53 protein-coding genes, 1 tRNA gene and 1 riboswitch (2 of these 55 running past the window's edge) are annotated in these 57,462 nt (G+C 62.8%); of the genes, 22 read left to right on the top strand and 32 right to left on the bottom strand.

Annotated features, from left to right (window positions below; translation table 11 throughout):
- The 20 genes from FDP28_RS06365 to argS form a co-directional block, all read right to left on the bottom strand.
- Positions 1–627 carry the 5' portion of a F0F1 ATP synthase subunit gamma gene (locus FDP28_RS06365; RefSeq protein WP_144659870.1) on the bottom strand. It extends 264 nt beyond the left edge of the window, so 627 of the gene's 891 nt are visible here — the first part of the coding sequence; its start codon is at positions 625–627; its stop codon lies off the left edge, out of view.
- 76 nt (positions 628–703) lie between these two features.
- Entirely contained in the window at positions 704–2,341 is a 1,638-nt protein-coding gene (gene atpA / locus FDP28_RS06360) for a F0F1 ATP synthase subunit alpha (protein WP_144660016.1), read from the bottom strand.
- A gap of 84 nt (positions 2,342–2,425) precedes the next feature.
- Positions 2,426–3,253: a F0F1 ATP synthase subunit delta gene (locus tag FDP28_RS06355; RefSeq protein ID WP_144659869.1), complete on the bottom strand. Its 828-nt coding sequence runs from the start codon at positions 3,251–3,253 to the stop codon at positions 2,426–2,428.
- Positions 3,253–3,810 carry a F0F1 ATP synthase subunit B gene (locus FDP28_RS06350; protein WP_144659868.1) on the bottom strand — a complete coding sequence of 186 codons (558 nt, stop codon included), beginning with the start codon at positions 3,808–3,810 and terminating at the stop codon, positions 3,253–3,255. The genes FDP28_RS06355 and FDP28_RS06350 overlap by 1 nt, the downstream gene beginning before the upstream one ends.
- 49 nt (positions 3,811–3,859) lie before the next feature.
- The gene (gene atpE / locus FDP28_RS06345; protein ID WP_011775261.1) at positions 3,860–4,078 is read right to left on the bottom strand and encodes an ATP synthase F0 subunit C; all 219 of its coding nucleotides are present in this window, start codon (positions 4,076–4,078) and stop codon (positions 3,860–3,862) included.
- Positions 4,079–4,158: 80 nt separating this feature from the next.
- The gene (gene atpB / locus FDP28_RS06340) at positions 4,159–4,959 is read right to left on the bottom strand and encodes a F0F1 ATP synthase subunit A (RefSeq protein ID WP_144659867.1); all 801 of its coding nucleotides are present in this window, start codon (positions 4,957–4,959) and stop codon (positions 4,159–4,161) included.
- 81 nt (positions 4,960–5,040) lie between these two features.
- Positions 5,041–5,376, bottom strand: coding sequence for a hypothetical protein (locus tag FDP28_RS06335; protein ID WP_144659866.1), 336 nt, complete (start codon positions 5,374–5,376; stop codon positions 5,041–5,043).
- Entirely contained in the window at positions 5,363–5,854 is a 492-nt protein-coding gene (locus FDP28_RS06330; protein WP_144659865.1) for a hypothetical protein, read from the bottom strand. The genes FDP28_RS06335 and FDP28_RS06330 overlap by 14 nt, the downstream gene beginning before the upstream one ends.
- A 117-nt stretch (positions 5,855–5,971) precedes the next feature.
- Positions 5,972–7,087 carry an MraY family glycosyltransferase gene (locus FDP28_RS06325; RefSeq protein WP_144659864.1) on the bottom strand — a complete coding sequence of 372 codons (1,116 nt, stop codon included), beginning with the start codon at positions 7,085–7,087 and terminating at the stop codon, positions 5,972–5,974.
- 281 nt (positions 7,088–7,368) lie between these two features.
- Complete coding sequence (locus FDP28_RS06320; RefSeq protein ID WP_144659863.1) at positions 7,369–8,325, bottom strand: glycosyltransferase; 957 nt, start codon at positions 8,323–8,325, stop codon at positions 7,369–7,371.
- On the bottom strand, positions 8,326–9,111 hold the full coding sequence (locus FDP28_RS06315; RefSeq protein WP_144659862.1) for a WecB/TagA/CpsF family glycosyltransferase: 786 nt from the start codon (positions 9,109–9,111) through the stop codon (positions 8,326–8,328).
- Positions 9,108–9,845: an L-threonylcarbamoyladenylate synthase gene (locus tag FDP28_RS06310; RefSeq protein WP_144659861.1), complete on the bottom strand. Its 738-nt coding sequence runs from the start codon at positions 9,843–9,845 to the stop codon at positions 9,108–9,110. The genes FDP28_RS06315 and FDP28_RS06310 overlap by 4 nt, the downstream gene beginning before the upstream one ends.
- A gap of 12 nt (positions 9,846–9,857) precedes the next feature.
- A complete protein-coding gene (gene prmC, locus FDP28_RS06305) occupies positions 9,858–10,730 on the bottom strand; it encodes a peptide chain release factor N(5)-glutamine methyltransferase (RefSeq protein ID WP_144659860.1) in 873 nt (290 codons plus the stop codon).
- Positions 10,731–10,773: 43 nt separating this feature from the next.
- On the bottom strand, positions 10,774–11,847 hold the full coding sequence (gene prfA, locus FDP28_RS06300) for a peptide chain release factor 1 (protein ID WP_144659859.1): 1,074 nt from the start codon (positions 11,845–11,847) through the stop codon (positions 10,774–10,776).
- Positions 11,848–12,085: 238 nt separating this feature from the next.
- Positions 12,086–14,212 carry a transcription termination factor Rho gene (gene rho / locus FDP28_RS06295; RefSeq protein ID WP_144659858.1) on the bottom strand — a complete coding sequence of 709 codons (2,127 nt, stop codon included), beginning with the start codon at positions 14,210–14,212 and terminating at the stop codon, positions 12,086–12,088.
- Between the two features lie 301 nt (positions 14,213–14,513).
- Positions 14,514–15,488 (bottom strand): homoserine kinase, encoded by a 975-nt coding sequence (thrB, locus tag FDP28_RS06290; protein WP_144659857.1) that lies wholly within the window; start codon positions 15,486–15,488, stop codon positions 14,514–14,516.
- Between the two features lie 2 nt (positions 15,489–15,490).
- Positions 15,491–16,594 (bottom strand): threonine synthase, encoded by a 1,104-nt coding sequence (gene thrC, locus FDP28_RS06285; protein ID WP_144659856.1) that lies wholly within the window; start codon positions 16,592–16,594, stop codon positions 15,491–15,493.
- Entirely contained in the window at positions 16,595–17,911 is a 1,317-nt protein-coding gene (locus FDP28_RS06280; RefSeq protein WP_144659855.1) for a homoserine dehydrogenase, read from the bottom strand. It abuts the gene before it with no gap.
- Positions 17,904–19,376 (bottom strand): diaminopimelate decarboxylase, encoded by a 1,473-nt coding sequence (gene lysA / locus FDP28_RS06275; protein WP_144659854.1) that lies wholly within the window; start codon positions 19,374–19,376, stop codon positions 17,904–17,906. The genes FDP28_RS06280 and lysA overlap by 8 nt, the downstream gene beginning before the upstream one ends.
- Positions 19,377–19,379: 3 nt before the next feature.
- On the bottom strand, positions 19,380–21,029 hold the full coding sequence (argS, locus tag FDP28_RS06270) for an arginine--tRNA ligase (protein WP_144659853.1): 1,650 nt from the start codon (positions 21,027–21,029) through the stop codon (positions 19,380–19,382).
- A 247-nt stretch (positions 21,030–21,276) separates the two neighbouring features.
- Here argS and FDP28_RS06265 point away from each other — a divergent pair, with 247 nt between their 5' ends.
- From FDP28_RS06265 to FDP28_RS06240, 6 genes are all read left to right on the top strand, one after another.
- Entirely contained in the window at positions 21,277–21,783 is a 507-nt protein-coding gene (locus FDP28_RS06265; protein WP_144659852.1) for an FMN-binding protein, read from the top strand.
- A gap of 5 nt (positions 21,784–21,788) precedes the next feature.
- A complete protein-coding gene (locus tag FDP28_RS06260) occupies positions 21,789–22,661 on the top strand; it encodes an FAD:protein FMN transferase (RefSeq protein WP_144659851.1) in 873 nt (290 codons plus the stop codon).
- Entirely contained in the window at positions 22,658–24,160 is a 1,503-nt protein-coding gene (locus FDP28_RS06255) for an FAD-dependent oxidoreductase (RefSeq protein ID WP_144659850.1), read from the top strand. Before FDP28_RS06260 ends, FDP28_RS06255 begins: the two co-directional genes overlap by 4 nt.
- Positions 24,161–24,256: 96 nt before the next feature.
- A tRNA-Arg gene (locus FDP28_RS06250) sits at positions 24,257–24,329 on the top strand.
- A gap of 156 nt (positions 24,330–24,485) precedes the next feature.
- A complete protein-coding gene (locus FDP28_RS06245; protein WP_260842371.1) occupies positions 24,486–25,526 on the top strand; it encodes a M4 family metallopeptidase in 1,041 nt (346 codons plus the stop codon).
- Positions 25,527–25,598: 72 nt separating this feature from the next.
- A complete protein-coding gene (locus tag FDP28_RS06240; RefSeq protein ID WP_144659849.1) occupies positions 25,599–25,901 on the top strand; it encodes a protealysin inhibitor emfourin in 303 nt (100 codons plus the stop codon).
- A gap of 93 nt (positions 25,902–25,994) precedes the next feature.
- On the opposite strand, the gene FDP28_RS06235 is transcribed toward FDP28_RS06240, so the two are convergent.
- On the bottom strand, positions 25,995–26,963 hold the full coding sequence (locus tag FDP28_RS06235) for a GlxA family transcriptional regulator (protein ID WP_144659848.1): 969 nt from the start codon (positions 26,961–26,963) through the stop codon (positions 25,995–25,997).
- Positions 26,964–27,044: 81 nt separating this feature from the next.
- Here FDP28_RS06235 and FDP28_RS20485 point away from each other — a divergent pair, with 81 nt between their 5' ends.
- From FDP28_RS20485 to hrpA, 3 genes are all read left to right on the top strand, one after another.
- Positions 27,045–27,215, top strand: coding sequence for a hypothetical protein (locus tag FDP28_RS20485; RefSeq protein WP_186313526.1), 171 nt, complete (start codon positions 27,045–27,047; stop codon positions 27,213–27,215).
- Positions 27,216–27,362: 147 nt separating this feature from the next.
- Complete coding sequence (locus tag FDP28_RS06230) at positions 27,363–28,343, top strand: helix-turn-helix transcriptional regulator (RefSeq protein ID WP_144659847.1); 981 nt, start codon at positions 27,363–27,365, stop codon at positions 28,341–28,343.
- Positions 28,340–32,281 (top strand): ATP-dependent RNA helicase HrpA, encoded by a 3,942-nt coding sequence (hrpA, locus tag FDP28_RS06225; protein ID WP_144659846.1) that lies wholly within the window; start codon positions 28,340–28,342, stop codon positions 32,279–32,281. Before FDP28_RS06230 ends, hrpA begins: the two co-directional genes overlap by 4 nt.
- A gap of 70 nt (positions 32,282–32,351) precedes the next feature.
- On the opposite strand, the gene FDP28_RS06220 is transcribed toward hrpA, so the two are convergent.
- Genes FDP28_RS06220 through FDP28_RS06210 form a run of 3 tightly spaced genes read right to left on the bottom strand, consistent with a single transcriptional unit; the run spans position 32,352 to position 34,821 of the window.
- Positions 32,352–32,780 carry an HIT family protein gene (locus FDP28_RS06220; protein WP_144659845.1) on the bottom strand — a complete coding sequence of 143 codons (429 nt, stop codon included), beginning with the start codon at positions 32,778–32,780 and terminating at the stop codon, positions 32,352–32,354.
- Positions 32,777–33,925, bottom strand: coding sequence for an NAD(P)-dependent alcohol dehydrogenase (locus FDP28_RS06215; protein WP_144659844.1), 1,149 nt, complete (start codon positions 33,923–33,925; stop codon positions 32,777–32,779). The genes FDP28_RS06220 and FDP28_RS06215 overlap by 4 nt, the downstream gene beginning before the upstream one ends.
- Positions 33,922–34,821, bottom strand: coding sequence for a sulfurtransferase (locus tag FDP28_RS06210; RefSeq protein WP_144659843.1), 900 nt, complete (start codon positions 34,819–34,821; stop codon positions 33,922–33,924). Before FDP28_RS06210 ends, FDP28_RS06215 begins: the two co-directional genes overlap by 4 nt.
- Positions 34,822–34,889: 68 nt before the next feature.
- On the opposite strand from FDP28_RS06210, the gene cds1 reads away from it, so the two are divergent.
- Complete coding sequence (cds1, locus tag FDP28_RS06205) at positions 34,890–35,972, top strand: L-cysteine desulfhydrase Cds1 (RefSeq protein WP_144659842.1); 1,083 nt, start codon at positions 34,890–34,892, stop codon at positions 35,970–35,972.
- Here the strand turns inward: cds1 and FDP28_RS06200 are convergent.
- Positions 35,969–36,622, bottom strand: coding sequence for an MBL fold metallo-hydrolase (locus tag FDP28_RS06200; RefSeq protein WP_144659841.1), 654 nt, complete (start codon positions 36,620–36,622; stop codon positions 35,969–35,971). The two genes, cds1 and FDP28_RS06200, sit on opposite strands and share 4 nt — an antisense overlap.
- A gap of 94 nt (positions 36,623–36,716) precedes the next feature.
- Between FDP28_RS06200 and FDP28_RS06195 the strand changes: the two genes are divergently transcribed.
- Positions 36,717–37,193, top strand: a complete 477-nt coding sequence (locus FDP28_RS06195) for a Fur family transcriptional regulator (protein ID WP_144660014.1) — start codon at positions 36,717–36,719, stop codon at positions 37,191–37,193.
- Here the strand turns inward: FDP28_RS06195 and FDP28_RS06190 are convergent.
- The 5 genes from FDP28_RS06190 to FDP28_RS06170 all read right to left on the bottom strand — a co-directional run bounded on the left by FDP28_RS06190 (position 37,190) and on the right by FDP28_RS06170 (position 42,605).
- On the bottom strand, positions 37,190–38,080 hold the full coding sequence (locus tag FDP28_RS06190) for a metal ABC transporter permease (RefSeq protein WP_144659840.1): 891 nt from the start codon (positions 38,078–38,080) through the stop codon (positions 37,190–37,192). The genes FDP28_RS06195 and FDP28_RS06190 overlap by 4 nt on opposite strands.
- Entirely contained in the window at positions 38,081–38,884 is an 804-nt protein-coding gene (locus tag FDP28_RS06185) for a metal ABC transporter ATP-binding protein (RefSeq protein ID WP_144659839.1), read from the bottom strand.
- Between the two features lie 187 nt (positions 38,885–39,071).
- Positions 39,072–40,073, bottom strand: coding sequence for a metal ABC transporter solute-binding protein, Zn/Mn family (locus tag FDP28_RS06180; RefSeq protein ID WP_144659838.1), 1,002 nt, complete (start codon positions 40,071–40,073; stop codon positions 39,072–39,074).
- A gap of 118 nt (positions 40,074–40,191) precedes the next feature.
- Positions 40,192–41,259, bottom strand: a complete 1,068-nt coding sequence (locus FDP28_RS06175; RefSeq protein ID WP_144659837.1) for a hemolysin family protein — start codon at positions 41,257–41,259, stop codon at positions 40,192–40,194.
- Entirely contained in the window at positions 41,256–42,605 is a 1,350-nt protein-coding gene (locus tag FDP28_RS06170) for a hemolysin family protein (RefSeq protein WP_144659836.1), read from the bottom strand. Before FDP28_RS06170 ends, FDP28_RS06175 begins: the two co-directional genes overlap by 4 nt.
- A gap of 490 nt (positions 42,606–43,095) precedes the next feature.
- Here FDP28_RS06170 and FDP28_RS06165 point away from each other — a divergent pair, with 490 nt between their 5' ends.
- From FDP28_RS06165 to FDP28_RS20965, 6 genes are all read left to right on the top strand, one after another.
- Positions 43,096–46,899 carry a multifunctional oxoglutarate decarboxylase/oxoglutarate dehydrogenase thiamine pyrophosphate-binding subunit/dihydrolipoyllysine-residue succinyltransferase subunit gene (locus FDP28_RS06165; RefSeq protein WP_144659835.1) on the top strand — a complete coding sequence of 1,268 codons (3,804 nt, stop codon included), beginning with the start codon at positions 43,096–43,098 and terminating at the stop codon, positions 46,897–46,899.
- A gap of 91 nt (positions 46,900–46,990) precedes the next feature.
- Positions 46,991–47,638: a GDSL-type esterase/lipase family protein gene (locus FDP28_RS06160; RefSeq protein ID WP_144659834.1), complete on the top strand. Its 648-nt coding sequence runs from the start codon at positions 46,991–46,993 to the stop codon at positions 47,636–47,638.
- Positions 47,639–47,640: 2 nt separating this feature from the next.
- Positions 47,641–48,900, top strand: a complete 1,260-nt coding sequence (locus FDP28_RS06155; RefSeq protein WP_144659833.1) for a serine hydrolase domain-containing protein — start codon at positions 47,641–47,643, stop codon at positions 48,898–48,900.
- Positions 48,901–48,978: 78 nt separating this feature from the next.
- Positions 48,979–49,827 carry a DUF4097 family beta strand repeat-containing protein gene (locus tag FDP28_RS06150; protein ID WP_144659832.1) on the top strand — a complete coding sequence of 283 codons (849 nt, stop codon included), beginning with the start codon at positions 48,979–48,981 and terminating at the stop codon, positions 49,825–49,827.
- The gene (locus FDP28_RS06145; RefSeq protein ID WP_144659831.1) at positions 49,827–50,441 is read left to right on the top strand and encodes a PadR family transcriptional regulator; all 615 of its coding nucleotides are present in this window, start codon (positions 49,827–49,829) and stop codon (positions 50,439–50,441) included. The genes FDP28_RS06150 and FDP28_RS06145 overlap by 1 nt, the downstream gene beginning before the upstream one ends.
- Before the next feature lie 79 nt (positions 50,442–50,520).
- Entirely contained in the window at positions 50,521–50,595 is a 75-nt protein-coding gene (locus tag FDP28_RS20965; protein ID WP_369299106.1) for a 50S ribosomal protein bL37, read from the top strand.
- Positions 50,596–50,708: 113 nt separating this feature from the next.
- Here the strand turns inward: FDP28_RS20965 and rsrA are convergent, their stop codons facing one another.
- Positions 50,709–50,969 (bottom strand): mycothiol system anti-sigma-R factor, encoded by a 261-nt coding sequence (gene rsrA, locus FDP28_RS06140; RefSeq protein WP_144659830.1) that lies wholly within the window; start codon positions 50,967–50,969, stop codon positions 50,709–50,711.
- Positions 50,966–51,769, bottom strand: a complete 804-nt coding sequence (locus tag FDP28_RS06135) for a sigma-70 family RNA polymerase sigma factor (protein ID WP_144659829.1) — start codon at positions 51,767–51,769, stop codon at positions 50,966–50,968. Before FDP28_RS06135 ends, rsrA begins: the two co-directional genes overlap by 4 nt.
- Before the next feature lie 180 nt (positions 51,770–51,949).
- On the opposite strand from FDP28_RS06135, the gene FDP28_RS06130 reads away from it, so the two are divergent.
- The 5 genes from FDP28_RS06130 to FDP28_RS06110 all read left to right on the top strand — a co-directional run.
- Positions 51,950–52,465 (top strand): DoxX family membrane protein, encoded by a 516-nt coding sequence (locus FDP28_RS06130; protein WP_144659828.1) that lies wholly within the window; start codon positions 51,950–51,952, stop codon positions 52,463–52,465.
- A 6-nt stretch (positions 52,466–52,471) separates the two neighbouring features.
- On the top strand, positions 52,472–53,839 hold the full coding sequence (aroA, locus tag FDP28_RS06125; RefSeq protein WP_186313524.1) for a 3-phosphoshikimate 1-carboxyvinyltransferase: 1,368 nt from the start codon (positions 52,472–52,474) through the stop codon (positions 53,837–53,839).
- Between the two features lie 2 nt (positions 53,840–53,841).
- Positions 53,842–54,957 carry a ribosome small subunit-dependent GTPase A gene (gene rsgA / locus FDP28_RS06120; protein ID WP_144659827.1) on the top strand — a complete coding sequence of 372 codons (1,116 nt, stop codon included), beginning with the start codon at positions 53,842–53,844 and terminating at the stop codon, positions 54,955–54,957.
- 54 nt (positions 54,958–55,011) lie between these two features.
- The gene (hisN, locus tag FDP28_RS06115) at positions 55,012–55,836 is read left to right on the top strand and encodes a histidinol-phosphatase (protein WP_144659826.1); all 825 of its coding nucleotides are present in this window, start codon (positions 55,012–55,014) and stop codon (positions 55,834–55,836) included.
- A 171-nt stretch (positions 55,837–56,007) separates the two neighbouring features.
- A riboswitch (SAM riboswitch) is annotated at positions 56,008–56,121 on the top strand.
- Between the two features lie 31 nt (positions 56,122–56,152).
- Positions 56,153–57,462 carry the 5' portion of an aminotransferase class V-fold PLP-dependent enzyme gene (locus FDP28_RS06110; RefSeq protein ID WP_144659825.1) on the top strand. The gene runs 94 nt beyond the window's last position, so 1,310 of the gene's 1,404 nt are visible here — the first part of the coding sequence; the start codon lies at positions 56,153–56,155; its stop codon lies off the right edge, out of view.

Below are 57,462 nucleotides of genomic sequence, written 5' to 3'. Positions count from 1 at the left end.
CAGCTCGGTTTCCGAGGCAGCTTCCTCTTCGACGACCTCAAGCGGGAGCAAACGGATCACCGTGGGCTCCTGCGTCACCATGGACTTGAAGCGGGTGTAAACGACGTGGATTTCGTCCACGCCACCCTCTTCATAGTCGGTGGAGAAGTCTTCGAGAAGAGCAGCTCCGACTTCCTGCGCGGTTTCGAATTCCGGTGCGTCCGTGCCGCCGGTCCATACGCGGGCGTAGGGCCGGTTCCGGAAATCGAAGTACGCCTGCGCCTTGCGGCCAACAAGGTACGCCTTGACTTCCTTGCCTTCTGCGTGAAGAAGCTCGGTGAGACCTTCAGCCTGCTTGAGCACACTGGCCGAGTAGGATCCTGCAAGGCCGCGGTCCGATGTGATGATCAGGACTGCGGCGCGACGGATCTGCTCCGGCTCGGTGGTCAGCGGGTGGTCGATTTCGCTCTGAGTTGCGACAGCAGAAACGGCGCGGGTAATCGCGTTTGCGTAGGGCAGTGAAGCTGCTACGCGGGCGCGGGCCTTACCAATGCGCGAGGTAGCGATCAGTTCCATCGCCTTGAAGATCTTGCGCATCGACGTCGTCGAGCTGATCTTCTGACGGTAGACCCGAATCTGGGCTCCCATACTTATCCTTTCCTAAGTTCCCGATGTGCTGCCCTGCCGGGGCCCTTGCGGACCCCGGCAGGGCAGGTTGTCGGAACTAGCGCTTCTGCTTGACGATCTTTTCCTGGTCGACGTCGCCGCCGGAGATCGCTGCGTGCTCTTCGTGGCCGGCGCCAACCAGGCGGTTGTCACCTTCGCCGAAGAAGCCCTTCTTGAAGGAGACGATGGCTTCCTTCAAGGCTGCAACGGTGTCGTCATCCAGGACGTTGGTCTGTGCCAGCGTGGTCAGGATGGAGGACTTGTGCGTGAGGTGCTCCAGGAACTCGGACTCAAAGCGGCTGATGTCCTCAACCGGAACGTCGTCCAGGTAACCGTTGGTACCGGCCCAGATGGAAACGACCTGGTTCTCGACGGGGAACGGCGAGTACTGGCCCTGCTTCAGCAGTTCCATCAGGCGTGCGCCACGGGTCAGCTGCTGACGGGAAGCAGCATCGAGGTCGGAGGCGAACATGGCGAAGGCCTGCATGTCGCGGTACTGGGCCAGGTCCAGCTTCAAGGTACCGGAGACCTTCTTCATGGACTTGACCTGTGCAGCACCACCAACGCGGGAGACGGACACACCGACGTCAACAGCAGGACGCTGGTTGGCGTTGAAGAGGTCCGACTGGAGGAAGATCTGGCCATCGGTAATGGAGATCACGTTGGTCGGGATGTAGGCGGAAACGTCGTTTGCCTTGGTCTCGACGATCGGCAGACCGGTCATCGAGCCCGCACCGAGCTCATCGGAGAGCTTGGCGCAACGCTCCAGCAGGCGGGAGTGCAAGTAGAAGACGTCACCCGGGTATGCTTCACGTCCCGGCGGACGGCGCAGCAACAGGGACACGGCGCGGTAAGCTTCAGCCTGCTTGGACAGGTCATCGAAGATCACCAGAACGTGCTTGCCGCCGTACATCCAGTGCTGGCCGATGGCCGAACCGGCGTACGGTGCAAGGTACTTGAAGCCGGCGGGGTCGGAAGCCGGGGACGCCACGATGGTGGTGTACTCCAGTGCGCCGTGGTCCTCAAGGGTCTGGCGGACAGCTGCGATGGTGGAAGCCTTCTGGCCGACACCAACGTAGACGCAACGAACCTGCTTGGTGACATCTCCCGAAGCCCAGTTGGCCTTCTGGTTGATGATGGTGTCGACGGCGATTGCCGTCTTACCGGTCTGGCGGTCACCAATGATCAGCTGACGCTGGCCACGGCCGATCGGGATCATGGCGTCGATAGCCTTGAGACCGGTCTGCATCGGTTCGTGGACCGACTTGCGTTCGGTAACACCCGGTGCCTGGAGTTCCAGTGCACGGGTGGTTTCGGCCTTGATCTCGCCAAGGTCGTCGATGGGCTGGCCCAAGGGGTCGACAACGCGACCCAGGAAGGCGTCGCCCACCGGAACGGACAGGATCTCACCAGTACGGTGAACTTCCTGGCCTTCTTCAATACCGGTGAAGTCACCGAGGATAATGACACCGATCTCGCGGACGTCAAGGTTCTGGGCCAGGCCCAGCGTGCCATCTTCGAAGCGAAGCAGCTCGTTCGCCATGACCGAGGGAAGACCCTCAACACGGGCGATGCCGTCACTTGCGGTGGTCACACGACCAACCTCTACGCGCTCTGCGTTACCGGGTTCGTAGGACGCCGCGAACTCGTTCAACGCATTACGGACGTCGTCGGCGTTGATGGTCAATTCGGCCATCTGCAGTCCCTGCTCTCCTGTTTCGTGATCATCGTTGCTCACGATGACCGGGTTTTATATCAGTTAAGTTGTGCTATGTCTTCGCTAGCCGGCAAGCTGGCGGCGGAGCTCCGTCAAGCGGGCGATGACCGAAGCATCGAGTACTTCGTCACCTACCTGAACGCGGATACCACCGATAAGTGCCGGATCAACGTTGACGTTGACCTTCAGCTCGCGACCGTACAGGGCATCAAGCCCGGCCTGCAGACGGCTGGCCTGCGTTTCCGTCAACGGACGGGTAACGCTGACAGTTGCAATCCAGCGCTGCTGACGCTTGGCTGCAAGCTTGGCGAAAGATTCGACGAGCTTGCTCGGCTTGACACCGCGCGGCTGCGTCACTGCCTGGCTGATGAGAATCTTGGCTTCCTCGCTGATGCCAGGAACCAGTTTCTCGGCCAGTGCGATCTTCGCCGCAGGGGAAGCCTGCGGCTCAGACAAAGCACGTTGTACTTCGTGGCTGGAGGCGACGGCCTGGTTGAAGGCAAACAGATCGTTTTCCAGCTCTTCCAGCCCCGTGATACCGGAGGCAGAAACGGCCGACTTGTTTTCAGCTACGGCAATGACCACCGTGGCGGCAAGGGTCTCGAGTGCATCGCCGATATCGCGTGCCGACGCCCAGCGTGAACTGGCCAATCCGCCCGCGATTTCAGCTGCATCAGCGGAGACTTTCCCGCCAACCAGCTGCTTGACCAGCGCCGACTTCTCGTCTCCGGTACGGGACGGGTCAGTCAGGGCGCGGCGCAAGCCAGCCGAGCTGTCCACCGTTCCCAGGATTCCGAAGAGGTCCTTAGCCAACTGCAGCGAGGCCAGGGGAAGCTTGGCTTCCAACTGTGCCAGTGCCGTGGTCAGCGATTCGCTCGATATACCTGCCATTACTTAGCTGCACCTGCGCTCTGGGTCTCCAGATCGGCCAGGAAGCGGTCAACAACGCGGGCAGCACGCTCGTCGTCGGTGAGTGCTTCGCCAACGATGCGGCCTGCCAGCGTGGTGGCCAGGGTACCGACCTCGGAACGAAGCGAGACAACAGCTGCCTGGCGCTCCGATTCGATGGCGGCATGTGCCTGCTCGGTGATGCGTGCAGACTCGGCTGCAGCCTTTGCCTTCAGGTCCGCGAGGATCTGGGCGCCTTCGGCGCGTGCTTCTTCACGGATGCGGTTGGCTTCGGCACGGGCATCGGTGAGCTGCTGCTTGTACTCTTCAAGAGCCGCAGAAGCTTCTGCCTGAGCCGCTTCGGCCTTTGCAATGCCACCTTCGATTGCTTCGGCACGCTCTGCGAAGGTCTTCTCGAACATCGGGACAACAAACTTGACCACGATGTACATGAGGACCGCAAAGCCGACGAGGACAACGCCCATTTCCCAAACATTGGGAACAAGCGGGTTCGCGGCCGCTTCGCCTTCAGTGGCGGCTGAGATGATCAGCTGATTCATATTTCACCCGTCCTATCTACTCGTGCTTGGATTCGCTTGGTTCTTAGGACTAGGAAAGAACGAAAGCGAAGACCAGGCCGAGGATGGCAAGAGCTTCAGTCAGTGCCAGACCAAGGAACGCGATCGGCTGCAGCACACGCTGAGCTTCCGGCTGACGTGCAACACCGTTGATGTAAGCGGCGAACACGAGACCCACACCGATACCACCGCCGATGGCCGAAAGACCGTAGCCGATGAGGTTGAGGGAGCCGTTGATGGTGCCTTCCATTTTTTCTTCCTTTCAAGATGCCGCCCGTGCGGCAGGTTGTTTGGGTTGCTTCATCCCCGCAAGGGGAAGTGTTGGGAGCCTTAGTGGCTGTCGGCGTGCAGGGCGCCTTCGATGTAGATCGCGGTCAGCAGGGTGAACACGTAGGCCTGCAGGGCCATGATCAGCGCTTCAAGCATGTACATGGCGATGGCACCGACGAGGACCAGGACCGACGCGCCCTTGAGGAGCACGTTTTCCTGCATGACCAGGAACTCAATGCCGGAACCGGCGAGCATCACGATCAAGTGGCCGGCCAGCATGGTCGCGAACAGACGGAGGCTGTGCGTGACGGGGCGGACCAGGAAGTTGGAGATGATTTCGATCGGAACAACGATCGGAAGGATGTACCACGGCACGCCGGACGGAACCGTCGCGAGCTTGAAGTACTTGAGGCCGTTCTTCTTCAGACCGATTGCGATCCAGGTGACGTACACGATGCCTGCCATCACGTAGGCGCCGCCTACGTGGGAGAAGCTCGGAAGCTGGATCAACGGAATGGCGCCGTAGATGTTGTTCACCAGGATGAAGAAGAACAGGCTGAACAACAGCGGGACGTACTTGATGAAGTCCTTGCCGCCGATGATGTCTTTGGCGATGCTGTTGCGGACGAAGCCGTAGGCCATCTCACCGGCGAACTGCAGCTTGCCGGGAACCAGCTGCTGCTTGCGTGCAGCGAGGATGAAGAATGTAGCGATAATGACGACCGAAAGGATCACCAGCAGCATCTGCTTGGAGAATCCGTCGTGCGCACCCCAAGGCAGGATTGCCGGCAGGTGCATTTCGTCGATTCCGGGTGGGGTGAAGGACCCCGAATCCTGGGCGGGGAGCGCAAGCGCGATCAACGCGTTTCCTCTCTGCTGTGTCCATCATTGGGCATTGGTTGAAATCCGGAAGCGTTGCACGCATCCACATTCCATGTGAAATTATTTGGCATTACTGTCCCCGTCCGTGGACGGACCGCTGTCTGCGTTGCTCTCGCCAGAAGAGGAGCTTTGCCTGGTGAGGCCGTGCATATGGGAAAGATAGAACCCTCCTGCGGCTCCCAGCAGAGCGCCAAGGAGCACAATCCAGCGGGTCCCCCACAGATTATCCAAACCCCAGCCTATCAAACTCCAGACAATGATCCCGCCAATGATGTAGCTGAAGACAGCGAGACCGGCGTTGTAGCCACCGTCGTTTCGGGCTTCAGCCGAGTCATGGCGCTTGGCAGGTTGCTGACCGCCGAGGGACGGGCGTGAATAGCGCTTACGCGGAGACATCCGGACCACCCTTCGGCTCGGAGGGGTCGTTGTAGATCTGGAGGCGCGCTTTGCTGAAACCATAGATTTCGGCGGCTTGCCAGAAGACCACCGTGACGACTGCCCCGATGAGGAACCACCGGGCGTGCAGCCACTCGGGAGCTCCGAGCACGAACAGCACGACGGCGAAGCCGACAACCTTGATGAAGTACGTAGCCACAAAAAGGCCGACGGCACCGGAGGGGTTGTTCCGGCCGACAAAGTGACCGATCAGGAGGCTGATTCCAAAAAAGAGCATGACCAGCGCGGCACCGAACGCGGCTGAGAGCGCGCCCTGGCCGCCATTCATGAAGGCTGCGATCACGCAGGTGAGCGCCGTTGCAGCAGTTGCCGAAGCAGCGCTGAGGCCCAGCAGCCTAAGCCACAGCGAGGACCGGCCACCCAAAGATCCAACAACACGTTTGCCGGACGGGCGTCCGGAATCGGCGTTGGATGTCATGGGGATACCAATCCTCGTGGCACAGGTGCCATATTCTCAAAGTGGGGTTACGGGCGAGTGACTGTCCGCAGTAAGAATTCTACATGAGATAGAACTGGGACGATAACCGGCCGTCATCTACTGTTCCCCCGGCCCGGCTGTTTTCCGGGTGAAGTACGGCCAGGCCGTCACCGCGGCCATGACCAGCGCGGCCGCGATAACCACGATCAGCACCACCTGCCAGGGGAAGACGGCAAAAGCCACGCCGCCGAAGGCAAGGATCGACGTCCAGACATACAACATCACGACGGCGGTGCGGTGCGAGTATCCGAGGTCCACCAGCTTGTGGTGGAGGTGCCCTCTGTCGGCAGACCACGGGGACTGGCCCCGGGCGGTCCTCCGGACAACTGCCATGCCCAGATCCAGCAGGGGAAGGGAGAGCACCGCGAACGGCAGCAGAATCGGAACGATGGTCGGGATGCCGTTGGCACGGTCATACAGTCCTGAACCGATTTGTCCGGTCGCCACCACACCCGCAGAGGCCATGAGCAATCCGATGAGCATCGCCCCGGAGTCACCCATGAAGATCTTGGCTGGGAACCAGTTGTGGGGCAGGAAGCCGATGCAACTGCCCACAAGGATGGCCATCAGGAGTGTCGCGAGGTCCGAGTTGTCCGTGGACGGGTTGTTCCGGTGGACCCAGTACGCGGTGAGGAAGAACGCTCCCCCACCGATGATGGCCACCCCGGCTGCCAAACCGTCCAGTCCGTCGATGAAGTTGACGGCGTTCATGGTGGTCACGATCAGACCCGCCGTCAGCACTATCTGGACCACCTCGGAGCTCAGGACGATTGGCTCCGGAATGAACGGCACGACGGACATCCGCACGCCCCAAATTGCCACGATGAAGGCCGCGGTCCCCTGCCCCAGGAGCTTGATCCACCACCGGATATCCAGGATGTCGTCGGCTACCCCCACCGCGACAATGACGACGGCACCGGCCAGGATCCCCCACGGGGCGTCGTTGTGCCTGAAGATGTCCTTGACGAAGAACGAATTGGAAGCCACTACCAGCGCAGCGAAAAAGCCTACGAAGATCCCAAGTCCCCCAAGTTTGGAGATCAGGGCGGAGTGCATGTCGCGGCTTCGGATGGGTTGGTACAAGCGGAGCTTGTTTCCGAGCACGCGGGCTCCCCAGGTTCCCCCGTAAGCCACGACGGCAGCAGTAAGAGCCATCAGCAGATACATGATCATGAGGCGACTCCCTGGACCGGCCGCTTGGCCGACGCGGACACCGCAACCGGTGCACGCCGCCCGGGCGCTGCAATGAGGGGCAACTCAGGGCAGCTCAGGGTGTGGAATTCTGTCAGTGGATAAATGGAACTACTCCGTCGCCATGCCTGCACCGGCTGTGCCGAATAGTGCGGGATTTTTCGTGGACTCTAGTCACGATACTAATGCCAATGGCCGTGACCACCCTGTGACACAGCCGCAGGGCCGCAGCTTGTTTTCGCTGGGCCCGGGCTGTCCGGCTGTTACCGGACAGGCTCCTTTACGTCTCGCAGGGCGTAGATTCCGTCCAGTACTTGCGCGTTGGAACGCGGCGCCTTCAGGCTGTGGCGCAGTCCCTTGAGCAGGCCCTCCAACAGAACCTTCCGGTTGGAGGAGGCTGCAATCGTCCGGGTCCAGTTACGCAGGGAAGCTCCGGTGAACAGGATCTTCTCCCAGGGCGCCAGGGCGTTCGAGCGGGTGTAGACCCAGAGCTTGTTCCGAACCTCGTAATAGAACCGAGGGCCCGGATCCGCCCCGGCGTCGCCAAAGACTTTCGTATGGTGGTTGGCCACGGAAGCCTCGGTGGTCAGTGCTGTGCCGTCACGGGAAATCCTGGCGGTGTACTCCAAATCGTCATTCCAGATGAAGTAGTCCGCGATGGGAAGGCCGTGCTGCTTGATCTCTTCGGCGCGGATCAGCACCGAAACGAAGGAGGCACTGCGGATCTGGGTTGCGCCGATCCGGGAAGCAGTGCTGCGTGCGGCCTCGCTTGCGCCCAGCCGCGGTCGCATCCTGTTCATCGGGTGGTCGCGGCCGTCGGTCCAGACAACACGACTCGCAATGAACGCCGGAGCTTCCCCCGTTTCCCGCCGGTAAGCCTCGGAAACCTCCAAGGCTTCATCAAGGGCGGCCGGCTGTGGCTCTGTATCGTCGTCCATGATCCACACATGGTCCGCGTGGTGGTCCAATATGGCACGCTCCATGCCGACGACGAATCCGCCAGCACCGCCCACGTTCGTGTTCAAACGAACGACGTCGGTGGTCACCGGAGCTTGGTATTGCTCCAGGAACGCCGCGGTGTCGTCGGTGGAGGCGTTGTCCACGACGACGATCGCGTCAGGTACGCGGGTGCCTGCGGTGATGCCCTCCAAAGTGGTCTGGAGGAGTTCACGCCGGTTGAAGGTCACTACGACAGCGACCACGACAGCTTTCGATGACATTTAGTTGCCTTTGGTCTTGGATGGCTGGAAACGGCGTCGCAGCAGCAGGGCGGCCAGCTTCCACGGTTCAACGAAAACCCTGTAGGCGACCCTGCCCGGGTGCAGCACCAGGCGCCAGGCCCATTCAAGGCCCAGGCGGCCCAACCACCGCGGAGCCAGCTTTTGGATACCGGCCACCTGTTCTATCGCTCCACCGACGGCGCAGTACACAGCGGGAGGAAGTTGCCCGAGCCTGCGGTGCAGGACCGTTTCCTGAAGGGGCATGCCCAGGCCCAACAGGACCAGTTGGGGACCGAACGCGGCCAACCAGTCCACCACCGCGCCTTCCAGGGCTTCATCCCATGCTTCGCCGGGCATACCGTCCACTGTTGCTCCTGGAACGATGGATCGAAGGCGGGCAATTGCCTTGGTATTGGCCTCGCGTCCGGCCCCGATGACGGCAATCCGCTGCAGCCCGGGAATCTTGCCAAGCTCCGGGATCCAATCCATGGAACCGAGCCTGTAGGCCATGGTCCCTTGACCGGCCGGCTGCAGTTGCCGTTTGTGGGCGAGCCCCCACAACATCGCCACCGGAGCACCGTCCAGCAGGACGATGGAGCTGTTCTCGTAGACCGACCGCACGTCGGCACGGGAATGCACCAAGGTAACGCTGTGGAGGTTGTGCCCCACGACAGTGCTGGTGCTACCGGCCTCAATGAGTCCGGTCATGGCATCCAGAAGCTCCTGGACGCGCATCGGAGTGGCGTCCACGTCAAGGACGGGGACGCGTTGGCGTGCAGGAATCATCCGGGCTGGTTTTCGCCGTCGGTCCCGGGCGTGGCCGTGTCGGAATCGGCGTCCGGAACGGTGGCAGCAACTGTTTCGCCGATGCCAAGAATCGAGGGCACGATCTCGCGAAGGCGTTCCAGTTCGATGGCCCCCTGGCGCACCACCCGGAAGGGCGTGGACGTGGCATCAACAATCGTGGACGGCACTGCCGCGGTTCCCTTGACCGGGCGGAAGCCACCCTCCAGATAGACCTCAACCGAATCAGCCAACTGCAAGCGTGCTTCCGACGCTGTCTGCGCGGCTTCCTGCCCGGTACGGTTGGCAGACGACACAGCCAAGGGGCCCGTCATGCCCAGAAGGTCCAAGGCAAGGTGGTCATCAGGCATCCGCAGGGCTACGGTGCCCTTGGTGTCCCCAAGATCCCAATCAAGTGACGGCTGTGCATGCAGAATCAACGTCAACCCGCCAGGCCAAAAGGCCTGCGCCAAAGCACGGGCATCGGCCGGCACCTCAGTTGCGAGCCCATCCAGGGCATTGATCCGGGGAATCAACACAGGAGGCGGCATTTGCCGGCTGCGGCCCTTGGAGGCCAGCAGCATGGTCACCGCCAATGGCGAAAAGGCATCAGCTGCAATCCCGTAGACGGTGTCTGTGGGCATCACGATGCACTTCTTTTCAGTGATGGCGCGCTGGGCATGCTGAAGTCCTTCAGCGCGCTGGTCCTCGGAAGTGCAGTTGTAGGTTGTCGTCACAGCGCTATTCTTTCACTCATCAGGCGCGACACTGGCCAGTATCGCGCTGGTTGCACGTTCTTTGCCGTTCAGATCAAAGTGCGTGGTGATGTTTTTCCACCGTCCCATGCGTTGCAACATGCCGGCGATCCATTCTGCCTGGACTTCTGCGTGTTCCATCACGAAGTAGCCCCCCTCTTTCAGGAGCCGGGCCGCAGAGGCGGCTGCCGCCGTCGGGAGTTCCATTCCGTCCGCTCCCCCGCCGTACAACGCCTCCGGCGGATCGTGCAGGGCTACTTCGGGCTCGGACGGAATCGCCTCGGCGGGAATGTACGGCGGATTGGAGACGACGACGTCGAAGGTTCCGTTGTGCTCGGGCAGGGCATCCCGGAGATCACCCTGGACAAGCCGGACGCCGAGGGGTTCGAGGTTGCGCGCGGCCCAGGCGTGGGCAAAGGTGCTGTATTCCACGGCATGGACTTGGGCGCCGGGCACCTCGTGGGCGATGGAACCTGCAATGGCACCCGAACCTGTCCCGAGGTCCACCACTTTGGGTTCACGCATACCGGCAACTTTGTCGATGACCAGCTGGACCACCGACTCTGTCTCCGGACGCGGAATGAAAACGCCTGGGCCCACATGCAGCTCGAGATGCCGGAAATAGGCGACGCCGGTGATGTGCTGCAAGGGAACACGGCTTGCCCGTTCCAGCACCAGTTCTTCGTATCCGTCGGGAGCGGGAGCATCACCGAGCAGCATTGCGCGCAGGCGGCCCAACCCCACTCCCAGCAAGTGCTCGGCCAGGAGTTCGGCATCCACGCGTGCGCTGGGGACACCAGCCTCGGACAACACGGCAGTAGCCTCGCGAACAGCGTCCGCGAGGCTCTGGCCTGGGTAAAACGTCATGGATTGCCTTGCTTGCTGAAGGTGAAAAGGCCTTGCCGGGCGGCTATTCGCCAATAGCATCCAGGCGCGCTTGCTCGTCCATCTCGATGGCGGACTGGATAACCGGCTCAAGATCGCCGTTCATCACGGCGTCCAGGTTGTAGGCCTTGTACCCGGTGCGGTGATCCGCAATGCGGTTCTCCGGGAAGTTGTACGTGCGGATGCGCTCCGAGCGGTCCATGGTACGGATCTGCGACTTGCGCTGCTCGGAGTTGGCAGCATCAATCTGTTCCTGCTGGTGCGCCAGAAGGCGGGCGCGGAGAACGCGCATACCGGCTTCACGGTTCTGCAGCTGCGACTTCTCGTTCTGCATGGCCACCACAATGCCCGTCGGCAAGTGGGTGATGCGGACGGCGGAGTCGGTGGTGTTCACGGACTGTCCGCCGGGACCGGATGAGCGGTAGACGTCGATCTTGAGGTCGTTCTGGTTGATTTCCAGTTCTTCCGGCTCATCGACTTCGGGAAGCACCAAGACGCCGGCGGCCGAAGTGTGGATCCGGCCTTGCGACTCGGTCACCGGAACGCGCTGCACGCGGTGGACGCCGCCTTCGAACTTCAACCGGGCAAAAACACCCTGCGCCGGGTCATTCGAGTTGCCCTTGATGGCCACGGACACGTCCTTGTAGCCGCCAAGGTCCGACTCCGTGGCAGAGATCATTTCGGTCTTCCAGCCACGTGATTCTGCGTAGCGCATGTACATGCGCAGAAGGTCACCGGCGAACAACGCGGCTTCATCGCCGCCTTCGCCACCCTTCACTTCAAGGATGACGTTGCGGGCGTCATCGGGATCGCGAGGGATCAGCAAACGGCGCAAGCGCTCCTGCGCGGCAGGAATCTGTTCCTCAAGCTGCTCCACTTCCGCGGCAAACTCGGGATCCTCGTCAGCCATTTCCTTGGCCGCCTCGAGGTCGTCGTTGAGCCCGCGCCACTTGTTGTAGGCCTCCACGATGCCCTGAAGCTCGGCAGAGCGCCGCCCCAACTTCCTGGCAGCAGACTGGTCGGCATAAACAGCAGGATCACTCAGCTGCGCCTGAATAGCAGCATGCTCATCAAGCAATCCCTGTACGGACTCAAACATTTAGAACAACCTTTCAACGCTGCGCTCAAGTTTAGTGGCGCAAACAGCGGAAGGTGACACGACCGCCGTCGAGTATTAACAACCGGCCCGCGAAGGCGAGCCGAAAACGGAACGAGCCGCTGATTCTGCTGCCCCGGGAGTGGCTTCGGGCCTGCCGGAGCGTGGTGGCAAAGTCCGTTAGGACATGGCCACCACGCGTAGGGGCGGGGGCAGCAGAATCAGCGGCTCAGTAAAACAGCTATTTGTCGTTATCCGACTTCGCTCCGAGCGTCGTCTTCTGCACCTGCATGAGGAACTCGACGTTGCTCTGCGTCTCCCGGATCTTGTTGGTCAGCAGTTCAAGGCTCTGCTGCTGCTCCAGGCCGGAGAGGACACGACGCAGCTTCCACATGATCTTGACTTCTTCAGGCGAGAGCAGGTTTTCTTCGCGACGGGTACCCGAAGCGTTGACGTCCACGGCCGGGAAGATTCGCTTGTCTGCCAGCTGGCGGGACAGGCGGAGCTCCATGTTGCCGGTGCCCTTGAACTCTTCGAAGATGACTTCGTCCATCTTGGAGCCGGTCTCAACCAGAGCTGTGGCCAGAATCGTGAGCGAGCCACCGTTTTCGATGTTGCGGGCTGCACCGAAGAAGCGCTTGGGCGGGTACAGGGCCGCGGAGTCCACACCACCGGACAGGATGCGGCCCGAGGCCGGCGCTGCCAGGTTGTAGGCACGGCCCAGACGGGTCATGGAGTCAAGGAGGACCACAACGTCCATGCCCATCTCCACGAGACGCTTGGCGCGTTCGATGGAGAGCTCGGCAACCGTAGTGTGGTCGTCGGCGGGACGGTCGAAGGTGGAGGCAATGACCTCGCCCTTGACCGTGCGCTGCATGTCCGTGACTTCTTCGGGGCGTTCGTCAACCAACACCATCATGAGGTGGACCTCAGGGTTGTTGGTGGTGATGGCGTTCGCGATGGACTGCAGGATGAGCGTCTTACCGGCCTTCGGCGGGGAAACGATCAAGCCACGCTGGCCCTTGCCGATCGGGGCCACGAGGTCGATGACTCGGGGGCCGATCTTCTTGGGGTCCGTTTCCAGGCGCAGGCGCTCAGACGGGTAGAGCGGAACGAGCTTTGCGAACTCGACGCGGTCCTTGAGTTCCTCGGGAGTCTTGCCGTTGACCGAGGTGACGCGGACAAGCGCGTTGAACTTTTGGCGGGCAGACTGCTGTCCACGGTCTTCGCCTTCGCGTGGTGCGCGGATGGCACCTACGACGGCGTCGCCCTTGCGGAGGTTGTACTTCTTGACCTGGGCCAGGGAGACGTAGACGTCATTGGCACCCGGGAGGTAACCCGAGGTACGGATGAAGGCGTAGTTCTCCAGGACATCGAGGATGCCAGCCACGGGGAGCAGGACATCGTCCTCAGTGACCTCGACGTCGTCAACGTCCGGCCCCTGCGCACGTCCGCGACGACGTTCGTTGCGGTCGCGGAAACGGTCGCTGCGGGAGTTTCCATCACGGCTGTCCTGGCCGCCCCGGCGGTCGTTGCGGTCATTCTGGTCGTTGCGGTCCCGACGGTTGCGGCGGTTGCGGCGGTTGCCGGTGTCGTCGCCGTCGTTGTTGTCGTCACGGCGTCCGCGGCTGTTGTCGCGGCGTTCGCGCTGCTGATCGCCGGAGTCGGACTGCTCGCGCTGCTCACGCTGTTCGGTGCGTTCTGCACGCTGCTCACGCTGCTCGGTGCGTTCTGCACGCTGCTCACGCTGTTCGTTGCGCTGTTCGCCTGCCGGTGCTTCCGCTCCTTCAGCAGGAGCTGCGGCAGCTTCGCCGCGGCGGCGGTTGCGGGTGCGTGGCTGGCGACGCTCTGTTCCGGCGTCGGTGGCTTCGGCTGCTGCCGGAGTCTCGACGGCGGGTGCTTCAGCGGGCTCTGCGGCCGGTGCAGCAGTGGTTGCGGCAGCCGTGGACGCGGCGGCCTCAGCAGCTGCGACGACGCCATCGCTCGTTGCCCGACGGCTGCGGCCACGGCCGCGACCACGGGGGGCCTCCTGGGCGGGAGCCTCCGCCGCAGCCTCAACAGGCGTGCCCGCCTCCGGGGCCTTGGCCTCGGCAACCGGGGCTTCCTTGGCCACGGCAGGAGCCTTGGCAGCAGTGGCCTTGGCAGGAGCCTTGGTCGTGGAGGTGCCCGCGCGGTGGGCAGAGATGGCCGTGACCAAATCTCCCTTGCGCATACGGGATCCCCCCGAGATACCCAACTGGCTCGCGAGAGCCTGGAGCTGGGCGAGCTTGAGGCCTGCGAGGCCGCTGCTCTTGGTTGCTGCCGTTGACGACTCAGCAGCAGAAGATGATGTGTCCACAGCTGAAGCCAGCTCAGTGGTTTCTGTCACGAAGGATCCTTCCCCCTCGACGGCGTCCAGAGCGAGAGCTGGACGCGATGATTGTTCTGGGCTGCAGTTCAGATCTGCAGCCGGTGATTTTGGCCGTGCCTGATGGATTGTGGCCAACAGGGCCGGATACTGATCGCCTTCACTGGAACCGGTTACCCGGACAGCCAGCCTGAAATTCAGGAAACAGAGAGTTCTGCGGACCTGATGCAGGCCGGAAAGAGACGACACCACCAACGTTGGCACAGTTGACGAAAGGTACGGCGAAACACCGAAGTCCAAAATCAGGGAACTGCCCGCGGTTTTACCGGCGGTGCACTTCCACTCTAGCACCTTGAACGTCAACAGCCAGCGTCATCACGCGCCAACCGACGTCGGGTGTGTTGGCGGAGGTAAACGACTTGATGAAATCAACCACCTCAACGGCGTCGTCCCCACCGTTGGCGAGGACCATCACTGTGGGCCCTGCGCCCGAAACGACGGCTGCGTGCCCTGCTGACCGAAGGCCCGCGATAAGGTCGGCACTCGGCCTCATCGCCTGGGCCCGGTAGCTCTGGTGCAGATAATCTTCGGTGCCGGGCAACAGCAGCGCTGGTTCTGTAGTCAGTGCATGGATCAGCAAGGCAGCACGTCCGGAGTTCATTGCCGCAGCATGGTGGCCAACTGATGCGGGAAGCAGGCCCCGGGCGGTCTCGGTGGAGAGTTCGTAATCCGGCACGGCCACAATGGGAGTGACCGACGGAGCCACTTCGGCCCGGGTGGTGCTGTACTGCTCGCTGTCCTGCCACGACAGCGCCAGTCCGCCGAAAATCGCGGGTGCGACGTTGTCCGGGTGGCCTTCCATTTCGCTGGTCAGCTGGAGAATCCACTGCCGGTTCTGTTGCGCTTCCTCCGGCACCATGGCGTTGGCAGCGGTAACCGCGGCAACCACCGCAGACGCAGAGGAACCCAGCCCCCGTCCGTGCGGATTGACGTTGTCGGCAATGATCCGCAGTCCGCTGTGCTGGAAGCCCAGACGGTCCAAAGCGAGATCGATGGCCCGCACCACAAGGTGGCTGGCATCGCGTGGAAGGGTGTCGGCGCCCTCACCGGAGAGCTCGAACTCGAGCTCTCCGGTGCTGAGGGTTTCCACCGTCAAGGTGTCGTAAATGGACAGTGCAAGGCCCAGGCTGTCGTAGCCCGGACCCAGGTTGGCACTTGTACCCGGGACTTTGACGGTCAGCCGTTGGCCTGCCGCGACGAGGGCACGATCTGTCGCGGTGGGCTGTGTCGATTCCACTGTTAGCTTTCTTCCAGTCCCAGTTCTGCTGCAACGGTGACGACGTCGTTCGGCACCTTGACGGGCTGGACGTCACTGCCGTCTTCGGTCCGGAGGGCCCACTGGGGGTCCTTGAGTCCGTGTCCGGTGACGGTGATGACGATGGTTTTGCCCGAGGGAACCTGGCCGGCCGCGTGCTTCTTGATCAGCCCGGCCACACCTGCAGCGGAGCCGGGTTCGACAAAGACGCCTTCCTTGGACGACAGCCAGCGGTGCGCGTCCAGGATTTCCTCGTCGGTGACTGCTTCAATCAGTCCGCCCGATTCATCCCGCGCCGCCACAGCGGTGTCCCAGGATGCGGGATTGCCGATACGGATGGCCGTTGCGATCGTGTCCGGCTCCGTGATGGGGTGCCCGGCAACGAACGGTGCTGCGCCGGCAGCCTGGAAGCCCCACATGATGGGAGTCTTGGTGGAAACGGCCGGAAGGGTACCGTTGGCGGTCTCGAAAGGTGCCGCGTACTCCTTGTAGCCCTTCCAGTAAGCGCTGATGTTGCCTGCATTGCCAACGGGCAGGACATGGATATCCGGGGCATCACCCAATGAATCCACCACTTCGAAGGCGCCTGTCTTCTGGCCCTGGATGCGTGCGGGGTTGACCGAGTTCACCAGGAACACCGGGTAGGATTCGCCAAGCTTGCGGGCGATATCCAGGCAGTTGTCGAAGTTGCCGTCGACCTGGAGCAAGGTAGCGCCGTGGGCGATCGCCTGGCTCAACTTGCCCATGGAAATCTTGCCTTCGGGTACCAGCACTGCACACTTCAAACCTGCGGCCGTCGCGTAGGCTGCGGCGGATGCCGAGGTGTTTCCCGTCGAGGCGCAAACCACGGCCTTGGCGCCGGCCTCGACAGCTGCTGTCATGGCCATGGTCATACCGCGGTCCTTGAAGGATCCCGTGGGGTTCATGCCTTCGACCTTGAGGTAAACCTCGGATCCGGTCAGTTCGGAGAGCTTGTGGGCGTGAACGAGCGGCGTGCCCCCTTCGCCGAGGGTGATGACCTTCGTGGCTTCCGTTACAGGCAAACGATCAGCATATTCGCGGATTACTCCGCGCCATTGGTGAGCCACTTAGACCCCTTCTACCCGCAGTACGGATGTGACGGAATTGATGACGTCAAGGCCCTTGACGGCCTCGACGGTTGCTGCGAGTGCAGCTTCGGATGCACGGTGCGTCACGATCTTCAGTTCGGCGGACTCAACCTTTGACTCAGAGTCGCGGTGGATCGTTTGACGCATGATTTCGATGGACACGCCGTTCTCCGCAAAGATGTGCGCAATACGGGCAAGGACACCTGCCTGGTCGGCGACGTCCAGGCCGATGTAGTAGCTGGTGTTGGAGGCATCGATGGCCAGCGCAGGTACGTGGCCCGTGGTGGTTTCAGTTCGACCCGGTCCACCCAGAACCAAGCGGCGGGCGGCGGATACGAGGTCACCGAGCACAGCCGATGCCGTGGGCGTTCCCCCGGCTCCCTGGCCGTAGAACATCAGCTCGCCGGCATTTTCTGCCTCGATAAACACCGCGTTGAAAGCACCGCGAACCGCCGCGAGGGGGTGTTCACGCGGGAGCAAAGTGGGGTGCACACGCACCGAGATGCCGCTGCCGTGGTCCTCGGAGTCGATCTTTTCCGCAATCGCCAGCAACTTGATGACGAATCCGGCTTCCTTGGCCGATGCGATGTCCGAGGCACTGACTTTGGTGATGCCCTCGCAGTAGACGTCGTCCAGGGAGAAACGGGTGTGGAACGACAATGACGCGAGGATGGCAGCCTTGGCTGCGGCGTCGTGTCCTTCGACGTCCGCAGTAGGGTCGGCTTCGGCGTAGCCGAGGCGCTGGGCTTCTGCCAGGGCGTCAGCGAACTGTGCGCCCGTGCTGTCCATCTGGTCGAGGATGAAGTTGGTGGTGCCGTTGACGATGCCCAGGACCCGGGTGATCCGGTCCCCGGAGAGGCTGTCGCGGATGGGACGCAGGATGGGGATGGCTCCGGCGACGGCGGCCTCGTAGGACAACTGCACACCGGCTTTATCGGCCTCTTCGTACAGGGTGGGTCCATCCTGCGCCAGCAGGGCCTTGTTGCCGGTGACAACGCAGGCACCGTTCTGGATTGCGGTGAGGATCAATGAACGGGCCGGTTCGATGCCGCCCATGAGTTCGATGACCAGGTCCGCATCCTTGACCAGTATGTCGGCGTCCGTCGTAAAGAGCTCGCGCGGCAGCTCGACGTCACGTGGGGAATCGACATTGCGGACTGCGATACCGGAGAGTTCAAGGCGGGCACCGCTGCGGGCGGCCAGTGCTTCGGCGTCGTCAATCAGAATCCGCGCGACCTGGGCCCCAACGTTGCCACAGCCCAGCAGGGCCACTTTCAAGGTTCGCACTTCAGACATTCGCCACTCCCATGTCGCGGTTCAAGAGATCTTCTTCGGTTTCCCCGCGGACAATGAGCCTGGCGGCTCCGTCGCGTACAGCGACAACGCCAGGCCGGGCCAGGTAGTTGTAATTGCTGGAGAGGGCCCAGCAGTAGGCGCCGGTACCCGGTACTGCGAGCAAATCACCGGCTGCCACGTCCGCGGGCAGATATACATCTCTAACAACTATGTCGCCGCTCTCGCAATGTTTGCCCACTACTCGGGACAGCTGCGGAGCGGCATCCGAAGCGCGCGAAGCCAAAATTGCCGAATAATCCGCGTCGTACAGCACCGGACGGGCGTTGTCGCTCATCCCTCCGTCCACCGACACATAGCGGCGCGGATACGTAACGTTCTCTTGTCCTGCTTCCTCCCCGGGGGCGTCAACGCGGACAGTCTTGAGGGTACCGATTTCGTAGAGGGTGAACGTCGTGCTGCCGACGATCGCGCGGCCCGGCTCGATGGAGATGCGCGGCGCGGTGATGCCCAGTTCGTCGCAGGTGGAACGCACGACGGCGGCCATCGCCTGCGCGACTTCGGCCGGTGGGCGCGGGGTGTCCACCGGGGTGTAGGCGATACCGTAGCCGCCGCCGAGATCCAGTTCGGGAAGGACGATGGAGTACTTGCTTTGCATGGCGGCGAGGAACCGCAGAAGCTTCTCCCCCGCCACGGCGAAGCCGTCGGGCTCGAAAATCTGCGAGCCGATGTGGCAGTGCAGGCCCAGTAGTTCGATGCTGGCATAGGACGTCGCCGCTGCCACTGCCTCCTCTGCAGCGGACAGACCGGCTTCCTCGGTGGAATCTTCAGCCATTGAGAGGCCAAACTTCTGGTCCTCGTGGGCCGTTGCGATGAACTCGTGCGTGTGGGCATGGACACCAGGAGTCAGGCGGAGCATAACCTTGGCAATTTCCCCCCTGCCCGAGGCAATCTTGGCGACCCGCTCGAGTTCGTCGAGGCTGTCCACCACGATCCTGCCTACCTGCATGTCCAAGGCACGATTGATCTCGGCGTCCGACTTGTTGTTTCCGTGCAGGCCCAGGTTGGGCCCTGCGATGCCGGCGCGGGCGGCGACAGCCAGTTCGCCTCCGGAACAGGTGTCGAGTCGGAGACCTTCTTCTGCCACCCAGCTCGCGACGGCTGTGCACAGGAACGATTTGCCGGCGTAGTACACGTCCGCTCCCCCGCAAATGTCCGCGAAGGCGGCATCGAAGGAGTCCTTGAAGTCCCGGGCACGGGAACGGAAATCGGACTCGCTCATGACAAAGAGCGGAGTGCCGAACTGTTCCTTGAGCTCGCTGACGGCAATGCCATCAATGGTGAGAACACCGGCGTCGTTCTTTTCCACTCCGGCAGCCCACATGGGTGACTGCAGGGCGTTGAGGTCCTCCGGAAGGGCCAACCATTCCGGCGCAAGAGGAGAGGCGTGACTGGCTTCTGTGGTCATTTCCTACATCCGTTCCGGCGCCGAAACGCCGAGCAGTTCGAGTCCGTTGGCAAGTACCTGGCTGGTGGCATCATTCAGCCACAAACGTGTCCGGTTCACGTCCTGGACAGGCTCGTCGCCCTGGGGCGAAACGCGGCAGGCGTCATACCAGCGGTGGTAGGCACCGGCGATGACCTCCAGGTGGCGTGCCACGCGGTGCGGCTCACGCAGTTCCGCAGCCTTGGCCACGATCGACGGGTAACTGCCCAGGTAGGAGAGCAGCTCGTTTTCGGTGGCGTGGTCCAGGAGCGCTGCGTCGAAGACCGAGCGGTCCACTCCTGCCTCGGCTGCGTTGCGGGCCGTTCCGCGGGACCTGGCGTGCGCATATTGCACGTAGAACACCGGGTTCTCGTTGCTGTTCTTCTTGAGCAGTTCAGGATCCAGCGTCAACGGAGAGTCTGCGGGGAAGCGGGCCAGGGAGTAGCGCACCGCGTCCTTGCCGAGCCAGGAAATGAGGTCCTTCAGCTCGATAATGTTGCCTGCACGCTTGGACAGCTTGGCGCCGTTGACAGACACCAGCTGACCAATAAGGACCTCGATATTGACCTCCGGGTCATCGCCGGCACACGCCGCGATGGCCTTGAGGCGGTTGATGTATCCGTGGTGGTCGGCACCGAGCAAATAAATCTTCTCGGTAAATCCACGGTCCTTCTTGGAGAGGTAGTAGGCCGCGTCCGCCGCGAAGTAGGTCGGTTCACCGTTGGCACGGATCATGACGCGGTCTTTGTCGTCGCCGAAGTCGGTGGTGCGCAGCCAGACAGCGCCGCCGTCATCGAAGACGTGTCCTTGCTCGCGAAGACGGGCAACAGCGGATTCAATCGCGCCGGCGTCATGAAGTTCCTTCTCCGAGAAGAAGACGTCAAACTCAACGCCGAAGTCGGCCAGGGTGGCTTTGATGTCTGCCATCTGGGCCTCGTAGGCGGCAGCGCGGATGACCGGAAGGGCAGCCTCGTCGGTGAGCTCTCGGATGTCCGGGTGCGCCTTGAGGACTTCGTCGCCAAGTTCGCGGATGTATTCGCCCGGGTAGCCGCCTTCCGGAACATCCCTGCCGTGAAGGCGGGAGAGCACGGAGTTTGCAAAGACGTTCATTTGCGAGCCGGCATCGTTGATGTAGTACTCGGCCGTGACGTCCGCGCCGGAGGCACGAAGGACGCGGGCGATGGCGTCGCCAAGTGCCGCCCAGCGGGTGTGGCCGATGTGGAGGGGCCCTGTGGGGTTTGCGGAGACGAATTCCATGTTGACCACGCGGCCTGCGAGCGCCTGGTTGGTGCCATACGCGGCGCCGGCCTCGACGATTGTTTTGGCCAGAGTGCCAGCGGTAGCGGCGTCCACGGTGATGTTCAGGAAGCCCGGTCCTGCGATTTCCACACCGGTTACCCCGGGGATGCCCTGAAGATGGGTGCTCAGGATGCCTGCGAATTCACGCGGATTCATCCCGGCCTGCTTGGACAGCTGCAGGGCAATGTTGGTGGCCCAATCCCCGTGGTCCCGGTTTTTTGGTCGCTCTACGCGCACGGCGTCGGGCACGGCAGATTCCGTCAAGGCGATTTCGCCAGTGGAGACAGCGTCCTTAAGGCAGGCGGATATGGCAGCAGAGAGTTCTTCGGGAGTCACGGATCTAGCCTACCGGTGGCCCGCAAAGACGCGGAATTCGAGGACCCGTATGTGGATAATTTGACCACAGCAGGTACACAGGAACGGCTGGCCGCCACCACAGACTGAACCATTACGCTGATTTCAACGTTGTGAAGAACATGGGCACAGGCCGGATCCCTGATCAAGGGGTCATCCATGTCCCTGATGTACAAGCCCCAGACCACCTACTTCCAGTTGAACTTGTCCAGTTGAAACGAGCAGAACCATGACCACGCCACTTCGCAAGAGCATCTTCGTCGGCATCGCCGGCCTCTCCATCGCCGGAACCGCCGCAGGATGCGCGCCCAGTGCCCAGGCGCCCAACACGCAAGCACCTGCCACGCAGGCCCCCGCTACCCAGGAAGGCGGCCAGGCATCAACCAGCAGCCCGTCGTCCTCGGCTCAGTCCTCTGCCCCCATCGCCTCCGCAGGATCCAGCATTTACAAGGACGGTACCTACAGCGCTGACGGAACCTACACCTCCCCCAATGGGCAGGAGACGGTGGGCGTTGAACTGACGCTTGCCGCCGACAAGGTCTCTGCGGTGAACATCACAGTGCATCCTTCCAACCCCAACACCAAGAAGTTCCAAGGCGAGTTTGCCAGTGGCATCGCGTCACAGATTGTCGGGAAGAACGTGGACGAGCTCAACGTCTCCAAAGTGGCCGGTTCCTCCCTGACGTCGGGAGGGTTCAACGACGCCCTCCAGCAGATCAAATCCCAGGCGAAGTAGACATCATGGCCCACCCGGGCTGGAGCAGCTTCAGCTTCGAGGGAATCGGTACGGGGTGGGAAATTTCGACCCCTGAACCGCTCGCTCCCGCACTCACGAAAAAGGTGCTCGATGCCGTCGAGGCCTATGACCGGACATGGTCGCGTTTCAGGTCCGATTCCTTGGTGTCTGGCCTTTCCCGCAGCCCCGGCAGCATCACGCTGCCGGAGCACGCGGCCGGACTCCAGGAGCTGTATTCGGTCCTGTACCGCCTGAGCCAGGGGGCAGTGACCCCGCTCATCGGTAGCAGCCTCGAAAGGCTGGGCTACGACGCCGCTTACTCCCTCAGCCCTTCGGGAGTGCCCCAAGCACCTGCCCGTTGGGAAGATGTCCTTGAATGGACCGGCACGGCGATGACTGCGAAGGAACCCCTGGTGCTGGATATCGGAGCGGCCGGGAAAGGCCAGCTGGTGGACCTTTTGGGTGGATTGCTCCATGAGGCAGGACACAGTGACTTCCTGGTGGATGGCAGCGGCGACATGCTGCACTCGGGGAGCCATCCTGTGACGGTGGCGTTGGAACATCCCTACGACCCCAAACAGGCCATTGGGACTGTGGAGTTGGACAACGCCGCCTTGTGCGCCTCGGCGTCCAACCGCCGGGTATGGGATGACGGCCTCCACCACGTCCTGGATGGGACCACCGGCAAGCCCATCCACACCACGGTGGCAACCTGGACCATGGCCGCGGGCGCGCTGGAGGCCGACGGCCTGGCCACGGCCTTGTTCATGATGGAACCTGCGTTGCTTGAGCAGGAGTTCGAATTCTCGTGGCTCCGCGTCTCCTCTGCGGGTGCTGCCACGTATTCGGGCGGCTTTGAGGGGAGACTGTTCACATGATTGCCGCGAAGTCCCGTATCGACACCTGGCTGGGCCGCTTCACCATGTACCGCCTGATCCTGTGGGTCCTGGGTGTGCTGGTGGTGTACAGCATGGTCCTCAACGTCCTGGGCTGGTTGACGTTCGGCTTGCCCGAGATGCTGGTGCATCTGGTCCTCTGCCTCGGCGTCACCTATGGGTCGAACCGTTTGCTCGCCGCCATCTTCAAGGTGAAGCCGCACACCGAATCGTCGCTCATCACGGCACTGCTGCTGTATTTCCTGTTTTGGCCGGCTTTCGGGCTTACGGACATGGCCGGCGTGGCGCTGGCTTGCATTCTTGCGAGCGCCTCCAAATACGCGCTGGCCTTCCGTGGCAGACATATTTTCAATCCGGCAGCCGCGGGGGCATTCATCACAGGTTTGACCGGGCTGAACATCGCCACCTGGTGGGCTGCGACTCCAGCGATGCTGTGGTTGCTCGTCCCGGGAGTGATGCTGGTCCTCTACCGCACCCGCAAGTTGCTGATGGCCACCGTTTTCCTCGTGGTCGCAACCAGCATCATTACCCTGGAGCTGCTGAGCCGGAGCATGACCCTGGGGCAGGCTTTGTGGCAGACCTTGGCCCAGCGTCCCCTGTTGTTCTTTGTCGGATTCATGTTGTCTGAGCCGCTTACGCTTCCTCCCCGCCGTTGGCAGCAACTGGCGCTTGCCGCCGTCGTTGGTTGTGTTTTCGCGGTTCCCTACAACTTTGGCTTCGTGGCAAACTCACCGGAGCTGGCGTTGCTTTTGGGAAACCTCATCGCCTTCTTCCTGGGACAGCGTGGCGGCGTGGAGCTGACCTTTAAGGGGTCGCGGGCCCTGACGCCCTTGAGCACGGAATTCAGTTTCGAGCCAACGCGGCCGGTTCGTTTCGCTGCGGGCCAGTTCATGGAACTGAACCTGCCGCACTCAGGATCCGACGGAAAGGGCCGACGCCGGATTTTCAGCATCACCAGCCCTCCGGGAGCTGCCGAAGTGACGTTTGGGGTGGGCACGGCGGAGCCGTTATCGACGGCCAAGAAGGCACTGCTCGCCCTTCGGCCAGGTGACACTGTTTCCGCCACCGCCGTGGGCGGCGATTTCCTTTTGCCGCACGACGCCGGCAAACCGGTTTTGTTGATAGCCGCCGGGATCGGCATCACGCCGTTCCTGTCGCAGCTGGCGGCCGACGGCACCTCACGGGACACGGTTGTGCTGTACCTGGCCAAAAGCCGTAACGACCTGGCCTGGCTGGACCAGCTTGAAGCCTCGGGAGCAACGGTGATTGCCCGGCTTGCCGATGGTTCCACTCCCCCGGAGTTCATGCTCGACGCCGGGACGGCCAGAATCGATGCAGCCCGGCTCAAGCAACTGGTTCCGGACATCGCGGACAGGGAGGTGTTTGTCTCCGGTTCCCCGGCAAGTGTCGATTCCCTGAGGTCCGCGGCGCGCGGCGCAGGGGCCCGGCGGGTCCATGTGGACTCTTTCGCGGGCTACTGAGGCATTTGCACGGTACGGGAGCGGCCGTTTTCCTTTGCGGCGTCACGGCTGCTAAGCTCTAGGACGTCCCACCGGCAACGGAGGGATACCCTGGATGCCCTCGTAGCTCAGGGGATAGAGCGTCTGCCTCCGGAGCAGAAGGCCGTAGGTTCGAATCCTATCGAGGGCACATCGAAAACCCCGCCAGTTCAACTGGCGGGGTTTTCCCTTTGCCGGCTACGGACTATCACTTTTGGGCTTGCCGGGGCCACGCCGCAAAATTGTCTGCCCCGGCTCCTAGGCTGATTGCAGTTGGTCTTTCCGATAGCAAAAGGGGTTTGCCGTGATGTGTTCCATCGTCCCGCCGTACATGCTTCGCAGGATTGCCGCCCAAGACGAACCCCGCCTCCGGGCGGTCGCGCGTGCTGCCAAGGAGTCCCTCCTGCAGATCAAGGGCCTGCAGGCCATCCGCACGGCCACCATCCTCGCAGCGCCACCAAGTGCCCGCCAAGCCAAGCCCGGGCCTCCCAAACGGACCATCTTCGACGCCGGATCGTTGGAGGATCTTCCCGGACGGTTGGTTCGCAAGGAGGGGGCGGCGCCCGTGGGTGATGATGCCGCCGATGAAGCCTACGACGGCCTCGGCGGAACGCACCGCTTGTATGGCGAAATTTTCGGCCGCGATTCAATTGACGACGCCGGGCTGCCGCTGGATGCGACTGTCCACTACGGAAAGCTCTACGACAACGCCTTTTGGAACGGCAGCCAAATGGTCTTCGGAGACGGGGACGGACAGATCTTCCAGCGATTCACCAAATCCATCAGCGTCATTGGGCATGAACTGGCCCACGGCGTCACCCAGTACACAGCCAACCTTGCCTACCGGAACCAAGCCGGAGCCCTGAATGAGTCAATGTCGGATGTATTTGGTGTGCTGGTGGAGCAGTACACCAAACAGCAATCCGTGGAGCAGGCCAGCTGGTTGATCGGACAGGGCTTGTTCACTGACCAGGTACAGGGTGAAGCGCTGCGGTCCATGAAGGCTCCGGGCACTGCCTACGATGACGATGTCCTGGGCAAGGATCCGCAGCCGGATTCCATGGACAGCTATGTCCGGACCAGCGCCGACAACGGCGGCGTCCACATCAACTCCGGCATTCCCAACAGGGCTTTCTATGTGGTGGCCGCTGAGCTTGGAGGCCATGCTTGGGAGGCTGCCGGGCAGATTTGGTACGGGACTTTGACCAGTGGGGCGCTCCCCGCCACGTGCACTTTCGGCAAGTTCGCCAGGACTACGCTGGCAACGGCTGAGGAACTTTTCGGGAGCGGGTCACCGGAGCATGACGCCGTCCGGAAGGCGTGGGACACTGTGAAGGTCAAGGTTTAGTCGCGCGGCGGGACCTGTAGCCGGTCCGCCTGCGTGCTGGCACAGCAGGGGTAGGACGAGAAGCAGCGGCTCATGAAAATCACGGTCCAACGCAGTGGAGGTATCGCCGCGATGACGCGTGTTTGGAGCGTGGACGCGGTGTCCCCCGATGACAAGGAGCGGTGGCTTCCCATCGTCGAGGCCTGCCCTTGGGATGAGGCAAAGAGCCAAGCCCGGGCCGTCAATGAGCCGGACCGCTTCATGTACTCCATCAGGGCCGGCCAGCGCCGCGCCACGCTCCCGGACCGTGCTGTCACCGGACCGTGGCAGGAATTGATCGAGTGCGCCAAGGCCGAAGGCTCCGAGTCCAGGGGCACCCTGGGCCGACGGCGCTAAGCCGGCGGACAGGCGCCAAGCCCGGAACGCAAGCCTGGAACCTCGGAACACAAGCCTGAAACACAGACCCGCGGCCCAGCCCATTGGCCGGACCTAGATGGCCTCGGCCAGTTGCCCCCGAAACGCCCTCCGGTAGCTTTGCGGACTGGTATCGAGCACTTTCGCGAAGTGGTGCCTGAGCAGGACCGAGTGCCCGAACCCGGCTTCACGGGCGATTTCGTCAATGTTGAGTTCGGTGGTTTCCAACAGCTCCTGTGCCCGCAGCACCCGCTGGGAGTTCAACCACGCCGCCGGAGTTGTGCCGGTTTCGGCCCGGAACCGCCGGGCAAAGGTGCGTGGTGACATGTGGAGGCGGGCGGCCAATTCGTTCACGCTGTGTTCTTCGTCCAGATGTTCCACCATCCACCGGAGCAGAGCCTCCATGGGCGCCGATCCGCAGCTTGGCATGGGCCGGTCAATGAACTGGGCCTGGCCGCCATCCCGATGCGGCGGCACCACCATGTCGCGGGCAATCGCAGCGGCTACGTTGGCGCCGAGCTCCACACGGACCAGGTGCAGGCAAGCGTCAATCCCTGCCGCGGTGCCGGCGCTGGTGATGATGGTCCCGTCCTGGACGTAGAGGACGTTCTCATCAACCCTGACGGAGGGGTACCGGCCGGCGAGGTCCTGGGAGTAGTGCCAGTGCGTGGTGCAACGCCGCCCATCCAGCAATCCTGCGCGGGCCAGCGCATAGGCTCCTGAACAAATGGACATCACCCAGGCTCCCCTGGCGTGGGCCGCGCGCAGGGCTTCCAGGACGGACTCAGGGACATCCTTGTCCCTGCCAAACGGCGCCATGATCACCAGATCGGCATCCGCCGCAGCTTCGAGTCCGAGGTCCACGTGGAGGGAGGGCCCTGACTTCATGCGGACGTCTCCGGGCTCCGGTGTGACCACCCGGAAGTCGAAGGCCGGAACACCGGAACCGCGGTCGGATCTGTCGATGCCGAAGACCTCGAAAGCCGTGCCGAACTCGAACACGGAGAAGTCCGGAACGACGATCACTGCCACTGATTTCAACATATCTCCAGTGTGGCAGAAAATTGTCCATATGGGGCATTTCTGCCACTGTTTCTTGAGCCCACCAGGGAGCAGTCTGGAGACATGGAAATCTTCGGAATCATCCTCTTCATCGTCCTCATCACCGCCGTCGCAGCTACTGTCTCAGCACTCCTGAAGGATGGCCGCGGCCACAACCCGCCCGTCACCTCAAAAGAACCTTGGTCCGCTTTTGAGGCACCCAGCGGCCCCTACTGGAATCCCCGTATCTACTAGGTCCTACCGGCCTGATGCACGATCAGCACAACCCATCCATCCGGCGCCTGCCGCTTCAAGGATCACTGCAGGGATCCTTGCATCGGTGGGCGTCCTTGTGTGTCGCCGGCCCTCCGCCTGGACTGCTGATGGGCTAGATTCACTTGCATGATTCAAACCTCCGCCCGGCTGCTGCAGTTGCTGTCGCTGCTGCAGGTCCGCCGGGAATGGACGGGACCGGATCTCGCCGATCGCATGGGAGTGACCGAGCGGACCGTGCGCCGGGACATCCACAAACTGCGGAACCTGGGGTATCCCATCCACGCTTCCCCCGGCATCGCCGGCGGCTACCAGCTGGGCGCGGGCGCGCAATTGCCCCCACTGCTCCTTGACGACAACGAAGCCCTTGCCGTGGCCCTGGGCCTGAACTCCGTGGCTGCAGGCCCTGTTGCCGGGATCGGCGAAGCCTCCGTCCGAGCCCTGGCCAAAGTGGAGCAGGTCCTCCCCTCCCGGCTCCGGCCCAGGTTCGCGATGCTCAAAGAAGCGGTCACCTCGCTTCCCAGCAACGCTGCAAGCGTTGATCCCCAGCAACTGACCGTGGTCTCAGCGGCAATTTCGGATCGCCGGCAAATTACGTTTGACTACGTCACCTCCGACGGCGACGCCTCACGACGATTGGTCGAACCCTACCGGCTGGTGGATACCGGTCGCCGGTGGTATCTGGTTGCCTGGGATGTGGAGCGCGGGGATTGGCGCACGTTCAGGGCAGACAGATTCGCTTCCCTGCCGAGCGAACGCAGGAAGTACACGCCCCGGCCCTTGCCGGCGGAGGACCTGGCAGCATATGTGCAGCAATCCATCACGCGCTCGCCCTACCGGTTCGACGTCGTGGTGCGGCTCCGCGCGCCGCTTGGCGAGGCATCCGCCGTCGTCAGTTCCCAGTACGCGACGCTGACCGCTGACGGGCCGGCAGCGACCATCCTTCGATCCGGATGGGATAACCTCGCCGCACCGGCAGCCTACCTGGCGGCGTTGGACCTGGACTTCGAAATTCTTGAACCCGAGGAATTCCGCTCCTTCGCCCGGCACCTCTCGCGCCGGCTCGATGCCGCCGCCGGTCCGGCCACAGTAGACTGGCAGCAGCCATGACACTTCATATTTCCTATCCCGCAGAGCTGCCGGTATCCGAGCGCCGCGAGGATCTGATGGCGGCCATCGCCGCGAACCAGGTAACCATCATCGCCGGCGAGACCGGTTCCGGTAAGACCACACAGATTCCCAAGATGTGCCTCGAGCTGGGCCTTGGCGACAAAGGACTGATCGGGCACACCCAGCCGCGCCGCCTGGCAGCCCGGACGGTCGCCGAACGCATTGCCTCCGAGCTCGACGTCGAAATCGGCCAAGAGGTTGGTTTCCAGGTCCGGTTCACCGGCGAGGTCAGCGCCGCCACCAAGATCAAGCTCATGACGGACGGCATCCTGCTGGCAGAGATCCAGCGGGACAAACTGCTCCGGAAATACAGCACCATCATCATCGACGAGGCCCATGAACGCAGCCTCAACATCGACTTCATACTCGGCTACCTCAAGCGGATCCTCCCGCAGCGCCCCGACCTGAAGATCATCATCACCTCGGCCACGATCGATCCCGAGCGCTTCGCCAAGCACTTCGGCAGCGATGACGGGCCTGCCCCCATCATCGAGGTTTCCGGCCGTACCTACCCGGTGGAGATCCGCTACCGGCCGCTGTCGCAGCCCGTCGATGCCGATGATGAGGGCTCCGACGACGAACTCGAGGAGGACCGCGATCCCCTCGATGCCGTCTGCGACGCCGTGGACGAGCTCGCCAAGGAAGCCCCGGGAGATATCCTCATCTTCTTCTCCGGCGAGCGCGAAATCCGTGACGCCGCAGAGGCCATCAACGGCCGCATCCAAAGCAACCGGCGCCTGGCCGGCACTGAAGTCCTTCCCCTCTTTGCCCGTTTGAGCCTCCAGGAGCAGCACCGCGTCTTCAACCCCGGAGGCAAGCGGCGCATCATCCTGGCGACCAACGTGGCAGAGACCTCGCTTACGGTTCCCGGCATCAAGTACGTCATCGACACCGGCACCGCGCGCATCTCCCGGTATTCGCACCGGACCAAAGTCCAGCGGCTTCCCATTGAGCGGGTGTCACAGGCATCGGCCAACCAGCGTTCGGGCCGTTGCGGCCGCGTGTCCGAAGGCATAGCGATCCGCTTGTATTCGGAAGAGGACTTCGAATCACGCCCGCAGTTCACTGATCCGGAAATCCTGCGGACCAACCTGGCCGCGGTGATCCTGCAAATGACCGCGATGGGGGTGGCCCGCGGACCCAAGGACGTGGAGAACTTCCCGTTCGTGGAACCTCCGGAGACCAGGGCCATCAACGACGGCGTGACGCTGCTGCGCGAACTCGGCGCCTTGAGCGCGCAGAAGTCCGCTGACGCCCGCGGCAACGGCCGCAGCGGCGGTGGACTGACCGCCGTCGGACAGAAACTCGCCCAACTTCCCGTCGATCCCCGGCTTGGCAGGATGATCGTGGAGGCCGGCAAGCGGGGCTGCGTCCGGGAGGTCATGATCCTCGCCGCGGCCCTGACCATCCAGGATCCCAGGGAAAGGCCGACCGACAAGCAGCAGTTGGCAGCGGAGAAGCATGCACGCTTCCGTGACGAGATCTCCGATTTCACGGGTTACCTCAACCTCTGGAACTACCTCCAGGAAAAGCAGCGCGAGCTCTCCTCCACGCAGTTCCGCAGACTGTGCCGCAACGAATTCATCAATTACCTGCGCGTGCGGGAGTGGCAAGACCTTTTCACCCAGCTCCGCCAACTCGCCAAGCCCTTGGGCATCAGCCTCGACAACAAGCGCGAAGCGGACCCCGTAGGAAACTACGAGGGCATCCACATCAGTTTGCTGTCCGGCCTGCTCAGCCACATTGGGCTGCTGGACGAGCGCAAGCGCGAATACGCCGGTGCCCGCGGAAGCCGGTTCGCGATCTTCCCAGGATCGGCGTTGTTCAAGAAGTCGCCCACGTACGTCATGGCCGCCGAATTGGTGGAGACCAGCAGGCTATGGGCTCGTGTTGCCGCGAAGTTCGATCCCCTGTGGGCCGAGCAAGTCGCCCCTGAGCTGGTGAAGCGCAGCTACAGTGAACCTCACTGGTCATCACGCCAGGGCGCAGTGCTTGCCCATGAAAAAGTCACGCTGTACGGCGTTCCCATCATTCCGAACCGCCGGGTGAACTACGGCCGCATCGATCCCGAGCTCTCGCGTGAGCTGTTCATCCGCCATGCCCTGGTGGAGGGCGAGTGGAGGACACACCACAAGTTCTTCCATCGCAACAGGGCCTTGCTGCAGGAGATAGAGGAACTCGAAACGCGCATGCGCCGACGGGACATCCTGGTGGACGACCAGACCCTGTTCGAGTTTTACGATGCCCGCGTCGGCAAGGATGTGGTCTCCGAAAGGCATTTCGACAAGTGGTGGAAGGACGCGCGCCAGTCCGATCCCCATCTGTTGGACTTCGACCAGTCGCTGCTGATGAGCGAAGACGCCGAAGCCCTGGACGACTCCGCCTATCCGAAGACCTGGGTTCACAAGGGCTTTGAGCTGCCCCTGAGCTATGAGTTCCACCCCGTGGCGCCGGGTTCTACTCCGAATCCCTCCGATGGCGTGACTGCAGAGGTTCCGGTGCTTTTCCTGAACCAACTGGACGACGCCCCCTTCCGCTGGCAGATTCCGGGCCAGCGGGTGGACCTTGTCACTGCCCTGATCAAGTCGCTGCCCAAGCAGATCCGGAAGAATTTTGTGCCCGCGCCGGATGTCGCCAGGCAAGCCACCGAAGCACTGGAAGCCGGCTTCGATCCCGAGGTCGACGAGCTGGAGCCCTCCCTGGAACTGGTGCTGCGCCGGCTTCGAGGGCACATCATTCCGCCTGGCTCGTGGAACTGGGAGGCAGTGCCGCCCCACTTGCGTGTCAGTTTCAAGGTGGTAGACAGCAAAGGCAAGGTCCTGGACGAGGGTAAGGACTTGGCCCAATTGCAGGAAATACTTGCTCCGGCCACCCGCCGCGCCATCGCCGAGTCGCTGGGAGCTACACCCGCGACGACGTCCCGCGCCTCACGGGGGAACGGTGTGGTCGCCCCGGGCGGCCAATCGACGCCGGCCTCCGGCAACTCCGCGCCGGTCGAGGGCGGTGTGGCAGAACGCACCGGAATCACGGAGTGGGATTTCGGCACCGTGGACCGCCAGGTCAGCCGGAGCATTAAGGGCCACGCGGTCACCGGGTTCCCGGCTGTGATCGACGAGGGCAAGTCCGTGGCATTGCGGGTATTCCAGACCAAGGCCGAACAGGAAGCCGCCATGCGCGGTGGCGTCATCCGGTTGTTGGCCTTGCGGATCCCATCCCCGGACCGCTACGTGCTGGAACACCTGAGCAACACCGAAAAACTGACCTTCAGCCAGAATCCCCACGGGTCGGTCAGCGCCCTCATTGCTGACTGCGCCTTGGCTGCGATCGACAAGCTGGTTCCGCAGGAACTGCCCTGGGACCGCGAGTCCTTCGATGCGCTCTACGAAGTAGTCAGGGCAGAACTGATCGACACCGTCTTCACGGTGACCGCCGTCGTCGAACGTATTTTGGCCAGTACCCGCCGCATCCAGAAGGCGCTCAAGTCCAACGCGAGCCTGCCGCTGATCAGTGCGCTCAACGACATGAAGAGCCAACTCGAGCAGCTGGTCTTCCCGGGTTTTGTGGCACAAACGGGCTACGCCCAGCTCAGCCAGTTGCCGCGATACCTGCAGGCCATGGAGAAGCGCTTGGAGAAGCTGCCGGGCAATGTGCAGCGGGACAGCCTCAACATGGGCATCGTCCAGGCCTTGGAGGACGATTATGACGACGCCGTGTCCGCGCTGCTCCCCGGACGTCGCGCAGGCGCTGAGTTAACCCGGGTGCGCTGGATGATCGAGGAACTGCGTGTCAGTCTCTTCGCAGTGGAGCTCGGTACGGCCTACTCCGTGTCGGAGAAGCGGATACGCACGGCACTGAACCAAGCGCTCGCCCCCGCGTAGCGAGCCAGGGCCGCAGACAAAAAAACCCGGCGGTGCCTTTACAGCACCGCCGGGTTAACTGGCAGGGAAATCAGTCCTCCGGGACAGCCTCGCCGTGTCCGGCTGCCCTCAGCGCCGCACGCAGCTTCACGGCAGTCGCATCCATCACGGCCGGGTCCGGGTTGTGGTCGACATTGTGGATCTCAAAATCCGCGGTGGAATAGGCGGGCCACACGTGGACATGGAGGTGGTCCACCTCGAAGCCTTCCATCAGGACACCCACGCGCTTGGCGGAGAACAACTCTTCCTGGACCTTGCCGATGCTTTGGGCGACATCCATGACCTTGGCCAGAAGCTCCGGGCTAGCGTGTGTCCAGGAGTCGACCTCCTCGCGCGGGACCACCAAGGTATGGCCTTGGGTGATCGGGGCGATGGTCAGGAACGCCACTACTTCTGCGTCCTTCCACACGAAGCGGCCCGGAATCTCCCCGTTGATGATCCTGGTGAACAAGGTACTCATGCGTCTGCCCTTTCAGCTGGTTCCTGAAGTGTTGCGGTGTCCAGCACAAAACGGTACTTCACGTCGCCGGCCACCATGCGGTCGTAGGCCTCGTTGAGCTGTTCCGCCCCAACGATTTCGATGTCGCTTGCAACCCCGTGCTCTGCACAGAAGTCCAGCATTTCCTGCGTCTCCTCGATCCCGCCAATCAACGAGCCGGCGTAGGCGAGGCGGCGGCGGATGAGCAGGCCCGGGCTGACCGGAGGCATGTCCTCGGCGGGAAGGCCAAGCTGGAACAGCGCCCCATCAAGGCGGAGCGTGCGGAAGTAGGGGTTGAGGTCGTGGGGGGCCGCGACGGTATCGATGATGACGTCGATGCTGCGGTTGGCGGCTTCCATCGCGTCGGCATCCTTGGAGAGCACCACGTGGTCCGCTCCGAGTTCACGGGCGGCATCGAATTTGGACTCGGAAGTAGTGAAGACCGTGACCTCGGCCCCCATGGCCTTGGCGATCTTGACGGCCATGTGCCCCAGCCCACCCAATCCGACCACCCCTACGGAGTCGCCCTCTTCGACGTCGAAGTACCTCAACGGTGAATAGGTGGTGATGCCTGCGCACAGGAGTGGTGCTGCTGCTGCCGGGTCCAGCGATTCGGGTACCCGCAGCACGAAGCGCTTGTCCACCACTACCGACGTCGAATAGCCGCCCTGGGTGATGGCATCGGCATGGCGGGGGTCGGCAGCGCCGTAGGTACCGACGTTGCCACGCTCGCAATACTGCTCCAGGCCTTCAAGGCAGCTGTCGCATTCGCGGCAAGAGTCAACCATGCATCCGACCCCCACGCGGTCGCCCACGGAGAAGTCCTCCACGGCGGTTCCCACACGGGTTACGTGGCCAACAATCTCGTGGCCGGGCACCAGCGGATACGGGGGTACCCGCCACTCTCCGCGGGTCGCGTGGACATCCGAGTGGCACAAGCCGCAGAATTCGATGGCGATCTCCACGTCGTCATCACCGGGCTCGCGGCGCGCCACTGTCAACGGCACCAGGCCGCTATCGGGCGAGGTGGCACCATACGCCGCCGCCAGCACTCCGGCGGGAGCTTCGGTGGTGTCCAAAGTGATGGTCTTCGCAAGAGGTGGGGGCACGGGGCGTCCAGGATTCATGCTTCGACGCTACTCCCGTCGGCAGGGCTCATGCCACTTGGGCCTACCGCAGCGTCTTCGAACGGCGCATCACCGACGGCGACGTCGTTCGCTGCGTTGTTCGACCACTGCGAAAAGGAACCCGGGAACAACGCAGCGTTGAAGCCGGCAATCTCAAGTGCTGCGATTTCATGGGCGGCCGTTACCCCTGACCCGCAGTAGACGGCAACGTTGGAGTTGTCATCCAGGCCCAGGAATTCAAAACGGCGTCGTAACTCCTCAGCCGGGAGGAAGGTACCGTCCGAAGCTATGTTCCCAGTTGTCGGGGCGCTCAGTGCACCAGGGATGTGGCCGGCCCTGGGATCGATGGGTTCGACCTCACCCCTGTACCGCTCCCCTGCCCGGGCATCCAACAGGATTCCCCCGCGGCTCCAGTGCGAGACCTCCTGCTCGGTGATGGACGGCATGCGGCCATCCCCCAGGGATACGTTGCCGACGACGGCGGTCACCTCGCCAGCCTCCAGCGGGTAGCCGGCGGCACGCCAGGCGGCCAGGCCGCCGTCGAGCAGGTAAACGGCTTCCGCCCCCGCGTTGCGAAGCATCCACCAGGCGCGCGCCGCGGCCATGCTGCCGCTGTCGTCGTACGCAACGATCGTGTCGCCGTCGTTGATGCCCCACCGGCGCGCAGCTTCCTGGAACCGTTCCGGGGAGGGCAGCGGGTGGCGCCCCCGTCCTGGCTCGGCGTGGTCCGCAAGCTCCGTTGGCAGGTCAACGAACACTGCACCGGGCAGGTGGGCCGCGAGGTAGTTCCCGTGCCCGTCGTTGCGGCCAAGGACCCACCGGACGTCCAGGAGAACGATCCTCTCCCCTGCGTCGAGGCGTTGGTGCAGTTCCGGGACAGTCATCAGGGTGGCCATGCGTTCTCCTTCGTCAGGGGGCTGGTGCCGGTGCTGCCGGAACCACGTTTCCAGCCTAGGCTTGTCCGGTGAGCAATTCGTGTATTCAGGACAGGACCTGGGCCAACGAGGCCATCCGCACCATCGAGGCCGAAAACAACCGTTCGGCGGACACACACCTTTACGCGGTCCCGCTGCCGGCACATTGGGGCGTGCAGCTGTACCTGAAGGACGAGTCCACGCACCGCTCAGGCAGCCTGAAACACCGCCTGGCGAGGTCCTTGTTCCTGTACGGCCTGGTGAACGGATGGATCACCGAGGGAACCACGATCGTGGAAGCCTCCAGCGGCAGCACCGCTGTCTCGGAAGCCTATTTCGCGCGGCTGATCGGATTGCCGTTCATCGCTGTCATGACCAAGACCACCAGCCCGGAGAAGATTGCCCTCATCGAGGACTTTGGCGGCTCATGCTTGCTGGTGGACCATGCCTCGGAGGTTTACGCCGTCGCCGAGGAAACCGCCCGGACCTGCGGCGGACACTACATGGACCAGTTCACCTACGCTGAGCGGGCCACGGACTGGCGCGGGAACAACAACATCGCCGAATCGATCTTTGAACAGCTCGCCCTTGAAGAGCACCCAGTGCCGGATTGGATCGTGGTGGGCGCCGGGACCGGTGGAACCAGCGCGACCATTGGCCGCTACCTTCGTTATCACCGGTACGCCACCCGCCTGACGGTGGTTGATCCGGAAAACTCCGCCTTCTACCCGGCGTGGCGGGACGGCACGGCCGCTACCGCTACCGGGCTCCCCTCCCGTATCGAGGGCATCGGCCGACCCCGCTCGGAGCCAAGCTTCGTGCCGGCCGTGATCGACCACATGATCCAGGTGCCCGACGCCGCGTCGGTTGCGGCCATGCGCCACCTCCGCAAAATCACAGGCCTCCACGCCGGGCCTTCGACAGGCACCAATTTGTGGGGTGTCTGGCAACTGGTGGCGCAGATGGTGGCAGAGGGCCGCAAGGGCAGCATCGTTTCGCTCATGTGCGACGCCGGTGACCGTTACGAGGGCAGCTATTACGACGCCGGGTGGCTGGCTGCCCATGGCCTGGACCCTGTCCCGCACGAGCAAGTCCTGGAGCGCTTCCATGACACCGGAGTGTGGACCGGCTAAACCTCCACCGAATCGCGCGGGGCCAGCTTGCTGTAGCTCGTGCCGTAGCGGGCACCGATCCTTGTCACGTGGCCTTCAACGATTCCGCGGCCCAGGTCATTGAGCAGTCCGTCATGGACCGGAAAGGCCTTGGGTGCGCGAACGGAGATGACGAAGTCCACTACCTCCCCCACCTTGGACCATGGCGCATTAATGGGCACCAGGAGCGTCTTGACGCTGATCCCATCCGGCACGACGAACGAGTCCCCGGGATGGAATACGTTCCCATCCACCAGGTAGCCGATGTTTGCCACGACGGGAATCTGCGGGTGGATCACAGCGTGCTGTCCCCCGAAAGTCCGGATGCCAAAACCCGCCACGTCAAAAGTTGAGCCGGGATCAACAGAGTGGACGCGCGCGGCCACGTCACTGTCTTCTTTCAGCGCGTCGGCCACACCTGCCGGTGCGTACACTTCCAGTGCACTGTTGCTTCGCAGGGCAGCCAACACTACGGGCCGGTCGATGTGGTCATTGTGCTCGTGGGTGACAAGCACCGCGCTGGCTCCCTCCAGGGCCTCCTCCGATTCGGAGAAGGTACCGGGATCGATGACCAGGACCTTTCCGTCCTTCTCCAACCGGACACAGGCATGGGTGTACTTGGTGAGCTTCATGGGGACAGCCTATGGGCCGCCCGTGACAGTGTCCAAGCATCGCCAACTGGTAAAATCGAAGTTTGCCAGCATCCCCACGGAAGTGAGCCTTTCCATGCCACACGGCACCAATTCCGCCGCGACCGACCCGAGCAGGCCGGCTGCTCCGGCCACCGGCGGAGCCAAGGAGCAGCGCGTCACCAAGCAGCGCCTGGCCGTCAGCGCCGCCTTGGACGAATTGGACGACTTCGTCAGCACCCAGGAGTTGTATCGCCTGATGCAGAACAAGGGCATCTCGGTGTCCTTGGCCACCAGCTACCGCATTCTGCAGTCCCTGGCCGACGACGGCCTCATTGACGTCCTCCGCAACGGCGAGGGCGAAGCCGTCTACCGGCGTTGCGCCGTCACCGGGCACCACCACCACCTGCTGTGCCGGAACTGTGGCAAGGCCGTGGAAGTCGAAGCACCCGCAGTCGAGACCTGGGCCGCCCGCACTGCCTCGGAGCACGGCTTCACGGAAGTGGCCCACACGGTGGAAATCTTTGGCCTGTGTCCCGAGTGCACTGCCAAGAAGGCCGCAGGAAAGCTCTAAAGCGCCCGGGCAGGCTGGTCCCGCGTCACGCGGCCATTCAAGCCACGGTTCACCCGCATCCGGCCAATGATCCGGCACACCACGTAGATCAGGAACGACAACGTTGTGACGTAGGGGCTGATCGGGATGCGGCTGCCGAGGGCGAGAAGGATGCCCCCCACCGTCGAGGTCAGGGCGAAGGCAACACTCAAAACGACCACCAGTTTGGGCGAGGTCGTCACCCGCAAGGCTGCTGCCGCCGGCGTGATCAGCAAAGCCAGCACCAACAGCGCACCAACGATCTGGATGGACAAGGCCACACTGACGCCCAGAAGCACCATGAAACCGATCGCCAAGCCACGCACGGGAACGCCGCGGGCTTCTGCCATCTCCGGATCCACGCTGGCGAAGCTGAGGGGGCGCCAGATGGCGATCAACGCAATCATCACCACTACGGCGGTTCCGGCCAGGGCCTGCAACTGGACGGTGTCCACGGAGACAATCTGGCCGGTCAACAGCCCGAATTTGTTGGCTGCACGGCCTTCGTAGAGCGCCAGGAAGAGAATCCCCAGGCCCAGCCCGAAGGGCATGATGACGCCGATGATCGAGTTCTTGTCCCGCGCCCGTACACCCATGAAGCCCAGCAGGACCGCTGCCGCCACCGAACCGATCAGGGAGCCGAGGATGATATCGGCACCGATCAGCAGCGCAAAGGCCGCTCCGGCAAAGGACAGTTCGGAGATCCCGTGGACCGCGAAGGCCAGGTCACGCTTCATCACGAACGTGCCGACCAGGCCGCCGAGCAATCCAAGGACGGCGCCGGCCCAGAGCGAATTCTGGACGAGGACCAGCAATTCGCCGTAGTTCTCGAAGTTGAAGATGGTCTGCAGGATCTCGGCCAGGTCCACTTAGAGCTCCTCCCCGGCGGTCGCGTGGGCATCGTCATGGAAGTGCGTGGTGGCATCCGGAAGACCGACGACGACGATCCTTCCGTTGGTGTGGATGACCTCCACATGGCTGTTGTACAGTTCGGACAAAACTTCCGTGGTCATGACTTCCTGCGGGGTTCCCACCCGGAACTGGCCACCGGCCAGGTACAGCACGCGGTCCACATACTCGATGACTGGATTGATCTCGTGCGTTACGAAGACCACGGCGCTGTTCCGTTCGTGGCATTGTTTGTTGATCAGGGAGCTGACGCCCTGTTGGTGGTGAAGATCCAGGGACAGCAACGGCTCGTCGCAGAGCAGGACCTGGGGTTCGGTGGCCAGTGCTTGGGCCACCCTTAGCCGTTGCTGTTCGCCTCCGGAAAGCTGGCCAACCGGTACCTTGGCGTAGTCCGAGGCTCCTACCAGTTCGAGCAGTTCGTCGATGCGCTGATTGATTTTTCCGGATGCGAGCCGCATCCCCCAGCGGTGGCCGTCCATACCCAAGCCCACCAAATCGCGTGCACGCAAGGGGGTGTCCGGTGCGAAGGACTTCTGCTGGGGAATGTAACCGATCTGCTTGCTGCCGCGTTCCACCGGATGCCCCGCCAGGGAAACCGTTCCCGCGTGAAGTTCCTGCAACCCCAGGAGGACCTTCAGGAAGCTGGTCTTGCCGCTGCCGTTCGGCCCCAGGACGGCAAAGAACTCGCCCGGGTTGATGTCGAGGTCAAGGTCCTTCCAGAGTGTCCTCTTGCCGAACTGCAGACTGGCTCCGCGGAGGCTCACTACGGGTGTCAAAAGTTGTCCTCTATCCGTACGTTGCTGGGAACGCAGTTTGTTGAATACCGGCCCGGGGCATCCGGCGTGGTTGTTGGCAGGCCTCGGTGGCGGCAAGCAAAAGGCCCGACAGCCATCCTGAACATCTTAGGACGCCGGCCGGGCCCTTCATCGCATTTGTGGGAGCTGGAAAGTGCTACTTCTTCAGCGCGGAGGAAACCGACTCCACGTTATCGGTCATCCATTGGATGTAGTCCTTGCCGTCGGGCAGGGTCTCGGTAAAGTTCACGACCGGCACTTGTGCAGACTCGGCGGCACGCTTGACGGTTTCCGTCTGGGGGCCTGCGGTCTGCTCGTTGTAGGCGAGGAAACGGACAGAACCGGCGCTGAGAAGGTCTGTGGTTTCCTTCATGATGGCGGGCGGAACGTCAGAGCCCTCTTCAACTGCGGCGCTGTAGGCCTCGGGCGTCTTGTTCTCCAGGCCTGCAGCTTCCAGGAGGTACAGCGGAACAGGCTCGGTGATCGCCACAGGTGCATGCTCGTTTGCTGCCTTCACGGCGTCCAGCTTGCTGGTCAGCTCCTTGAGCTTTGCCTTGAAGGCATCGGCGTTGCCGGTGAACGTTGAGGCCGATGCCGCGTCCAGGCTGCCGAGCTTGCTTGCCACGGCGTCGGCGACCTTGCCCATGACGTCAAGGTTGTACCAAACGTGCTCGTTGAAGTCGCCGTGGCTGTGGCTGTGGCCTTCTTCGGAGTGTGCATCTTCGCTGTGGCTTGCCTCTGCCGGAGCCAGCCCGGAAAGGTCCACTGCGCTGATCATGTTGTCGTGGCCGACCTTGGTTTCGTCGGCAATCTTGTGCAGGAACTCGTCATAGCCCCCACCGTTTTCCACCACGAGCTTGGCCTTGGAGATCACGAGTTTGTCTTGGGCACTGGCCTCATAGGAGTGCGGGTCCTGGCTTGTTTTGGTGATGATGGCGCTGACGTTCACCTTGTCACCGCCCACGGCCTTGACGATGTCGCCATACACATTGGTGGAAGTGACAACCTCGATGGCCCCGGAAGATGAGGGACTGTTGGCCCCGGCGTTACCGGCGCAGGAGGAAAGCAGGAGCGCTGCGATACCTGCGGAAGCGGCTACGGACAGGCGGGCGGCGGAACGACGCACGAAGACCTCGGATCTACTCAAAATGAGAATCAAACACAATTACTGGCAGAAACCAGTGTAGCCCTAAATAGGAATGATTCCTATTTAGGAGAAAGGGTGGGCATCGCTCCGGCAGCGCTGCCCACCCTTTAACCGCTATCCGTCGTCGAAACTAGGCTTCCTGTGCACCAAAGCGACGGATGCCTGTTGCCTGCGTTGCATCGCGGATCTCGCCGACCAGCTGTTCAATGACATCCTCAAGGAACAGGACACCTTGGGTGTCACCCCCCGCGCCGACGACCCGGGCCAGGTGCGAACCTGTGCGCTGCATAACGGACATGGCCCGCTCGATTTCATCGTCCGGAGACAGGTTGGCCAACGAACGGATGCGCCCTTCGGCAATGGGGTGCCGGCGGCCCTCGTCAGGGATGGACAGGATGTCCTTGACATGGAGGTATCCGGCGAGTTCGCCGTCGTCGTCCACCATCGGGAAACGGGAGAAGCCGGTACGGCTGACTGCCTTCTCCAGGTCCACCGGCGTCGAGGCCGTCTTGAGTACCACCAACTTGTCCAGCGGAACCATGATGTGGGAGGCCGTGTGCTCCGAGAACTCCAGTGCGCCGCTCAACAGGCCGGTCTCATCATCCACCAGGCCGTGCCGGGTGGACTCCTGGACGATCGACTGCACTTCCTCGAGCGTGAAGGAGGAAGAGACTTCGTCCTTCGGCTCGATTTTCATCAATCTCAGGATGTGGTTCGCCAGCCAGTTGAGGCTCCAGATGACCGGGTTGACTACCCTGGCGATGAACATCAGCGGTGGCGCCAGCAGAAGGGCCGCCTTGTCCGCCACAGAAACCGAGATGTTCTTGGGGACCATCTCACCGAACGTGACGTGCAGGAACGTGACGAACAGCAACGCAATCACGAAGGCGGTGACGTCCGCCAACTCAACCGGCACGCCGGCAAGTTCCAGCGGTTCGGCCAGGAGATGGTGGATGGCGGGCTCGGCAACCTGAAGGATCAGGAGGGAGCAGACGGTGATGCCCAATTGCGCGCAGGCCAGCATCAGCGACACATTTTCCATGGCGCGCAGGGTTGTCTGCGCGCGTTTGGAGCCGGCCTCGGCCAAGGGCTCGATCTGGCTGCGGCGCGCCGACATGACGGCGAATTCCGCACCCACGAAGAAGGCATTGCCGATCAGGAGGATGACAAGCCAGACAATTCCTGCCCAGTCACTCATACGGCACCTGCCTCGTGCTGGGTGGATCCGGCATCGCTTTGCCCGTCATCCCGGACAATGTGGTGGAAACAGATCCGGTCGATCCTGCGACCGTCCATTCGGGTGACCGTCAGGGTCCCGTCCGGTGTTTCCACGACGTCGCCCACCTTGGCGATCCGGCCCAGCTGGCTCATGACGTAGCCGCCCACGGTTTCATAGGCGGACTCGTCCGGAACTGTGAGGTTCGGAATCTGCTCGGATACTTCGTCCGGCCGAAGCAGGCCCGGAAAGTACCAGTCGCCGGTGGCGCTTTGGAGCACCCCGGGGCGCACTTTGTCGTGCTCGTCCGCGACCTCTCCGACAATCTCCTCCACCAGGTCCTCAAGGGTGGCAATGCCGGCGGTGCCGCCATACTCATCAAGCACGACGGCGAGTTGCAGGTTGCCCTCACGCAGTTCAGAGAGCAGGGCGTCAAGGTGGATGGTCTCGGGGACCTGCAGGATATCGGTCATGATGGCACCTGCTTGGAGATTGGCGCGACGATCCGCCGGAACGGCCACAGCCTTCTTTACGTGCACCACGCCGCGGATGTCATCGGTGGAATCGCCGATGATCGGAAACCGCGAATAGCCGGTGCGCCGTGCGGCGTCGAGGATGTCGGTCACCGGCTGGTCGGCGTCGATGGTTTCCATGCGGATGCGTGGCGTCATGACATCGGCTGCCGTACGCCCGGAGAAGTTCAGGGTCCGGGCCACGAAATTCGCCGTCCCCGCATCCAGCGTGCCAAGCTCCGCCGAACGACGAACCAACGATGCGAGCTCGGCCGGCGTACGTGCCCCCGAGATCTCCTCCTTGGCCTCAAGCCCGAACAAATTCAGGACCTTGTTGGAGAATCCGTTCAGAACGATGATGGCCGGCTTGAAGACGGCGGTAAACATCAGCTGCGGGCGCGCGAGCCGCTTCCCCAAAGGGAAGGCCAGGGCGATGGCCATGTTCTTGGGGACCAGTTCGCCAAGCAGCATCGACAGCAGGGTGGCGAAGGCCATTGCCACGATCAACGCGACAGAGTGGATGACCTCGCTGGGAAGACCCAGCAATCCGAGCGGCCCCAGGAGCAGCTGGCCAACGGAGGGCTCCATCACGAAACCCGTCAAGAGCGTGGTCAGTGTGATGCCGAGCTGGCAGCTGGAGAGTTGGGTGGAGAGCGACTTGAGGCACTTCAGCAGGGGCGCCGCAGCGTGGTCGCCGTTATCGACAGCACACTGGACACTTGCCTGGTCAAGGGCAACCAAGGAAAACTCAACTGCGACAAAGAAGCCGGTCCCGAAAATCAGGGCAAAACCGGCCAAGAGAAGAAACCATTCCACTTAGCGCATCCCTCCAAGGGCAGGCACGTGCAATGGGGTCAAGGCCTTCAGCGCGGGGTTTCTACCCGGCGGAGGCTGGTCGGGTGCTGCGGACGCATGGTCCGCGGCACCACCGGCAGTGAACGCCGACGCATGATGGGCATGTGAACGGGTATTGCCGGCTCGACGGGCACGCTGTGCGGAGTTGCCAGGTTGGCTCCCCCGACAGTTCCCAGGCCGGCACCTAGATTTACTGTCCATAAGAACTTCAGTCTACAGTCCGCTTACTCGGGCCTGCCCATGAAACGATTTAATTCGCAACACGAAAAGCTGGTCCAACCCACTGAGTCGACAGCGACATGATTTAGGTCACCACTATTGGCAGTTAACCAACGATCCTAACTAGACTGTCAGGGGTCTGAGTTCGCGGGACCCGGACCCTGTCCCATCGTTGCGGAAAAGCAACTTTGGCCAGCGGGAAAACAACACTCATGGAAGAGGCGTATTTCAAGTGCCAGAGCAGCCCAGCCACCGTCTACCAGAGGAATTTGGCGGAAACGAGTGGCTCGTTGACGAACTGTACGAGCGGTACCAGCACGACAAGAACTCGGTGGACACCAAGTGGTGGCCCCTCTTCGAATCCTTTGCTTCCGCTGACGGCACTTCTTCCAACGGAACCTCTGCAGCTCCAGCAGCTGCCAATCCCCCTACCCAAGTACTTCCCGTCGTAGCTCCGGCTGCAGCGGCTCCGGCACCGGCGCCGGCAGCCCCCGCAGCGGCACCGGCCGCCGCCCCTGCGGCTCCGGCAGCTCCCGCTCCGGCGAAGAAAGAACCTGCAACAGTTGCCCGGGACGGTGCAAAGAAGCCCGCCGCCGGCAGCACTGCGCAGCCAATCCCTGCCCAGCTGCCCAAGAGCAACAAGGCCCCCACTGCACCGGAAGAGGATGTCGTTTCCGTCCTCCGCGGTCCGGCCAAGGCCATCGCCACCAACATGGTGACCAGCCTGGAAGTTCCCACTGCTACCAGCGTCCGCGCCGTGCCGGCCAAGTTGCTCATCGACAACCGTGTTGTCATCAACTCGAACCTTGCCCGTGCCCGCGGTGGCAAGGTTTCCTTCACGCACCTCATCGGCTATGCCGTGGTCCGCGCGCTGTCCCAGTTCCCGTCGATGAACGTCTACTACGACGAGATTGACGGCAAGCCCAGCGCCGTGCAGCCCGCGCACGTCAACTTCGGCATCGCCATCGACATGCCCAAGCCCGATGGCACCCGCCTCCTGATGGTTCCGAACATCAAGAAGGCCGAAACCATGGACTTCGCCGAGTTCTGGCACACCTACGAGGACCTCATCAAGCGCGCCCGCAACGGCAAGCTGACCGCTGACGACCACGCAGGCACCACCGTCTCGCTGACGAACCCCGGCGGCATCGGTACCGTGCACTCGGTTCCACGCCTGTCCAAGGGCCAGGCCGCCATCATCGGCGTCGGCGCCCTTGACTACCCGGCAGAGTTCCAGGGCGCGAGCGAGAAGATCATCGCCCAGAACGCCATCAGCAAGATCCTCACGCTGACCTCCACCTACGACCACCGCGTCATCCAGGGTGCAGGCAGCGGCGAGTTCCTGAAGCTCGTCCACCAGCTGCTGCTCGGTGCGCAGAACTTCTATGACGAAATCTTCGAAGCCCTCCGCATTCCGTACGAGCCCGTTCGCTGGAGCCCGGACCTTCAGGTGGATCCGGCTGACGAGATCAACAAGGTTGCCCGCATCCAGCAGCTGATCCACTCCTACCGCGTGCGCGGCCACCTCATGGCGGACACCGATCCCCTGGAGTACGTCCAGCGCAAGCACCCGGACCTCGATGTCCTGACCTACGGCCTGACGCTGTGGGACCTGGACCGCGAGTGGCCGACCGGCGGTTTCGGCGGCAAGCCGATGCTGAAGTTCCGTGACATCCTTGGCGTCCTGCGCGATGCTTACTGCCGCACCACCGGCATTGAGTACATGCACATCCAGGAGCCTGCTGAGCGCAAGTGGTTCCAGGACCAGCTGGAGCACCCCTACTCCAAGCCGAGCCGCGAAGAGCAGCTGCGGATCGTATCCAAGCTCAACGCAGCCGAAGCTTTCGAGACCTTCCTGCAGACCAAGTTCGTGGGCCAGAAGCGCTTCTCGCTCGAAGGCGGCGAATCGTTGATCCCGCTGCTGGACGCCATCATCTCGGATGCGGCCGACGACGGACTCGACGAAGTCGCCATCGGCATGGCCCACCGTGGCCGCCTCAACGTGCTCACCAACATCGCGGGCAAGACCTACGCCCAGGTGTTCCGCGAGTTCGAAGGCACCCAGGACCCGCGCTCCGTCCAGGGCTCCGGTGACGTCAAGTACCACCTCGGCACCGAGGGAACCTTCACCTCGGACAACGGCAAGCAGACCAAGGTCTACCTGGCCGCCAACCCGTCCCACCTCGAAGCAGTGGACTCCGTCCTTGAGGGCATCGTCCGCGCCAAGCAGGACCGCCTCGACCAGGGCGAATCCTTCCCCGTGCTTCCGATCATGGTCCACGGTGACGCAGCCTTCGCCGGCCAGGGCGTAGTGGCGGAAACCCTGAACCTTTCCCAGCTGCGCGGCTACCGCACCGGTGGCACGATCCACGTGATCGTGAACAACCAGGTGGGCTTCACCACCGCACCGTCGTCCTCGCGTTCGTCCACGTACTCCACGGACGTTGCCAAGATGATCCAGGCACCGGTCTTCCACGTGAACGGCGACGACCCCGAAGCCGTGGTGCGCATCGCGCAGCTCGCCTACGAGTTCCGCCAGCGGTTCCACAAGGACGTCGTCATCGACATGGTCTGCTACCGTCGCCGTGGCCACAACGAGGGCGATGACCCCTCGATGACCCAGCCGCTGATGTACAACCTCATCGAGGCGAAGCGTTCGGTCCGCAAGCTGTACACCGAATCCCTCATTGGCCGTGGCGACATCACCGAAGAGGAAGCCGAGCAGCTGCTCCGCGACTACCAGGAACGCCTGGAGCGGGTCTTCGCCGAGACCCACGCTGCGCAGACCTCCCCCATCCCGATCATCACTGCGGACTCTGCTGCAGTTTCGGACATCGAGCGCCCGATCGCCCAGCAGGCCGACTTCGGCACCAACTCACCCGCCTCCACGGCCATCTCCGCCGAGACCCTTGCCCGAATCGGCAAGGCCCACTTGGAGATTCCGGAAGGCTTCACTGTCCACTCCAAGCTCAAGCAGCTCCTGGAGAAGCGCGAGCAGATGTCCCGCGAAGGCGGCATTGACTGGGGCTTTGGCGAGATCGCGGCCTTTGGTTCCCTCATCATGGAAGGCGTACCCGTGCGCCTCGCTGGCCAGGACTCCCGCCGCGGTACCTTCGTCCAGCGCCACGCCGTCTTCCACGACCGCGCCAATGGCAATGAGTGGCTGCCCCTGGGCAACCTCTCCGACAACCAGGCAAAGCTGTGGATCTACGACTCCCTGCTCTCCGAATACGCGGCCATGGGCTTCGAATACGGATACTCCGTGGAGCGTCCTGACGCCCTTGTTCTCTGGGAAGCCCAATTCGGCGACTTCGTCAACGGCGCCCAGACGATCATCGATGAGTTCATCTCCTCGGCCGAACAGAAGTGGGGCCAGCGCTCCTCGCTGGTTTTAATGCTGCCTCACGGCTACGAAGGCCAGGGACCGGACCACTCCTCTGCCCGTATCGAGCGTTTCCTGCAGCTGTGTGCCGAAGACAACATGATCGTCGCCAACCCGACGACTGCTGCTTCGCACTTCCACCTGCTGCGCCGCCAGGCCTACAGCCGTCCGCGCAAGCCGCTGATCATCTTCACGCCCAAGCAGTTGCTGCGCCTCAAGGGTGCCGCATCCGCCGTCGAAGATTTCACCACGGGCGGCTTCAAGCCGGTTATCGGAGATCCGGAAGTGCAGCCGGCAAACGTGGACCGGGTCATCCTGGTCTCGGGCCGTTTGTACTACGACCTCCTGTCCAACCGCCAGAAGTCCGGCGATACCTCCACCGCCATCATCCGCGTCGAGCAGCTCTACCCGCTGCCCAAGGCTGAGATCGAGGCAGAGCTCGCCAAGTACCCCAACTCTGAGATCGTCTGGGCACAGGACGAGCCCGCCAACCAGGGTCCGTGGCCGTTCATGGGCCTGAACCTGGCACCGGAGCTCGACCGCAAGCTGCGTCTGGTGTCACGTCCGGCATCGGCTTCCACGGCCGCCGGTTCCATGAAGCGCCACGCCGCAGAACAGGATGCCCTGATCAAGCAGGCATTCGAGCGTAAGTAAAACGAAACTGCCCGGCCTGAGGAGCGATAAACACGCCTCAGGCCGGGCAGTTCTGTTTAATGGGACTGAACCCCGGTCCTGAAACCGGCTGATGATCCGGACATTGTGCAAGGACCGTAACGAGTGTGAAGAGGTAACCGTGGAAGACAGGAAGCTGCGCATCGCAGCTGTTGGAGATGAACTGCTTGCGGGCCTGGGGGATCCCCGCGCCCTGGGCTGGCTCGGCCGGGTCCTTGCCCGCACGCCCCAGGACTCCGTCGTGGTGGAAAGCTTTGCGCTCCCTTGTCCCATGGAAGGCACCGAGGGCCTGGCAGCGCGTTGGCAGGACGAGGCCGGCCGGCGCTTCAGCGACACCCATGAGAACCGTTTGGTGATAGGCCTGTCGGGACGGGACCTTGAGTTCGGTCTCTCCACGGCGCGCAGCCGCCTGAACCTGGCGAACATCCTTGACGGCGCTTCCCACAGCAGCGTCGAGGTTTTCGTCGTGGGTCCGCCGCCCACTCTTGACCCTGCACGCAACAAGCGGCTCGCTGAACTCAATACGGCGTTCGCGGACGTGACGACCCGCAGGAACCATCATTACGTTGACACCTTCTCCCCCTTGCTCAATCATGAGCAGTGGAGGACGGACCTCGCAGCCAATGGGGGAACACCGGGCCAGGCAGGCTACGGATTGATTGCGTGGCTGGTACTGCACCGGGGCTGGTTCCAGTGGCTTAACATCGCCCAACCGGAGTAGCCATGACGCGGAACGTGCAGCTTTCTGTAAGAGCATCGTCGGCAGCAGCAGTCCTCGCCGTCGTCCTCACCACAGTTTCCTGCAGTTCCCCTCCTCCTGCTCCTCCAGCAGGAACTTCCAGCGGCACCGCTTCGCCGTCGTCGGCAAGCGCTGCCCTGCAACCGTTCGACGCCGGAACGTTGCGCACGGAGTTCGAACGCGCCGCCAAAGAGGTCATGGTGCCCGGCGCCGTCGTCCTCTTGCAGACGCCCGATGGGAACCACTCCTCGACCTACGGGACAGGGGTGCGCGGCTCCGATCGTCCGGTGTCGCCGGAAGACCACATCCGCGTCGGATCTGTCACCAAGACCTGGACCACCACAGTGGTCCTCCAACTGGTCCAGGAGGGCAAGCTGGCCCTGACCGACCCGGTTTCCAAGTATCGTCCTGATGTCCCCAATGGTGACGCCATCACCCTTGAACAGATGATGACCATGCGGAGCGGTCTCTTCAACTACACCGAAACCCTCGAGCTCAACACGGCCTTGGACAACCAGCCGCAAAGGCAGTGGAAGCCAGAAGAACTCCTCGCCTTGGCCTTTGCCCATCCCGCGTATTTTGCCCCCGGACAAGGGTTCCACTACTCCAACACGAATACTGTGCTCCTGGGCCTGGTTGCTGAGAAGGTCGAAGGAAAGCCCCTGGGACAGTTGTTCAAGGAGCGCATCTTCGAGCCCCTTGGCTTGAAGGGCACGCTCTTCCCGGACGTCTCGTCCAACAGCATCCCGGACCCGCACCCCAAGGGCTACTTTTATGGCGACAACGTACTGACAATGACCGATCCTGCCCTTCCCGGGGACATGCAGAAGGAAGCGGCATCGGGCGCACTGGCGCCCAACGACGTCACTGACGTGAACCCCTCCTGGGCATGGGCCGCCGGCTCGGGAATTTCCACCGCCGCCGATTTGAAAACCTTGGGCGAAGCTATGGTCAACGGAAAGCTTCTGGATGCCGAGCTGCAGAAAAAGCGCCTCGAGACCTTCTTCCCTACCAAACCTGACGACCCCAACGGCGCCTCCTATGGCCTGGGAATAGCGAAGTTCGGGAAGCTGTACGGACATACGGGCGAGCTGCCGGGATTCAACACCTTCATGGGCAGCGACCCCAGTAACGGCGTCACGCTGATTGTCTGGACCAACCTGGCGCCGGCGGCCGACGGACGGGATCCTGCCGTCGTGATCGCCCGCGGCCTCATCGGCAAGCTGTACCGCGCTTCATCCTGACCCGGAAACCCTTGCCTTCCCGGGAAACGCGATATATCGTGAATTCATCAACGCGATATATCGCAACTTGGAGGGATCATGTCAGAGGAACTTTGGACCGTGACGGGCCCGCAAACCATTGAAGTGGACAATGTCCGCTCCCTGAAGCTGGGCATCGTCAAAGGCCGCTTCGACATCGTGACGCACGACGAACCCTTTGTGCGCATCGAAATCAGCGAGATCACCGGTGACCCGCTGACGGTAACGCTGGTGGACAGCCGCCTGGAGGTACGGCATCAGCTGCAGGGCCCCCAAGGGTGGTTCCGCAACCTGATGGGGACCGTCAACAACACCAGTACCAACTCAGTGGTGGTCGGGATCGCACTGCCACCCGGCGTCGACGTCGAAGCTGGAACGGTGAGCGGCGACGGCATGGTCTCCGGCACCGGCGGCCGTATCCGCCTCAACACGGTGTCAGGTTCGGTCATGGCGGACGGCACCACCGGCGAACTGCATGTCAACACCGTCAGTGGCGAAGTGATCGCCAGGAACCACGACGGCGTCCTGACCGCCAAAAGCGTTTCCGGTGAGGTCACGGCGTCGGGAACCTTCACGAACGTCCGCGCCAGTACGGTCAACGGCGACCTCAGCTTCGATCTCCAGGACTACACGAACGACCTTGGAGCCAATTCAGTCTCGGGCGACCTGACCATCAGGCTCCCGCACGATGTGGGGCTGGACATTGTGGCGAAGTCGGCAAGCGGAACTGTGGTGATCGATGACCAGTTGTACGCTCAACCCGGAAGCAATGTGCACACCATCGTGGGACCGGATGAGCGGCTCATGCTTGTCCGCACGAATACGGTGTCCGGCAAAACGTACATCATCCATGGATCGGCACCTGCAGCGGGCAACAGCCCGCACTCGCCAGGGGAAGCAGGCCTCTGATGCCTCCCGTGTTCGCCCATGGTGCCCTGCGGCTTTACTTGCTTGCGCTGTTGGAGTCAGGCCCCAAGCACGGCTATGAGCTGATCAAAGCCCTCGGCGATCGCTTCGGAGGGACGTACTCCCCCAGTGCAGGAACCATCTATCCCCGTCTGGGAAAGTTGGAAGAGGAAGGACTCGTTGCCACAGAGGCCGAAGGCCGCCGCACCAAGTACTCCATCACCGCCGCCGGACGCGCTGAATTGGACAGCCGCAGGGAAGAACTGGCGGATGTGGAAGACACCATCTCGGCTTCAGTCAGGCGGCTGGCGGACAGCTTGCGGGCCGATATCCGCAGCAACATGCGCGGCCTCCGGGCCGATCTGGCCGCGACAGCCGAAGCAGCCCGCGCCAGCGCCGCGTCCGCCACGTCCAGGAGCCGTACGGCGGGCCACACACCCGAGGGCCAGCGGATGCTGAAGGAAGCCGAATTGATGGTGCAGGCCTTCCGGGACGATATCCGCGTGGAGTTGCGACAACACGGAGCATCCCAGCCCCTGACCCCGGTGGCATTGGAGACCGTGCGCGCAGTGCTGGACCAGGCACGAATCTCCATCCGGAACTCACTGAACAGCTGACCGGTTCGCGGCGCGGCACCCTGATGTGCGAAACTGGAGGGCAGCTCTATTGAGTATCAATCATTGAAGGAGGCCAGCTATGAGCAAGCGTGCACGTAAGCGTCGTGACCGTAAGCGCGGCGGCGCGAACCACGGCAAGCGTCCCAACACCTAAGCCAGCGGCTTAGCGTCAAGGCTTAAGAGCGGGGGCCCCGGAAACCATGCGGTTTCCGGGGCCCTTGGCGTTAAGCCCCCTAACGCGGGGCTGCTTTCGAACCAGCGCCTGGATCAGGCATCAACAGGCTTGATGGAATGAATCCTGTCCAGGATGGAGTTCTTGAGGTTCTCAGGCGCAGCTTCGGTGCACGAGCGCTTGACCATGGTGCGGATAAGGCACTCAAGGTCATACTGTTCGGCACACTCTTCACACGTGTCCAGGTGCTGCTTGATCTCCGTGAGGTCCTCGCGGGTCAACGCACCGTCGAGGTACTCATAAATCCGCTGCATTCGCGTATCGTCGCAATCGCCCAATCCCTGGCAGTCGCTCATTTCTCTTTCTCCTGATTGTTGCTTCCGGCCGCGGCCTGATCTTCGGTGTGGGCCTTGAAGCCCCTGTCGGCGGCGTAGTCCGCCAGCATGTCCCGGAGCATCTTCCTGCCACGGTGCAACCGCGACATGACAGTGCCGATCGGGGTATTCATAATCTCCGAGATTTGCTTGTAGGCATATCCCTCGACGTCAGCGAAGTAAACAGCCAACCTGAACTCCTCAGGAATGGCTTGCAACGCGTTCTTGACGTCGGAATCCGGCAGATGGTCAAGCGCCTCAGCTTCCGCTGATCGCAGGCCTGCCGATGTATGCGATTCGGCCTTGGCCAGCTGCCAATCCTCGATCGTGTCCGAATTGGACTGCAACGGCTCACGCTGCCGCTTCCGATAGAGGTTGATGTAGGTGTTGGTCAGGATCCGGTAAAGCCAGGCCTTGAGGTTGGTGCCGGGCTTGTACTGGTGAAACGCCGAAAATGCCTTGGTGTAGGCCTCCTGGACGAGGTCCTCCGCGTCCGATGGGTTCCGCGCCATCCGCATGGCGGCCGAATACAGCTGGTCCACGTACTGCATGGCGTCGCGTTCAAAACGTTCGCGCCGCTGCTCAGGGCTTTCCGCTGCGACATCGACGGCGGCCTGTTCCGAACCGTTGTCGTCGTCCGTCGCTTCGGCTGCTTCGTACATGGCCGCTGCGGCCGGTTCAATGGTGCTCATCGTTGCCAAGTCTACTGTCAGCTTGGGAGAATCCGGCTGCACCCCATACCCGGCCTCGGGCAGAACCATGCGGTCCTTCACCAAAGTCAAAAAACCAACTCCGTTCAGCGAGCGGCAACGACGTGCCGCAGTCCGGTCTTCACCGCACCTGAAACTCACAACGGTCGCTGCTGGGTAAATATTCCGCAAAGGTGCAAGACTAGAACCCGACTGCACCCCGTGAACACAACAATCATCGAACAGTGTGGCAAGCCACCCAGGAGGCACACCATGTCTTTTATCCGTTTTCTCGCACGGCCCATGCTTGCGTCCAGCTTCGTCGTGGCAGGCCTGGACAAGCTCAAGAACGCTGACGACACCGCGAAGCAGCTCTCCCCTGTCCTGCGACGTGCCTCGGAATCACTGCCCTTCAGAACCGACGAGAAGACTCTCGCCCGTGTTCTTGGCGGCGCGCAGCTCGGCGCAGGCGTCCTGCTCGGCCTCGGCAAGCTTTCCCGTTTCGCTGCCACGGTCCTGGCGTTGACATCGGCCCTGAACTCCTACGTCGAATGGCGCTCAGCGGACATCAGCACCAAAGAGGCCCGCAGCGCACGGAAAGCCCAGCTCCTGAAAAACATCTCGCTGACCGGCGGCGTGCTCCTGGCATCGGTGGACACTGAAGGGCGGCCGAGCATTGCCTGGCGCGCAGAGCACCTGGCAGCCGATGCCCGCAAGGTGACCGGCAAGCAGATCAAGAAGGCAGATAAAGCGGTGCGCAAGGCCGTAGACAACGCAGTTGGAGCATAAGGAAGCATGACAGGAACCACCTCCGCCAATACCGCAACAGGCAAAGCCGCCGACCTTCCGCTGTGGCCGGCCCCTTATGCCAAAGGGCCGGTCAATGCCACAGTGACTGTCCCCGGTTCAAAATCGCTGACCAACCGGTTCCTCGTGTTGGCAGCTTTGGCGGATGGTCCCTCGCGCCTCCGGGCTCCCCTGCATTCGCGCGATTCTGCGCTGATGATCCAGGCCCTTCGGCAGTTGGGGGCTACGGTCACAGAGGTTCCCGGTGACGGCGACTACGGACCCGACCTGGAAATCACTCCCCTGGATCCCACAGCCTCCAGCGCGGAAACCGCCATCGACTGCGGTTTGGCCGGGACCGTCATGAGGTTCGTGCCGCCGCTGGCTGCCCTGCGCAGCGGAGCTACCATTTTCGACGGCGACCCACATGCCCGCAACCGTCCGATGGGCACCATCATCGAGGCATTGATTGCTTTGGGAGTGCCGGTGGCAGCGGAAGGCGGCCGGACGCCGTCGGCCCTTCCCTTCACGGTGGAAGGCACCGGCGAGGTTCGTGGCGGGCACCTCGTCATCGATGCCAGCGCCTCCTCCCAATTTGTCTCCGCCTTGTTGTTGGTCGGTGCGCGCTTTACGGAGGGACTCCACCTGGAGCATGTGGGCAAACCCGTTCCCAGCCTCGACCACATCACCATGACCGTTGAGGTTCTGCGCAGTGTTGGGGTGGCCGTGGATGACTCGGTACCCAACCACTGGCGTGTCTCCCCGGGCACCATCAGGGCTTTCGACCAGCGAATCGAGCAGGACCTGTCCAATGCCGGCCCGTTCCTGGCTGCCGCGCTGGCAACAGGCGGCACAGTCCGCGTCCCGAACTGGCCGGCAGGCACCACCCAGGTGGGCGACATGTGGCGCACCATCCTTGCAGCCATGGGGGCCACGGTCAGCCTGCACGAGGGAACCCTGACGGTGACCGGCGGAGCATCCATCCAAGGCGCCGACTTCGACGAAACCAGCGAGCTGGCACCCACGGTCGCCGCCTTGTGCGCACTTGCAGACGGCCCCTCGCGGTTGACGGGCATCGCCCACTTGCGCGGACATGAAACTGATCGCCTCGCGGCGTTGGTTGCCGAGATCAACCGGCTTGGCGGCGACGCCGAAGAGACCGCTGATGGCCTGGTAATACGTCCCGCGGCCCTTCATGGCGGGGTGGTCCACAGCTACGCCGATCACCGGATGGCCACTGCCGGGGCGATCCTCGGACTTGCCGTCGAAGGCGTTCAGGTGGAGGACATAGCCACCACGTCCAAAACCATGCCCGAGTTCCCCGACATGTGGACGCGGATGCTCGAATCCGCCACCCCGGACGGGGACAGCAACTGACCATGGGGCGCGACGCACGTTCATGGGATGAATCCGACGTCCGGATCCGGCCAAACAAAAAGGGAACCAGGCCCAGGACAAAGGACCGCCCGAGCCACGACGACGCCGTCATCGGGCGCATCATCACCGTTGACCGCGGACGCTACCGGGCGATCGTGGATGAGGACACTGCCAACGAGCGCGTCGTCATCGCCGCCCGCGCCCGTGAGCTTCGGCGGAACCCTGTTGTTCCGGGTGACTTCGTGGCATTGGTAGGCGATGTCTCCGGATCACCCGACACACTGGCACGCCTGGTCCGGGTGGAGGAACGCAGGACGCTGCTTCGCCGCAGCGCGGACGACACAGATCCGATTGAACGCGTAGTGGTCGCCAACGCCGACCAGCTCGTGGTGGTGGTTGCGGCCGCCAATCCGGAACCGCGCACCGGATTCATCGACCGCGCCCTCGTGGCAGCATACGACGCCGGTATTGAGCCCCTGCTGCTGATCACCAAGGCCGACGTCAAGGATCCCACGGAGTTGCTGGCGAACTATCTCAGCCTCGACTTTCCCGTGATCATCAGCCGTACTGCCGACTCCGAGGCCAGCGGCATCGATGCCCGCTCAGATGACGGCTTGTCAGCGCGGTTGGACCGGGATGCCGTCTCCCAGCTCCGGTCCTACCTGGGTGGGAAAGTGACTGTCATGCTGGGCCACTCCGGCGTGGGTAAGTCCACCATGGTCAACGCCTTGACCGGTGCTGAGCGTGCCACTGGTGGCGTGAACGCCGTGACCGGCCGCGGCCGGCACACGTCGTCATCGGCTCTGGCCCTCAAGTTGGCCGATGCACCGTCCGGAAGTTGGATCATTGACACTCCCGGCATCCGTTCGTTCGGCCTGGCCCACGTGGATCCTGACCGGATACTGCATTCGTTCCCGGATCTGGAGCCCGGCACTGAGACGTGCGACCGTGGCTGCAAGCATGACGCAACCGCTGTGAACTGCGGATTGGATGCGTGGGTCAACGACGGCCATGCCGGGCCATCCGGTGTAGCGCGCCTGGCATCCCTGCGGCGGCTCCTGGGCGCGGACCCCCGGCTGGAAGCCAAGGAAGCCAAAGAACTGGGCACCGTTAACTGACGGATGTGCCTTAACGTCCCCACCGCCGCGCGCGTTTCAGGATAGTTTGGTGGCATGACCCAACCCGCTTCCACCTACAACGACGACCTGCGCCTGGCCCATGTCCTCGCCGATTCCGTCGATGCCCAGACCATGGATCGCTTCAAGGCCCTGGACCTGCAGATTGAGACCAAGCCCGACCTCACTCCCGTCACGGATGCGGACAAGGCCGCCGAGGAAGCCATCCGCGGTCAATTGTCGCGCTCACGTCCTCGTGACGCCGTCCTGGGGGAAGAGTTCGGCAGCAGCGGGCATGGCTCGCGACGGTGGATCATCGATCCCATTGACGGCACAAAGAACTTTGTCCGGGGCGTTCCTGTGTGGGCAACCCTGATCGCCCTCGTCGACGAAGGGGAACCCGTTGTAGGCGTCGTCAGCGCTCCCGCCTTGGGCAAACGCTGGTGGGCAGCCAAGGACATGGGCGCCTACATGGGCCGGTCCCTGGCATCGGCAACCCGCCTGAAGGTCTCCAACGTTTCCCGCCTGGCCGACGCCTCCATGTCCTACTCGAGCCTGTCCGGCTGGAAAGAACGTGGAAACCTCGACGAGTTCCTGGGGCTCACCGAGGACCTCTGGCGCACCCGCGCTTACGGTGACTTCTGGTCCTACTGCATGGTGGCCGAAGGCGCGGTGGACATCGCCTGCGAACCTGAACTGAACCTCTACGACATGGCAGCCCTGGTTCCCATTGTCACCGAAGCCGGTGGTCGCTTTACCTCCCTGGAAGGGGAAGACGGCCCGTTCGGCGGCAACGCGCTTGCCACAAACTCCATCCTGCATTCGGAAGTCCTGAAGCGCCTTAACCCCGGACTGGATGATCTCCTGCAGCCTCCGGCCTGAGTCCTGGAACATCGAGATCCATCGAATTTTCGACGGCCGTTGCCCCGGTTTTGGGGCGACCGCCGTCTTTTATTCGCAGGAACCCTGATTTTTCAATCCCGCGTAACAAACGGCTTAACAAAACTCCGTGGCTTTGGACCCTTCCGCGGACGTGCCTTAGCCTTTTTTACAGGTCACGAGTGCCAGCGCTAAACCCCGGTTAGCTGGCCGGCAACCCTCCATTCGCGGTGGGGTGCCCCGGGTGACGACCCGGCCGGTCCGGAACGGATGCGGCAAGCGCGGATCCCCTGAGGGGGTCCCTCTTGAGTGAGGTCCCATGAGCACTGCCACGTTCAACTCAAACATCGTTTCTTCCTTCATCGAAGACTCCCCCACAGCTGCCGCAGCCCGTCCGCTTGCCGCCGTCACCGGCGCGGAACTGCAGGCTCCATTGATCCAGGGCGGCCACGTCCGCTACGCCAACCTTGACTATGGCGCATCGGCTCCGGCACTGACGGTTGTTTCCGCCTACCTCAACGAGGTCCTGCCCTACTACGCCAGCGTCCACCGCGGGGCCGGATTCGCCTCGCAGATCAGTACATCCGTGTATGAGAACTCGCGGAACATCGTCCGTGAGTTTGTTGGCGGCCGTGCCGATGACTCGGTGATCTTCACCCGGAACACCACGGACTCGCTGAACCTGCTGGCTGGCTGCCTGCCCCACCTCGATGGCCAGTTCGCTGGCGAGGTCCTGTACCTGGACATTGAGCATCACGCGAACCTCCTGCCCTGGCAGGGCGTCCCGCACCGCAGCGTCGTTGCGGAGTCCACCTTGGCCGGCACCGTCGGGAAGATTGAAGCCGAACTGGCCCAGGGCGGTATCAGCCTGCTCGCAGTAACCGGTGCCTCGAACGTCACCGGTGAGATCCTGCCGATTGCCCGGCTGGCCTCCCTCGCGCACCAGTACGGCGCAAGGATCGTCGTGGATGCCGCACAGCTCGCTCCGCACCGCCGCGTCAACATCGCAGAGGCGGACGTGGACTACATCGTATTTTCCGGACACAAGCTCTATGCTCCGTTCGGCGCAGGAGTCATTGTGGGCCGCGCGGACTGGCTCGACGCCGGCGTCCCCCATCTGGCAGGTGGCGGTGCTGTCCGCGAAGCCCGCCTGGATTCGGTCAGCTGGGCCACAGGTCCGGCACGGCACGAAGGCGGCTCCCCCAACGTTCTCGGAGCGGCGACACTCGCCCGAGCCACCCAGGTCCTGGCTGGCCTGGACGAGGACGCCTGGCACGCCCACGAAGCCGGCATCCGCAGCTACCTCGTTGAGGGCCTTGAAGCCATCGACGGCGTAACGGTCCACCGGATCTTCAGCGACTCCGAGGACACCATCGGCGTGGTCAACTTCTCCGTCGAAGGATTCGACGCCGGGCTGGTCGCCGCGTATCTGGCCGCCGAGCACGGAGTGGGTCTCCGCGATGGCCGTTTCTGCGCGCACCCTTTGCTCAAGCGCCTGGGCCTGCCGTCGGGATCCCTGCGTGCAAGCTTCGGCGTCGGCTCCCGGTTGGAGGACGCCACAAGGTTGCTCGCCGGCATCCAGGAACTCAAGCGCAACGGCTTGGGCTGGGACTACGTTGTTGACGAAGG

Source organism: Paenarthrobacter nicotinovorans (assembly GCF_007670255.1).
Lineage (GTDB): Bacteria > Actinomycetota > Actinomycetes > Actinomycetales > Micrococcaceae > Arthrobacter > Arthrobacter nicotinovorans_B.
Note: the sequence above shows the minus strand (reverse complement) of the source record. Positions and strands in the feature narration are given on the sequence as shown.

What these genes read in the sequence shown, in the direction of transcription:
- FDP28_RS06245 (WP_260842371.1), top strand. Translation starts at nt 24,486, where the DNA reads ATGTGTTCCATCGTCCCGCCGTACATGCTTCGCAGGATTGCCGCCCAA.
- hisN (WP_144659826.1), top strand. Translation starts at nt 55,012, where the DNA reads ATGACCCAACCCGCTTCCACCTACAACGACGACCTGCGCCTGGCCCAT.
- FDP28_RS06195 (WP_144660014.1), top strand. Translation starts at nt 36,717, where the DNA reads ATGCCACACGGCACCAATTCCGCCGCGACCGACCCGAGCAGGCCGGCT.
- FDP28_RS06155 (WP_144659833.1), top strand. Translation starts at nt 47,641, where the DNA reads ATGACGCGGAACGTGCAGCTTTCTGTAAGAGCATCGTCGGCAGCAGCA.
- FDP28_RS06350 (WP_144659868.1), bottom strand. Translation starts at nt 3,810, where the DNA reads ATGAATCAGCTGATCATCTCAGCCGCCACTGAAGGCGAAGCGGCCGCG.
- FDP28_RS06175 (WP_144659837.1), bottom strand. Translation starts at nt 41,259, where the DNA reads ATGAGTGACTGGGCAGGAATTGTCTGGCTTGTCATCCTCCTGATCGGC.
- prfA (WP_144659859.1), bottom strand. Translation starts at nt 11,847, where the DNA reads ATGTTTGAGTCCGTACAGGGATTGCTTGATGAGCATGCTGCTATTCAG.
- hrpA (WP_144659846.1), top strand. Translation starts at nt 28,340, where the DNA reads ATGACACTTCATATTTCCTATCCCGCAGAGCTGCCGGTATCCGAGCGC.
- prmC (WP_144659860.1), bottom strand. Translation starts at nt 10,730, where the DNA reads ATGACGTTTTACCCAGGCCAGAGCCTCGCGGACGCTGTTCGCGAGGCT.
- FDP28_RS06280 (WP_144659855.1), bottom strand. Translation starts at nt 17,911, where the DNA reads ATGTCTGAAGTGCGAACCTTGAAAGTGGCCCTGCTGGGCTGTGGCAAC.
- FDP28_RS06335 (WP_144659866.1), bottom strand. Translation starts at nt 5,376, where the DNA reads ATGTCTCCGCGTAAGCGCTATTCACGCCCGTCCCTCGGCGGTCAGCAA.
- FDP28_RS06355 (WP_144659869.1), bottom strand. Translation starts at nt 3,253, where the DNA reads ATGGCAGGTATATCGAGCGAATCGCTGACCACGGCACTGGCACAGTTG.
- aroA (WP_186313524.1), top strand. Translation starts at nt 52,472, where the DNA reads ATGACAGGAACCACCTCCGCCAATACCGCAACAGGCAAAGCCGCCGAC.
- FDP28_RS06330 (WP_144659865.1), bottom strand. Translation starts at nt 5,854, where the DNA reads ATGACATCCAACGCCGATTCCGGACGCCCGTCCGGCAAACGTGTTGTT.
- FDP28_RS06325 (WP_144659864.1), bottom strand. Translation starts at nt 7,087, where the DNA reads ATGATCATGTATCTGCTGATGGCTCTTACTGCTGCCGTCGTGGCTTAC.
- FDP28_RS06255 (WP_144659850.1), top strand. Translation starts at nt 22,658, where the DNA reads ATGATTGCCGCGAAGTCCCGTATCGACACCTGGCTGGGCCGCTTCACC.
- FDP28_RS06145 (WP_144659831.1), top strand. Translation starts at nt 49,827, where the DNA reads ATGCCTCCCGTGTTCGCCCATGGTGCCCTGCGGCTTTACTTGCTTGCG.
- FDP28_RS06130 (WP_144659828.1), top strand. Translation starts at nt 51,950, where the DNA reads ATGTCTTTTATCCGTTTTCTCGCACGGCCCATGCTTGCGTCCAGCTTC.
- rsgA (WP_144659827.1), top strand. Translation starts at nt 53,842, where the DNA reads ATGGGGCGCGACGCACGTTCATGGGATGAATCCGACGTCCGGATCCGG.
- FDP28_RS06220 (WP_144659845.1), bottom strand. Translation starts at nt 32,780, where the DNA reads ATGAGTACCTTGTTCACCAGGATCATCAACGGGGAGATTCCGGGCCGC.
- FDP28_RS06210 (WP_144659843.1), bottom strand. Translation starts at nt 34,821, where the DNA reads ATGGCCACCCTGATGACTGTCCCGGAACTGCACCAACGCCTCGACGCA.
- FDP28_RS06235 (WP_144659848.1), bottom strand. Translation starts at nt 26,963, where the DNA reads ATGTTGAAATCAGTGGCAGTGATCGTCGTTCCGGACTTCTCCGTGTTC.
- lysA (WP_144659854.1), bottom strand. Translation starts at nt 19,376, where the DNA reads ATGACCACAGAAGCCAGTCACGCCTCTCCTCTTGCGCCGGAATGGTTG.
- atpA (WP_144660016.1), bottom strand. Translation starts at nt 2,341, where the DNA reads ATGGCCGAATTGACCATCAACGCCGACGACGTCCGTAATGCGTTGAAC.
- FDP28_RS20485 (WP_186313526.1), top strand. Translation starts at nt 27,045, where the DNA reads ATGGAAATCTTCGGAATCATCCTCTTCATCGTCCTCATCACCGCCGTC.
- atpE (WP_011775261.1), bottom strand. Translation starts at nt 4,078, where the DNA reads ATGGAAGGCACCATCAACGGCTCCCTCAACCTCATCGGCTACGGTCTT.
- FDP28_RS06315 (WP_144659862.1), bottom strand. Translation starts at nt 9,111, where the DNA reads ATGATTCCTGCACGCCAACGCGTCCCCGTCCTTGACGTGGACGCCACT.
- FDP28_RS06265 (WP_144659852.1), top strand. Translation starts at nt 21,277, where the DNA reads ATGACCACGCCACTTCGCAAGAGCATCTTCGTCGGCATCGCCGGCCTC.
- FDP28_RS06215 (WP_144659844.1), bottom strand. Translation starts at nt 33,925, where the DNA reads ATGAATCCTGGACGCCCCGTGCCCCCACCTCTTGCGAAGACCATCACT.
- rsrA (WP_144659830.1), bottom strand. Translation starts at nt 50,969, where the DNA reads ATGAGCGACTGCCAGGGATTGGGCGATTGCGACGATACGCGAATGCAG.
- FDP28_RS06160 (WP_144659834.1), top strand. Translation starts at nt 46,991, where the DNA reads ATGATCCGGACATTGTGCAAGGACCGTAACGAGTGTGAAGAGGTAACC.
- FDP28_RS06320 (WP_144659863.1), bottom strand. Translation starts at nt 8,325, where the DNA reads ATGTCATCGAAAGCTGTCGTGGTCGCTGTCGTAGTGACCTTCAACCGG.
- FDP28_RS06200 (WP_144659841.1), bottom strand. Translation starts at nt 36,622, where the DNA reads ATGAAGCTCACCAAGTACACCCATGCCTGTGTCCGGTTGGAGAAGGAC.
- FDP28_RS06260 (WP_144659851.1), top strand. Translation starts at nt 21,789, where the DNA reads ATGGCCCACCCGGGCTGGAGCAGCTTCAGCTTCGAGGGAATCGGTACG.
- FDP28_RS06150 (WP_144659832.1), top strand. Translation starts at nt 48,979, where the DNA reads ATGTCAGAGGAACTTTGGACCGTGACGGGCCCGCAAACCATTGAAGTG.
- FDP28_RS06240 (WP_144659849.1), top strand. Translation starts at nt 25,599, where the DNA reads ATGAAAATCACGGTCCAACGCAGTGGAGGTATCGCCGCGATGACGCGT.
- FDP28_RS06230 (WP_144659847.1), top strand. Translation starts at nt 27,363, where the DNA reads ATGATTCAAACCTCCGCCCGGCTGCTGCAGTTGCTGTCGCTGCTGCAG.